This window comes from Ottowia sp. (assembly GCF_047975795.1).
Taxonomy (GTDB): domain Bacteria; phylum Pseudomonadota; class Gammaproteobacteria; order Burkholderiales; family Burkholderiaceae_C; genus Ottowia.
In genome coordinates this window covers 1-46,098 of sequence record NZ_JBKEEE010000101.1, presented here as the reverse complement: position 1 = coordinate 46,098, position 46,098 = coordinate 1, and the positions used below count along the sequence as shown (strand labels likewise).

At 63.4% G+C, this 46,098-nt stretch carries 36 protein-coding genes and 1 pseudogene; 20 read left to right on the top strand and 17 right to left on the bottom strand.

Annotation, left to right across the window (positions count from 1 at the left end; genetic code table 11):
- From ACK5NW_RS15165 to ligA, 3 genes and pseudogenes are all read left to right on the top strand, one after another.
- Positions 1–544, top strand: a pseudogene (locus tag ACK5NW_RS15165) (chromosome segregation protein SMC); the annotation flags it as partial.
- Between the two features lie 178 nt (positions 545–722).
- Positions 723–1,802 (top strand): cell division protein ZipA C-terminal FtsZ-binding domain-containing protein, encoded by a 1,080-nt coding sequence (locus ACK5NW_RS15160; protein WP_416929562.1) that lies wholly within the window; start codon positions 723–725, stop codon positions 1,800–1,802.
- A gap of 46 nt (positions 1,803–1,848) precedes the next feature.
- Positions 1,849–3,993: an NAD-dependent DNA ligase LigA gene (gene ligA, locus ACK5NW_RS15155; RefSeq protein ID WP_416929560.1), complete on the top strand. Its 2,145-nt coding sequence runs from the start codon at positions 1,849–1,851 to the stop codon at positions 3,991–3,993.
- A gap of 44 nt (positions 3,994–4,037) precedes the next feature.
- Here the strand turns inward: ligA and ACK5NW_RS15150 are convergent, their stop codons facing one another.
- Positions 4,038–4,397, bottom strand: a complete 360-nt coding sequence (locus ACK5NW_RS15150) for a hypothetical protein (RefSeq protein ID WP_416929558.1) — start codon at positions 4,395–4,397, stop codon at positions 4,038–4,040.
- 348 nt (positions 4,398–4,745) lie between these two features.
- Between ACK5NW_RS15150 and ACK5NW_RS15145 the strand changes: the two genes are divergently transcribed.
- Together ACK5NW_RS15145 and rmuC are read left to right on the top strand one after the other, a co-directional pair.
- Positions 4,746–5,756 carry an FHA domain-containing protein gene (locus ACK5NW_RS15145; RefSeq protein WP_416929556.1) on the top strand — a complete coding sequence of 337 codons (1,011 nt, stop codon included), beginning with the start codon at positions 4,746–4,748 and terminating at the stop codon, positions 5,754–5,756.
- Positions 5,757–5,880: 124 nt separating this feature from the next.
- The gene (gene rmuC / locus ACK5NW_RS15140; RefSeq protein ID WP_416929554.1) at positions 5,881–7,302 is read left to right on the top strand and encodes a DNA recombination protein RmuC; all 1,422 of its coding nucleotides are present in this window, start codon (positions 5,881–5,883) and stop codon (positions 7,300–7,302) included.
- A gap of 31 nt (positions 7,303–7,333) precedes the next feature.
- Here rmuC and ACK5NW_RS15135 read toward each other — a convergent pair whose 3' ends face one another.
- The 4 genes from ACK5NW_RS15135 to ACK5NW_RS15120 all read right to left on the bottom strand — a co-directional run bounded on the left by ACK5NW_RS15135 (position 7,334) and on the right by ACK5NW_RS15120 (position 15,004).
- A complete protein-coding gene (locus tag ACK5NW_RS15135; protein ID WP_416929566.1) occupies positions 7,334–7,789 on the bottom strand; it encodes a RidA family protein in 456 nt (151 codons plus the stop codon).
- 46 nt (positions 7,790–7,835) lie between these two features.
- Complete coding sequence (locus tag ACK5NW_RS15130) at positions 7,836–8,786, bottom strand: transglutaminase family protein (RefSeq protein WP_416929552.1); 951 nt, start codon at positions 8,784–8,786, stop codon at positions 7,836–7,838.
- A 17-nt stretch (positions 8,787–8,803) separates the two neighbouring features.
- Entirely contained in the window at positions 8,804–11,395 is a 2,592-nt protein-coding gene (locus ACK5NW_RS15125; RefSeq protein ID WP_416929550.1) for a circularly permuted type 2 ATP-grasp protein, read from the bottom strand.
- 111 nt (positions 11,396–11,506) lie between these two features.
- The gene (locus ACK5NW_RS15120) at positions 11,507–15,004 is read right to left on the bottom strand and encodes a DUF2126 domain-containing protein (RefSeq protein WP_416929548.1); all 3,498 of its coding nucleotides are present in this window, start codon (positions 15,002–15,004) and stop codon (positions 11,507–11,509) included.
- A 242-nt stretch (positions 15,005–15,246) separates the two neighbouring features.
- On the opposite strand from ACK5NW_RS15120, the gene ACK5NW_RS15115 reads away from it, so the two are divergent.
- From ACK5NW_RS15115 to ACK5NW_RS15100, 4 genes are all read left to right on the top strand, one after another.
- Positions 15,247–17,820: a DNA internalization-related competence protein ComEC/Rec2 gene (locus tag ACK5NW_RS15115; protein WP_416929546.1), complete on the top strand. Its 2,574-nt coding sequence runs from the start codon at positions 15,247–15,249 to the stop codon at positions 17,818–17,820.
- A 107-nt stretch (positions 17,821–17,927) separates the two neighbouring features.
- The gene (locus tag ACK5NW_RS15110) at positions 17,928–19,391 is read left to right on the top strand and encodes a circularly permuted type 2 ATP-grasp protein (protein ID WP_416929544.1); all 1,464 of its coding nucleotides are present in this window, start codon (positions 17,928–17,930) and stop codon (positions 19,389–19,391) included.
- Between the two features lie 62 nt (positions 19,392–19,453).
- Positions 19,454–20,410 carry an alpha-E domain-containing protein gene (locus ACK5NW_RS15105; RefSeq protein ID WP_416929542.1) on the top strand — a complete coding sequence of 319 codons (957 nt, stop codon included), beginning with the start codon at positions 19,454–19,456 and terminating at the stop codon, positions 20,408–20,410.
- 262 nt (positions 20,411–20,672) lie between these two features.
- Positions 20,673–21,218 carry a GNAT family N-acetyltransferase gene (locus ACK5NW_RS15100; RefSeq protein WP_416929540.1) on the top strand — a complete coding sequence of 182 codons (546 nt, stop codon included), beginning with the start codon at positions 20,673–20,675 and terminating at the stop codon, positions 21,216–21,218.
- Positions 21,219–21,395: 177 nt separating this feature from the next.
- On the opposite strand, the gene mltB is transcribed toward ACK5NW_RS15100, so the two are convergent.
- From mltB to ACK5NW_RS15080, 4 genes are all read right to left on the bottom strand, one after another.
- Positions 21,396–22,502, bottom strand: coding sequence for a lytic murein transglycosylase B (mltB, locus tag ACK5NW_RS15095; RefSeq protein ID WP_416929538.1), 1,107 nt, complete (start codon positions 22,500–22,502; stop codon positions 21,396–21,398).
- Complete coding sequence (locus ACK5NW_RS15090) at positions 22,499–24,544, bottom strand: transglutaminaseTgpA domain-containing protein (protein ID WP_416929536.1); 2,046 nt, start codon at positions 24,542–24,544, stop codon at positions 22,499–22,501. Before ACK5NW_RS15090 ends, mltB begins: the two co-directional genes overlap by 4 nt.
- Entirely contained in the window at positions 24,541–25,545 is a 1,005-nt protein-coding gene (locus ACK5NW_RS15085) for a DUF58 domain-containing protein (RefSeq protein WP_416929534.1), read from the bottom strand. The genes ACK5NW_RS15090 and ACK5NW_RS15085 overlap by 4 nt, the downstream gene beginning before the upstream one ends.
- A gap of 121 nt (positions 25,546–25,666) precedes the next feature.
- Positions 25,667–26,587: an AAA family ATPase gene (locus ACK5NW_RS15080; RefSeq protein ID WP_416929532.1), complete on the bottom strand. Its 921-nt coding sequence runs from the start codon at positions 26,585–26,587 to the stop codon at positions 25,667–25,669.
- A 52-nt stretch (positions 26,588–26,639) separates the two neighbouring features.
- On the opposite strand from ACK5NW_RS15080, the gene ACK5NW_RS15075 reads away from it, so the two are divergent.
- The 6 genes from ACK5NW_RS15075 (at position 26,640) to ACK5NW_RS15050 (ending at position 33,798) form a co-directional block, all read left to right on the top strand.
- On the top strand, positions 26,640–27,593 hold the full coding sequence (locus tag ACK5NW_RS15075) for a histone deacetylase family protein (RefSeq protein ID WP_416929530.1): 954 nt from the start codon (positions 26,640–26,642) through the stop codon (positions 27,591–27,593).
- A 117-nt stretch (positions 27,594–27,710) separates the two neighbouring features.
- Positions 27,711–28,514 (top strand): enoyl-CoA hydratase, encoded by an 804-nt coding sequence (locus ACK5NW_RS15070; protein ID WP_416929528.1) that lies wholly within the window; start codon positions 27,711–27,713, stop codon positions 28,512–28,514.
- Positions 28,502–30,016 carry a mechanosensitive ion channel family protein gene (locus tag ACK5NW_RS15065; RefSeq protein WP_416929526.1) on the top strand — a complete coding sequence of 505 codons (1,515 nt, stop codon included), beginning with the start codon at positions 28,502–28,504 and terminating at the stop codon, positions 30,014–30,016. Before ACK5NW_RS15070 ends, ACK5NW_RS15065 begins: the two co-directional genes overlap by 13 nt.
- 182 nt (positions 30,017–30,198) lie before the next feature.
- Entirely contained in the window at positions 30,199–30,948 is a 750-nt protein-coding gene (locus ACK5NW_RS15060) for an electron transfer flavoprotein subunit beta/FixA family protein (RefSeq protein WP_416929524.1), read from the top strand.
- A gap of 14 nt (positions 30,949–30,962) precedes the next feature.
- On the top strand, positions 30,963–31,895 hold the full coding sequence (locus ACK5NW_RS15055) for an electron transfer flavoprotein subunit alpha/FixB family protein (RefSeq protein WP_416929522.1): 933 nt from the start codon (positions 30,963–30,965) through the stop codon (positions 31,893–31,895).
- Positions 31,896–32,007: 112 nt separating this feature from the next.
- Entirely contained in the window at positions 32,008–33,798 is a 1,791-nt protein-coding gene (locus ACK5NW_RS15050) for an acyl-CoA dehydrogenase (RefSeq protein ID WP_416929520.1), read from the top strand.
- 22 nt (positions 33,799–33,820) lie between these two features.
- Here ACK5NW_RS15050 and ACK5NW_RS15045 read toward each other — a convergent pair whose 3' ends face one another.
- The 7 genes from ACK5NW_RS15045 to ACK5NW_RS15015 form a co-directional block, all read right to left on the bottom strand.
- Entirely contained in the window at positions 33,821–34,924 is a 1,104-nt protein-coding gene (locus ACK5NW_RS15045) for an NAD(P)/FAD-dependent oxidoreductase (RefSeq protein WP_416929518.1), read from the bottom strand.
- 128 nt (positions 34,925–35,052) lie between these two features.
- Positions 35,053–35,382, bottom strand: coding sequence for a ferredoxin FdxA (gene fdxA / locus ACK5NW_RS15040; RefSeq protein WP_416929516.1), 330 nt, complete (start codon positions 35,380–35,382; stop codon positions 35,053–35,055).
- A 187-nt stretch (positions 35,383–35,569) separates the two neighbouring features.
- Positions 35,570–37,039: a sulfate adenylyltransferase subunit 1 gene (locus ACK5NW_RS15035; RefSeq protein WP_416929514.1), complete on the bottom strand. Its 1,470-nt coding sequence runs from the start codon at positions 37,037–37,039 to the stop codon at positions 35,570–35,572.
- An 80-nt stretch (positions 37,040–37,119) separates the two neighbouring features.
- On the bottom strand, positions 37,120–38,064 hold the full coding sequence (gene cysD / locus ACK5NW_RS15030) for a sulfate adenylyltransferase subunit CysD (RefSeq protein WP_416929511.1): 945 nt from the start codon (positions 38,062–38,064) through the stop codon (positions 37,120–37,122).
- Between the two features lie 196 nt (positions 38,065–38,260).
- Positions 38,261–38,878 (bottom strand): phosphoadenosine phosphosulfate reductase family protein, encoded by a 618-nt coding sequence (locus ACK5NW_RS15025; protein ID WP_416929564.1) that lies wholly within the window; start codon positions 38,876–38,878, stop codon positions 38,261–38,263.
- Positions 38,879–38,949: 71 nt separating this feature from the next.
- Positions 38,950–39,363, bottom strand: a complete 414-nt coding sequence (locus ACK5NW_RS15020) for a DUF934 domain-containing protein (protein WP_416929509.1) — start codon at positions 39,361–39,363, stop codon at positions 38,950–38,952.
- A gap of 53 nt (positions 39,364–39,416) precedes the next feature.
- On the bottom strand, positions 39,417–41,231 hold the full coding sequence (locus ACK5NW_RS15015; protein WP_416929507.1) for a nitrite/sulfite reductase: 1,815 nt from the start codon (positions 41,229–41,231) through the stop codon (positions 39,417–39,419).
- 320 nt (positions 41,232–41,551) lie between these two features.
- Between ACK5NW_RS15015 and ACK5NW_RS15010 the strand changes: the two genes are divergently transcribed.
- Positions 41,552–42,013: a glycine zipper 2TM domain-containing protein gene (locus ACK5NW_RS15010; RefSeq protein WP_416929505.1), complete on the top strand. Its 462-nt coding sequence runs from the start codon at positions 41,552–41,554 to the stop codon at positions 42,011–42,013.
- 83 nt (positions 42,014–42,096) lie between these two features.
- On the opposite strand, the gene ACK5NW_RS15005 is transcribed toward ACK5NW_RS15010, so the two are convergent.
- A complete protein-coding gene (locus ACK5NW_RS15005; RefSeq protein WP_416929503.1) occupies positions 42,097–42,621 on the bottom strand; it encodes an FKBP-type peptidyl-prolyl cis-trans isomerase in 525 nt (174 codons plus the stop codon).
- Between the two features lie 78 nt (positions 42,622–42,699).
- On the opposite strand from ACK5NW_RS15005, the gene ACK5NW_RS15000 reads away from it, so the two are divergent.
- From ACK5NW_RS15000 to ACK5NW_RS14985, 4 genes are all read left to right on the top strand, one after another.
- Positions 42,700–43,557, top strand: coding sequence for a TatD family hydrolase (locus ACK5NW_RS15000; protein WP_416929501.1), 858 nt, complete (start codon positions 42,700–42,702; stop codon positions 43,555–43,557).
- Positions 43,558–43,647: 90 nt separating this feature from the next.
- Positions 43,648–44,787, top strand: a complete 1,140-nt coding sequence (locus ACK5NW_RS14995) for a JmjC domain-containing protein (RefSeq protein WP_416929499.1) — start codon at positions 43,648–43,650, stop codon at positions 44,785–44,787.
- Complete coding sequence (locus ACK5NW_RS14990; protein WP_416929497.1) at positions 44,780–45,310, top strand: hypothetical protein; 531 nt, start codon at positions 44,780–44,782, stop codon at positions 45,308–45,310. Before ACK5NW_RS14995 ends, ACK5NW_RS14990 begins: the two co-directional genes overlap by 8 nt.
- A 189-nt stretch (positions 45,311–45,499) precedes the next feature.
- Entirely contained in the window at positions 45,500–45,868 is a 369-nt protein-coding gene (locus tag ACK5NW_RS14985) for a hypothetical protein (RefSeq protein ID WP_416929495.1), read from the top strand.
- Positions 45,869–46,098 lie beyond the last annotated feature (230 nt).

Below are 46,098 nucleotides of genomic sequence, written 5' to 3'. Positions count from 1 at the left end.
GTCGGCCGACCTGATCGAGGCCATGATCACGCTGGAAGACGCGATCAAGAAGATCGACGCCGAAACCCGGGAGTTGCTCTCGGGCACCTTCAACGCGGTCAACCAGCACTTTGGCACCATGTTCCCCGAACTGTTCGGCGGCGGCAACGCGCGGTTGGTCATCACCGGTGACGAGATCCTGGACTCCGGGGTGCAGGTCATGGCCCACCCACCGGGCAAAAAGAACCAGACCATCCACCTGCTGTCGGGCGGCGAGAAGGCGCTGACGGCCATTGCGCTGGTGTTTGCCATCTTCCAGCTCAACCCCGCGCCGTTCTGCCTGCTGGACGAGGTGGACGCCCCGCTGGACGACGCCAACACCGAGCGCTACGCCAGGCTGGTTACCCGCATGAGCGGGCAGGGCACGCAGTTCTTGTTCATCAGCCACAACAAGATCGCCATGGAAATGGCCGAGCAACTGATCGGCGTCACCATGCAAGAGCAGGGTGTGTCACGCATCGTGGCGGTGGACATGGAAAGCGCCGTGGGGATGGCGGAGGTATGACATCAGATACGACATCCACCCTAAGCTGCTGCGCAACTTCCCCCCACGGGGACGACGCTGCTGAGCGGGGAAACCCCGGCCAGAGCGTCTGCTGGACTGGCCTGCTCCGCGGCCATCTGAATTGCATGCTGATGTGCTCAAGTGCAGGCATGGTCATCCTCAAAGAGGTGTTTCAGGCATGAATTCTTTGCAAGTGGGCTTGGCGATTGCCGGGGGGGTGATTCTGGGCGGCGTGATCGCCTACAACACTTGGAACGCGCGCCGTAATGAGCCGCGCCAGGCCCAGCCCGACAGTCGGCCCGCCCCCTTGCCAGACCGGGTAGAGCCGGGCATGGGCGGCGACCAGCCGGTGGCTGAAGGCGGGCGGGTGGAGCCTTCGTTCGATACCGCCTCGGCGCTGTCGCCTTTGGGGCCAGTGCCTGCGCCTGACAAACGCCCGCATCTGGACGCGTTGATTGACGTGATTGCGCCCATTGCGCTGGACGGGCGGGTGGTGTCGGGCGATGCGCTGCTGGCCGCGCTGCCCGCCACGCGTCGCGTGGGCAGCAAGCCGTTTGCTGTCGAAGCGCAAAAAGAGTCCGGCGGCGGATGGGAGTTCCCGGCGACCGGCCAACGCTATGCCGCGCTGCAAGCGGGCGTGCAAATGGCCAACCGAACCGGGGCGCTGAATGAGATCGAATACTCTGAATTCGTGGTCAAAGCCCAGCGCTATGCCGACGCTGTGGGCGGCGCGCCTGAGTTTCCCGACATGCTGGACGAAATTGCGCGCGCACGCGAGCTGGATCAGTTTGCCAGCCAGCACGACGCCCAACTGAGCTTGACCCTGCGCGCCCGCGGTGCCAGTTGGAGTCCCGGTTTTGTGCACCAGCAAGCCGCACGGCTGGGGTTTGTGGCGGGGGTGGTTGCCGGGCGCATGGTGCTGCCGTCCAGTCAGCCGGGCTTGCCACCGCTGCTGGATTTGAGCTTTGACCCACGGGCGGTGCTGGCCGAAGACCCGGTGCACACGGCCATCACATCGGTCACGCTGAACCTGGATGTGCCCCAAGTACACCGCAGCGAGCAGCCCTTTGACCGTCTGCGAGATGCTGCACTGAGCTTGGCGCAAGCCATGGACGGCATCATCACCGACGATGCGGGCCAGCGCCTGCAAGCCGAGACCATCGAATCCATCGGCAGCGACTTGAATCATCTGTACGACGCGCTGGATCAACACGACCTGGCCGCTGGCTCGCCCCAGGCCAGAAGGCTTTTTAGCTGACCACCTTTGTGGCGTTGCCACGCTTGCTGAATATACGCATCAAGCTATGACTATTGAAGCAACAACGGTAAATCAGGCGGCCGATCTGCGCCAGCGCCTGAACCGCGCGGCGCACCAGTACTACACGCTGGACGCCCCCGAGCTGCCCGATGCCGAGTACGACCGGCTGTTCCAGCAGCTTCAGACGCTGGAGGCTGAACACCCCGAATTGCGCACGCCAGATTCGCCCACCCAGCGTGTGGGCGGTGCAGTGCTCGATGGCCTGGCTGCGGTGCGGCACGCCGTGGCCATGCTCAGCATCCGCACCGAAACCGACACATCGCCCAAGGGGGCCGAGGTGTTCGATCAGCGCGTGCGCGATTTTTTCGCCAGCGAGCAGCGCCGCACCTTGCTCAAAACCACCGACGAACGTTATCGGGCTGAACCGCTGGGTGCCGAAGCATTGGCCGTGCTGGGCGGTGCGCCCGTGGCTTATGTGGCTGAACCGAAGTTCGACGGCCTGGCCATCAACCTGCGTTATGAACACGGCGTGTTGGTGCAGGCCGCCACGCGTGGTGATGGCGAGACCGGCGAGGACGTGACACAGAACATCCGCACCATTGGGCAGATTCCTTTGCGGCTCGAAGGGCAGGTGCCGCCCGTGCTGGAAGTGCGCGGCGAGGTCTACATGCGCCGTGACGACTTCGAGGCTCTGAACGAGCGCATGCGTCAGCGCATGGCGGCAGGCGACAAGGCGGCCAAGACTTTCGTCAACCCGCGCAACACGGCAGCCGGGGCGGTGCGCCAGCTCGATCCGGCGCTGGTGGCTGATCGGCCTTTGTCGTTTTATGCCTATGGTCTGGGCGAGATGACGCCAGCGGGCGAGGGTGGCCTGACGTTCAGTGGCCACTGGCAATTGTTGCAGGCGCTGAAAAGTTGGGGCTTTCCGGTTTCAGTGCTGGTTCGTCCTGCGCAAGGTGCTCAAGAATTAATAGCGTTTCACGCTGATATGGCCGCCCAACGCGACGCACTGCCGTTCGACATCGACGGCGTGGTTTACAAAGTGGACAGCACCGTGCTGCAACGCGAGCTGGGCTTCGCCACCCGCGAGCCGCGCTGGGCCGTGGCGCACAAATACCCGGCGCAAGAACAGCTCACGACGGTGCAGGCCATCGACGTGCAGGTGGGCCGCACCGGCAAGCTCACGCCTGTGGCCAAGCTGGCCCCCGTGTTCGTGGGTGGCGTTACTGTCACCAACGCCACGCTGCACAACGAGCTGGAGGCGCGCCGCAAGGACGTTCGAGTGGGTGACACCGTGGTGGTGCGCCGGGCGGGCGACGTGATCCCCGAGGTGGTGAGCGTGTTGCCTGAAAAACGCCAGCCGGAGGCGGCTGAGTTCACCATGCCTGTCACCTGCCCGGTGTGCGACAGCACGGTGGTGCGTGAAGAAGGCGAGGCCGACCACCGCTGCACCGGCGGACTGTTCTGTCCGGCCCAGCGCAAGCAGGCGCTGCTGCACTTTGCCAGCCGCCGCGCCATGGACATCGAAGGCCTGGGCGACAAGCTGGTGGAGCAGTTGGTGGACGGCAACGTGGTCAAGAGCTTGCCCGATCTGTACCGCATGGGCTTCGTCAGTTTGGCGGCGCTGGAGCGCATGGCCGAAAAATCCGCACAGAACCTGATCGAAGCACTGGACAAATCAAAGCAAACCACGCTGGCGCGATTTTTATACGCGCTGGGCATCCGCCATGTGGGCGAAAGCACGGCCAAGGATTTGGTGCGCCACTTTGGTCAACTGGACGCGGTGATGGTCGCCACGCCCGAACAACTGTTGCAAGTGCCCGACGTCGGCCCGGTGGTGGCCCATAGCCTTCGCACCTTTTTTGACCAGCCGCACAACCGCGAAGTGGTCGATCAACTGCGCGCGGCGGGCATTACCTGGCCCGAAGGTGAACCTGCCGCTGCCGCCACGCTGCCGCTTGCGGGCCAGACCTTTGTGTTGACCGGCACGTTGCCCACGCTGAGCCGCGACGAAGCCAAAGCCTTGCTTGAAGCGGCGGGTGCCAAGGTGGCAGGCAGCGTAAGCAAGAAAACCCATTGCGTCGTCGCTGGGGCGGAGGCAGGCAGCAAGCTGGACAAGGCGCGCGATCTGGGTCTCAAGGTAATCGACGAAGATGGGTTGAGGGCGTTGCTGGCGCTCAACGGATCGTAACAACTCAAGACAGCGCCTGCCCGCTGCTTTTTACTGAAAGAGTGTCAGCGCCTATGGGTCGAGCGCAAAACGGTGGGGCGCGAAGCCATGCCTTTGGGCAGCATGCCGTCAAACAGTACCGACAGACTGACCATGCGCGTGCGGGCGGTTTTTTCGCCATACAAACCGGCCAGGGCCGCCATCAGTTCGGCGCGGACATACCACAGGGCTTGCGCATCGGCGCTGGCACGAATGCGGCGTGCCACCTGGGGGTAGCGGCGCGCGCCGTCGTCGCCCAGCATGTCGAGCATGGACAGGCGGATGTCCTCCAGCCGGTTGGCCACGCGGTCTGCGCGGGCGGTGCGGCCCGTCCAGCGGTCGTAAATTTCGGTAAGTGACAGCGAGGGCAACCAGCGTATCGTCATTTAAAAAATCAATGCAAAATAATGCGAATAACAATCTGATGGTATGAAATACTAATCCATTGGGCGAGTTTGGCCTTGACACAGGCGACTATCAAAGACAGTGATGTTGTTACATGGCGACGCATTTAAAAGGGTATACCGCTTGTGCGACCCCTATTCGCAGAAAGTGGCTGCTTCGCGCACGTTATCCTTTGATCACCACGGCACACTAAAATGCCGGGCCTCCCAAAGATGGCCTCATGCATGGCAGCGTGTGTGTCGTAACTGTATGTCGCGACTGTGTGCCGCAACAGGCTTCAGGTATCGCGCTGACGCCATTTAAAACAACAACCCCAAAACGCCCCCGACATGACCGCTCCCATCACCATCGTGTTCATCGACCTGACTGGCAGCACGGCTGCGTATGAGGCGCTGGGCAATGAGCAGGCGGCCGGCGCCATTTTAAAAATCACCCAGTGGGTGGGCCGCGTGTGCGAGGCGCATGGCGGCAGAACCATCAAATACCTGGGCGATGGTGTGCTGGCCAGTTTTGATGCAGGGATGCAGGCCGTTGAAGCGGTGGTGTTCATGCAGCAAAACCATACTGAGCGCATGCAGGACTGGCCCGAGCCGCTGCGCATGGGGTTGAAAATCGGCATGGCGGCGGGCAATGTGGTGGAAATGGCATCCGACACCTATGGCGATTCAGTCAATTTGGCCGCGCGCCTGTCGGACATGGCCGGGCCGTTCGTGATCTGGGCTGACGAATCGGTGGTGCAACAACTGGGGCCGCGCCCCGGTGGGGCAGGCATGGCCCAGAGCGAGGCGCTTGCCGGAGTGCGCTTTCGTTCGCTGGGCGCGGTGCGCGTGCGCGGCATGGTGCAAACGCCCTCGGTGTTCCAGATCGAATGGAACAAGGACTTGGCCACCCAGTTGCTGACCATGCCGGGCGAGCTGCTGGAGAACATGCCCGCCTACGGCAACGATGCCAGCATTGCCCTGGCCTGGCTGGGCAGCAGCGCCGTGTTTGCCGCCAGCGATATGCCGATACTGATTGGGCGCATTCCTGATTGCGGCTTTGTGGTCAGCGACCAACGTGTGTCACGCCAGCACGTGAGGCTGGAGTGGGTGGACGGCGCATTTGTACTGACTGATTTGAGCAGTTTTGGTTGCTGGGTGCGGTTTCAAGATGACGTGGGCACGGAGCTTCACCTGCGCCGCAGCCAGTGCATTTTGCATGCCACTGGGGAGGTGGCGCTGGGCGCGCCGTTCAGCGATTTCAGCGCGCCGGTGATGGCCTTCAATGTCCTCAACATGAGTGGCACAGCAGAGCATGCCAGCGCCACGCCATCGCTGTTCGACGACATGGGGGGGTTGTAAGCGCTGGCCCTGTGCAGTCGGCGTGTGGCGGGCGTGGTGCAGTTTTTGCGCATCCCCACCCGTGGCGGGTATTCATCGCCCGATCTGAACACACAGCATGAAGCCACCAGAAATTTTTCAGTCCATGAACGCTTTTATTTCGTCTGACGCGCTGCTGGGCCTGGCGCTGGCTGCGTTGTTGCTCAACCTGATTTTGGTGCTCGTGCTGCTGTGGCGTCGCCCGCGCCGCCCTGAAGATGTGGCTGGGCGCGATGAGTTGCAACAGTTGCTGCACACACGCCTGGACGTCAGCAGTGAACGGCTGGAGCGCGAATTGCGGCAGGAAATCGGCGGCAGTGCGCGCGATGGGCGCCAGGAGCTGCTGCACACGTTGGGCACTTTCCAGAACGCACTGATGCAGCAAGGCGCTGAATCCACACGCACGCAAAACGCCCAGATCGACGCCTTTGCCCAGCAACTGGCGCAATTGCGCGGCACGCTGGCCGAAACCTTGACGCAGCAGTTGCAGGACTTGAGCGAGCAAAACGCGCGCCGCCTGCACGAAGTGCGCGGCACGCTGGAGCAGCAGTTGGGCGCGCTGCAAGCGGCCAACACCGCCAAGCTCGAAGAGATGCGCCGCACGGTGGACGAAAAACTCCAGGCCACGCTGGAGCAGCGTCTGGGCGAGAGTTTTCGGCAAGTGGCCGAACGGCTGGAACAGGTGCACAAGGGCCTGGGCGAAATGCACACCCTGGCCCAAGGCGTGGGCGACTTGAAACACTTGCTGACCAATGTCAAAACACGCGGCATGTTTGGCGAAGCGCAATTGGGGCAGTTGCTGGAGCAGGTGTTTTCACCCGAACAATATGCCGAACAGGTATCCACCCGACCGGCAAGCCGTGAGCGGGTGGACTTTGCCATCCGCCTGCCGGGCCGCGGTGGTGATGACAACACACCCGTGTGGTTGCCCATTGATGCGAAATTTCCCAACGAAGATTACGAGCGCCTGCTGCAAGCGCAGGAAAACGCCGACCCGGTGGCTGCCGAGGTCGCTGCAAAGGCGCTGGAGCAGCGCATCCGGCTGGAAGCGCGCGCCATTGGTGACAAATACCTGGAGCCGCCGCACACTACCGATTTCGCCATTCTGTTTTTGCCCACCGAAGGGTTGTACGCCGAGGTGCTGCGTCGCCCCGGCCTGATGACGCAGTTGCAGCGCCAGCATCGCGTGACGCTGGCTGGCCCCACCACGCTGCTGGCCATGCTCAGCAGTTTACAAATGGGTTTTCGCACGCTGGCTTTGGAAAAGCGCAGCAGTGAAGTCTGGCAGGTGCTGGGGGCGGTGAAGACCGAGTTTGGCAAGTTTGGCGACGTGCTGGCGCGCGTCAAATCACAAACGCAAACCGTGCTGAACACGCTGGATGCGGCGCAGACACGCACCAACGTGATGAACCGCGCCTTGAAAAAAGTGGAAGCTTTGCCCGATGCGCAAACCCAGCAACTGCTGCCGGGCGATGGCGATACGGATGCTGATTCAAAGCCTAGTGTCGAAGCCGAATTTTCAAGCTAAATTTTCAAGCTCAATCAGACGATGGCAGCGTTCAACTGATTTCGGCAATCAGCTCGATTTCCACGCAGGCTCCCAGCGGAATTTGCACTACCCCAAAAGCGCTGCGCGCGTGCTGGCCGCGTTCGCCCAGCACCTCGGCCAGAAGTTCAGAGCAGCCGTTGGTGACCAGGTGCTGCTCGGTAAAGTCGGGCGTGGAACACACCAGGCTCATCACCTTGACGATGCGGTTGATGCGACTCAAGTCGCCCAGCGCCGCATGCAGCGTGCCCAGCATGTCGATGGCGATGTGGCGCGCTGCGGCCTGGCCGTCCACGGTGGTCAGGTTATGGCCCAGGCGGCCGACGTGGGGCTTGCCGTCTTTACGCGCAATGTGGCCTGACAGATAAATGCGGTTGCCGGTAATGACGTAAGGCACGTAAGCGGCGGCGGGTGCGGACAAGGGGGGCAGTTCGATGCCCAGTTGCTGGAGTTTGTCGTAGGCGTTCATGGTCGTGGAGCCAAGGTGGTGGGGTGTCCGCATGGCGCGGGCGGCATTAAGAGGTAAGGGAAGATCCAACGAGCGGCGTGTCGAACAGCTTGTCATCGCCGCACGGCTCGACTGTAACCCCAACGTGCAGCTCGTGGCTACCGCTGCCGTGGATCACGCCGCGCATGGGCGAGATGTCGGCAAAGTCGCGCCCGACGGCCAGACGCACGAAATCCTCGCCCGGCGTGCCCCAGCCGTCGCGGTTGTTGGTGGGGTCCAGGTCGTACCAGCCGTGGCCTGCGTGTTGTTCGGCCAGATCGGGCAAAAACACCGATACCCAGGCGTGTGAGGCGTCGCTGCCAATCAAGCGCGGTTGACCGGGCGGCGGCTGCGTCAACAAATAGCCGGACACATAGCGCGCGGGCAAGCCCAGTGAACGCAGGCACGACAGCATGACATGCGAAAAATCCTGACACACGCCGCGTCGCTGGGCCAGTGCTTCAGCGGCGGGGGTGTTGATTTCGGTGCTGTTGCTGGCGTAGGTGAAGTCGGTATGCACGCGCTGCATCAGCTCGCGTGCGGCGTCCAGCAAGGGTCGTCCTGGGGTGAACGAAGGCTGCGCATAGTCAGTGAACACCTCGCCCGGGTGCACATGCACCGATGGGTAAATGCCTTCAGCCGCGGGGTGCCAGTGCGCACCGGCGTGGTAGACGAACTGATCGCGCACCGCTTCCCAGCCGATCTGGCTGGCCACAGGCTCAGGCGCTTGCGTGTCGATCAGGCAGCGGGCGCGCACCAGCAGTTGGTCGTGCGGGCTGGCGATTTCAAAATAAGCGCGCACATTGCGGTACACGTCCAGCGATTCGGTCAGCACCACGGGCGTGGGTGACACTTCCAGCCGGGCGTCCAGCCGGTGTTGCGCACGGGTGTGGGGCGGGGTCAGGTACACCATGTGCTGCGCTGCCTCGACGGCGGGCGCATACACGTAGCGGGTGTCATGGGTGATGCGAAGGCGCATGGCTTATTGAGGTGATATCAAGCGCCGAGGCTGCGGCGTTCGTCGCCCGTGTGTGAAAAGTGGCGCAACCCGATGTCGTCCGACAGGCCGACGCCGATCTCGATCTGGCCTTGCAGCCAGGCTTGCAGGTGAATGAAATCGCCAATGCCGTCGTGTGTGCACAGGCGGGGCAGCGCCGTGCCTTCAGGCACTTGCAGGCGCGGCGCCAGAGTTTGCAGGTCTTCGGGTTCGTTGGCGTCCAGTTGGGCCAGTTGGGTTTGCAGATCGTGGATCACGCCGCCGATCGAGCGGGGGTTTTGTCGGTTCAGCGCCAGATGGGCAATCAGCGCGGCAATGCCCCGGCTACGCTGGTGGCGGGCGTGGAATGAGATGGTGGAATCAAACAGATCCAGCACCACGGCGTAACCCGCCGCATCGTGCACGGCGTTGGTGTAAAAGCCTTTGGACAGCGCTTCGCTCAGCCAAATCAGCCGCTCGATCAGTCGACCCACGGTGAGCATGCGCCAACCGTCGTCGCGCCACATGCGGTCTTGCTGCAAGCCGGTGACGGCCGACAGCGTGCGCGACAGTTGGGCCAGCACCAATTGGGCGTCGGCACCGGCACCCAGACCGGCCCCGCGCAGCGACTGGCTTTCGCTGAGAAAGCTTTCTTCGGCGTCCTTGACGGCGTTCCAGTGCTCGGTGGACATGCGCTCGCGCACCGCTGTCGCGCTTTGGCGCAGCGCGCTCAGGGCGTGACCCATGCCGGGGGTGTCGCTGCCGGTGTCGCCCAGGTGGTCGAGCAGCAGGCGTTCAAATTCGGCCTGGTCTTGCAGGGGTGAGGTGCCGTCTTCAGGCACTAGGCCTGCGGCCTCGGCCATCTGGCCCAGCCACATCAGCACGGCGGGCGATGGGTCTTCGTCGCCGTGCAGGGTTTCCAGGATGATTTCGGCCAGACGGCAACTGTTTTCGGCCCGTTCGGTGTAGCGGCCGAGCCAGTACAGGCTTTCGGCGGCGCGGCTGGTGATCAGGCGTTCGCGCAGCACCAGGGTGGTGGATTCGGGCGTGATGGCAGCCAGCCCTGCGCCCTGGTCAGCTTCGGCCGCATCGGGCGGACGCAGCTCGCCCAGCACCCAGGTGTCGGTGCTGCTGCCGCCCGATGCCATGGTGGCCATGCCTGCGCTGCCGCCCACCAGCCGCGTCATGCCGCCGGGCAACACGCGCCATGAACCGGGGCCGTCGCACAGCGCAAACACGCGCAAAATGGCCGCGCGTGGCTGGATCCGGCCACCTGATTCGTGGTCAACCCAGGTGGGCATTTGCGACGGTGGCAGATAAGCCTGCACCGTGTGCTCTTCGGGTGTGCGCTGGATGCTGGCCCGCCAAGAATCGAGCGTTTCGGTGCTCATCAGTGGCCCCACGCCGACGTTGAAGGTGCCCCGGCTGGTGGACCAGGGGTAGGTGGGTTTGATGACGCAGCGGCCCAGTTGCGGCAGCACGTCGCGCATGGCCGCAGGCTCGCCACACCACCAGGTGTGCAAGGCCGGCAAGCTGAGTTCTTCATCCAGCAAATGCTGCGCCAGTGCGGGCAAAAAACCCAACAAGGCGCTGGACTCCAGAAAGCCCGCGCCCGGCGTGTTGGCCACCAGTACGTTGCCCGCGCGCACGGCCTGCATCAGTCCGGGCACGCCCAGGCGCGATTCGGGGCGCATTTCCAGCGGGTCTAAAAAAGCGTCGTCCATGCGCTTGATCAGGCCGTGTACTGGCTGCAAGCCACGCAGGGTTTTCAGGAACAGCCGCTGGTTGCGCACCGTCAGGTCGCTGCCTTCGGCCAGCGTCACACCCAGGTAACGCGCCAGATAGGCGTGTTCAAAATAAGTTTCGTTGTACGGCCCGGGCGTCAGCAAGGCAATGTGGGCGTCGCCATCGCTGTGCGGGGCCATGCGTTTGATGGCGTTGATAAAGCGGCGATAGGTATCGGCCAGACGACGCACGCGCATGCCCTGAAAGGCGTTGGGAAACTGGCCAGATACGCTCAGGCGGTTTTCCAGCAGATAGCCCAGGCCCGACGGCGCTTGCGTGCGCTGGGTGACCACCCACCAAAAGCCTTGCGGGCCGCGCGCCAGATCAAACGCCACGGTGTGCAGGTGCATGCCGCCCAGCGCAGGCATGCCGTGCATGGCGCGCAGGTATTCGGGATGGCCTTGTACCAGAGCGGCGGGCAGCAGACCGTCTTTGAGCAGACGGCGCTCGCCATACATGTCGCGCATGATGGCGTCCAGCACGCGCACGCGCTGCAATACCCCGGCTTCGATGCGCTGCCAGTCGCCCGGCGTGATGAGCAGCGGAAACAGATCCAGCGGCCAGGGCCGTTGCAGGTTGGCGTCGTCGGCGCGCACGTTGTAGGTCACACCGTGCTCGCGCAACTGGCGGCGTAAACGGGCGGCGCGGCGATCCAGCTCTGCGCCGGGGTCGGCGCTCAGGTAGCTGGCAAAGTCTTGCCAGACAGGCGCAAAGCGCGTGCGGTCTGACCAGTTGACACTGTCGTCGTGGGGTGTGCCAAGCAGTTCATCAAAATGCCCTTGTTCGGCAAACGAAAACGGGTTGGATGGCGAAGACAAAGCGTTCACAGCGTTTGGGGGTTGAGCAGGCCTGCACCATCATGGTGCCGATTCGGGCGGGCGCCATTGTCGCATTGACGCCCGCTGCTACTGCGCGAAACTTTCTTCGTCAATGTATGTTCACATGCGCCATGCGGCGGCACGCCGCAAGTCCAGCGTGCACGGAAATTCACGCGAACCCGGCTGGTGCAGCGTGGCCGCAGGCACAGCCATGGTGCCTGCGGTGTGCCCGGTGCGGAAAAAGCGCGCCAGACGGCGGCTTTCAGCCTCGTAGGCGTTGACGGGGAAAGTGCTGTAGTTGCGCCCGCCGGGGTGGGCCACGTGGTACTGGCAGCCGCCGACCGAGCGGCCATTCCAGGTGTCGAACACGTCAAACACCAGTGGCCCGTGCGGCTGGATGCTGGGGTGCAATGACGACCAGGGGTTCCACGCCTTGAAGCGCACGCCCGCCACATAGTCGCCTTCGGCACCCAGGGCCTGTAAGGGCAGCGCCTGACCGTTGCAGGTGATGGCGTAGCGCGAGGGGTTGAAGTCACGCACGTGCACTTGCAGCCGCTCCAGCGACGAATCGACATAGCGCGCGGTGCCGCTGCCGGTGTTTTCTTCGCCCATGACGTGCCAGGGTTCGAGCGCGTTGCGCAGGGTGATTTGCATGCCCAGTACGTTCAGCTCTCCCACCACCGGGAATCGGAACTCGAAGTGCGGCGCAAACCATTGGCTGTCGAACGCAAAACCTGCGCGGCGCAGATCGTCGATCACGTCGTCAAAGTCTTGCCGTATGTAGGCGGGCAGCATGAAGCGGTCGTGCAATTGCGTGCCCCAGCGCGCAGCCGGGGCGGTGTACGGCGTGCGCCAAAAGCGCGCCACCAGCGCGCGCATCAGCAATTGCTGGGCAATCGACATGCGCGCGTGCGGCGGCATCTCGAAGGCGCGCATTTCCAGCAGGCCCAGGCGGCCGGTGGCCGAGTCGGGCGAATACAGCTTGTCGATGCAAAACTCGCTGTGGTGGGTGTTGCCTGTGACGTCGATCAGGATGTTGCGCAAGCTGCGATCGACCAGCCACGGCAACATCGCCTCGCCATGGCGCTGGCGGGCGGCGTGAATTTCTTGCAGCGCAATTTCCAGCTCATAAAGCTGGTCGTTGCGCGCTTCATCCACGCGCGGGGCCTGGCTGGTGGGGCCGATGAACAGGCCGCTGAACAGGTAGCTGAGCGAGGGATGGTTGTGCCAGTACAGAATCAGGCTGGCCAGCAGCTCGGGTTGGCGCAAAAAAGGGCTGTCATTCGGCGTCGCGCCGCCCAGCACGAAGTGGTTACCGCCGCCGGTGCCCATGTGGCGGCCGTCGGTCATGAACTTTTCGGCCGACAGGCGGCTTTCAAACGCCTGTTGGTACAAAAACTCGGTGTTGTCGACCAAATCGCGCCAGTTGTCTACGGGCTGGATGTTGGCCTCGATCACACCGGGGTCGGGCGTGATTTGCAGCATGCGCACGCGGCGGTCGCGTGGCGGGCCGTAGCCTTCGAGCACCACCGGCAGTTGCAGTTTTTCTGCCGTGTCTTCCACGGCGCTGACCAGCGCCAGATAGTCTTCCAGCGCGTCCAGCGGCGGCATGAAGACGTACAGGATGCTCGATTGCCCAGCCTTCAGCGCATATTGGGCCACTGCTGCCTGGTGCGCGCTGCGGGCGGCGCGGCGCGCCTGGGCCTGTTCGTCATCACCTTCGATGTCGGGCAGCGCCGGATCGGCCGTGTGCGAGCGCACCGGGTCGCGCACTTCCACACACAGTGCGGTGCGTGGCACCCAGCGGGCTGATTCGTGGCGTTGCGGGGTGCGGTCTTCGGGATGCACTGAACCTGAAGTTTGACCGTCGTCGGCGTCCAGCAGCAGCTCGTCGGCCACGGACGGATCGAAGGGGTCTTTGGGATAGGCGCGCGGCAACTCGTCATCACTGACCCAGGGCAGGCTGGCCAGCGGCAGGCGGTAACCCATGGGCGAATCGCCTGGCATCAGGTACAGCCGGTCGTCGCGCTGCCACCAGCGCCCGGTGAGCCAGCGCGGGCGCTGGGCGGCGGGCACGCCGGGCATGAAGTCGGGCTGTGCGGCCAGTTGCGAGCTGGCTTGCAGCGGCAGCAGGTAGCCGATGGCCTTGTCCAGCCCGTGGGTGAATACGCGGCGCAGGCGGGCGCGTTCTTGCTCGTCGTCCAGACGTGAGTCGAACGGGTCGACATTGACGGGCAGACGCCGTTCGGCCTGGATGTAGTGCCACGGGTCTTCGTAACCGGCGCGGATGGTGTCGGCACCCACGCCCAGCCGCTCTGCCAGCGCGTGGATGAAGCGCTGGGCGTCTTCGGCCTTGGCGTGGTGCGGCTGGCGTTCGTCGGCTTGCAGCGCAGGGTTGCGCCACAGGGGCTGACCGTCGGGGCGCCAGAACAGGCTGAGCGCCCAGCGCGGCAGTTGCTCGCCGGGGTACCACTTGCCCTGGCCCAGGTGCAGGAAGCCGTTGGGGCCGTAACGGTTTTTCAGGCGGTGCAGCAAATCGAGTGCGAACACGCGCTTGGTGGGGCCCAGGGCGGCGGTGTTCCATTCGGCACCGTCGCGGTCGTCGATGCCGACGAAGGTCGGCTCGCCGCCCATGGTCAGGCGCACGTCGTCGGCCTTCAACTGCGCATCAACTTCGTCGCCCAGCTTCAGGATGGCTTGCCACTGCGCGTCGCTGTAGGGCAGAGTGACGCGCGGTGATTCGTGGATGCGCGTGACCTGCATGTGGTGCTCAAACGCTACCTCGGCCGACTCCATCAGGCCTTCGATGGGCGCTGCGCCCGAGGGTTGGGGCGTGCAGGCCAGCGGAATGTGGCCTTCGCCGGCCAGCAGGCCCGAGGTGGGGTCGAGCCCGATCCAGCCGGCGCCGGGCAAATAAACCTCGCACCAGGCGTGCAGGTCGGTGAAATCCACTTCGGTACCACTGGGGCCGTCGAGCGACTTTTGATCGGCCTTGAGCTGGATCAGGTAACCCGAGACAAAGCGCGCTGCCAGCCCACAGTGGCGTAGCAGTTGCACCAGCAGCCAGCCCGAGTCGCGGCACGAGCCGCTGCGTTTGGTGAGCGTTTCTTCAGGCGTTTGCACACCGGGTTCCATGCGGATGAGATAGCCGATGTCGTGCTGCAAGCGCTGGTTCAGGCCTACCAGGAAGTCGATGGTGCGCTGCGGGTGGCGGTCGATGCCTTGCAGGTACTGGCTGAACTGCGGTGTTGGCGTGTCCTTGGCCAGATAGGGGGCGAGTTCTTCTTTCAGCAACGGGGCGTAGGCAAAGGGAAAGTGCTCGGCTTCAGGCTCCAGAAAAAAGTCGAACGGGTTGTACACCGCCATCTCGGCCACCAGATCGACGGTGACTTTGAATTCGGTGGTCTTTTCCGGGAACACCAGCCGCGCCTGCCAGTTGGCAAACGGGTCTTGCTGCCAGTTGATGAAGTGCTGGGCCGGTTCGACCTTGAGCGAGTAGGAGATGATCTTGCTGCGACAGTGCGGCGCAGGGCGCAGGCGCACCAGTTGCGGGCCCAGTTGCACCGGACGGTCGTAGCGGTAATGGGTGATGTGTTGCAGCGCGGCGTGGATGGACATGGAAAGTGAAGGCGGGAAGTTGAAGGTTGAAGGTGGGGTGGGGCTGGAGTGAAGGGGTAAAACAGAGTCAGCAAAAGCCGGGTTACGCTTTCATCCTAGCAATATTTGTGCGCAGCCTGCTTGACCTGCTGACCAAGGCGCAGCCTGCTGTCCCAAGGAATTGTTTTATGCATCAAACTGGCCTCTGGCGCTTGATAGGCAAGCGCTGAAAGCTATCAAATATGTAGAAATATGTGGTTTTGATGGATCGTCAACGACCCGCTTCAGGATTCGCTTCGGATCAGCATGCCCGGCGCTGGGGCTGGGCGCTGGCGGCGGCCATGCTGGGGTGGGTGGCGGGCACGGCGCTGCAATTGCAGCAGCCTGCGCTGTGGTCTGGACAGGCGTATGGCGCAGTAGCGTTGTGGGGGCTGGCAGCGGCGGTGGCGGCGCGAATCAACCGAAGCCGGGTGCGCACCATGGCCGTGTGGTGGCTGCTGGCGGCAGCGTGCATGGCGTGGGCGGCCACGGGCGCACGGGCGGTGCGGGTGCAGGCACAGGCCATGCCCCTTGCGCTGGAAGGCCAGGACGTGCAGGTGACGGGGGTGATCAGTCGCATGCCCCAGCGCAGCAGCACGGGCTGGCGTTGGCGCTTTGACGTTGAGCACGCCACGCACGCGGGCCGCCCGGTCACACTGCCGCGCTATGTGCAACTGGCGTGGTACGCAGCGCCGCAGGGGACGGCCCATCCTGACTGGCGCGCGGGTGATCGCTGGGCTTTCACCGTGCGGCTGAAAGCGCCGCACGGCAATCTGAACCCCCACGGCTTTGACTACGAGCTGTGGCTGTGGGAGCAGGGTGTGCGGGCCACCGGTTATGTGCGCACGGGCCGGGTTGATGCGCCACCGCGCCTGCTGGCGCGCGCCGTGGCGCACCCGGTGGAGCGCTGGCGCCAGCGGGTGCGCGACCGCATTCTGGGGCAGAGCGCTTCAGGCGATGAGGCAGCGGATGGTCCACAGCGGCTGCGTGATGAACGCTTGCGTGGCATTGTGGCGGCACTGGTCACGGGCGATCAGAACGTGATCGCACGGGCGGACTGGGACGTGTTCCGCGCCACTGGCGTGGCGCATTTGATGAGCATCAGCGGGCTGCACATCACCATGTTCGCCTGGCTGGCCATTGCGCTGGTCGGCTGGGTGTGGCGACGCAGCGCGCGCTGGCGCTGGCTTGGACGCATCAACCCTCGGCTGAATCCGTGTCTGTGGTTGCCCGCGCCCCATGCTGCCTTGATCGGCGGTGTGTTACTGGCGGCGGGCTACGCGCTGTTCAGCGGCTGGGGTGTGCCCGCGCAGCGCACGGTGCTGATGCTGGCGGCGCTGGCCGCACTCAGGCTGGCGGGGCTGCGCTGGCCGTGGTGGATGGGTTGGCTGCTAGCGTGTGCCGTGGTGCTGGTGCTGGACCCGTGGGCCTGGCTGCAAGCGGGTTTCTGGCTCAGTTTTGTGGCGGTGGGGGTGCTGTTTGCCAGCCATGCAAGGGCTGATGACGCAAGGGCTGACGGCGCAGCGCCATCGGACATGCGTGCGCGGCTGGGTCAATTGTTGCGCGAGCAGGCGGTGGTGACCGCCGTGCTGACGCCGCTGACACTGCTGCTGTTCGGGCAGGCGTCGCTGGTGGGGCTGTTGGCCAATCTGGTGGCCATTCCGTGGGTGACGCTGCTGGTCACCCCACTGTCGCTGTTGGGCGTGGGGTGGGCACCGCTGTGGCAGGTGGCGGTGTGGGCATTGACGCCGCTGGCTGCGCTGCTGCAAGCTTTGGCGACCTGGCCATGGGCCACGGTGTCCCTGCCTGCCGCGCCGTTGATATTGGGTGTGGTGGCCGTGGCGGGCGGTGTGCTGCTGGCTTTGCGCGGGCCGTGGCCGTTGCGTTTGCTGGGTGTGCCGTTGATGATGCCTTTGCTGCTGTGGCAGCCGCCGCGGCCAGCGCCGGGGCAATTCGCTCTGTTGGCCGCTGATGTGGGGCAGGGCACGGCAGTGCTGGTGCGCACGGCCACGCACACGCTGCTGTACGACGCCGGGCCGCGCTATTCGCAAGACAGCGACGCTGGTCAGCGCGTGCTGGTGCCCTTGCTGCGCGCTTTGGGCGAGCGTGTGGACACCCTGGTGCTGAGCCACCGCGACAGCGACCACACTGGCGGTGCCGGGGCGGTGCTGGCCATGCAGCCGCAGGCGACAGTGCTGTCGTCGATTGAAGATGGCCACCCGCTGCACAGTGCGCACGCCATGACCGGCTGTGAGGCTGGGCAAGGCTGGCAATGGGATGGCGTGATCTTTGAAATGCTGCATCCGGCAGCGCATGCCTATGCCGATGTCCATGCCCGCAGGCCCAAGCCCAAACCCAATACCTTGAGTTGCGTGTTGCACGTGCGAAGTGCCAATGCCGGAGTGGAGGCCGACACGGGAGCCAGTGTCTTGCTGATGGGTGACCTGGAAGCCGCGCAAGAGCGACTATTGGCTCTTGATCTGGCGCAAGCGCCGCCCGTGGATGTGCTGCTGGTGCCGCACCACGGCAGCCGCACTTCGTCCAGCGCGGCGTTGCTGCAAGCGGCGCGCCCGCGTTGGGGCTGGGTGCAGGCGGGGTACCGCAACCGTTTTGGACACCCGGCGATCAGCGTGACGGCACGCTACAGTGCGCATGGTGTGCGGCTGCTGGATTCGCCCGCCTGCGGTGCAATGCACTGGCACAGTGCACGCCCCGATGTGGTGCGGTGCGAGCGCCAGCAGGCACGCCGCTACTGGTGGCATCAGCCCCCACCGGCACAGACGTGGCCAATGCAGTGAAGAGTGCAATAAAAAAAGCGCACAGCCAAAGTGATGGCCCGCGACTTGCTATGCTGTAGTGGTGAAAAAAAACGTTATGAGAAACAAGCGTCAGGAGAATTCAGGACATGCACCCGTTTGACGAAATGTACGAAGCCGTAGCCCAGAGCGCGGCCAGCCCGGTGGCAGGCGCAGCGGTGCGCGCGCACTACCGCAGCTATGCCAGTTGGTTGGCGGGCCAAGACGATACGCTGATGCGCTCGCGCCGTGACGAGGCCGAGTTGATCTTCCGTCGGGTGGGCATCACCTTCGCGGTGTATGGGGCCAAAGACGAAGATGGCTCGGGCACCGAGCGGCTGATCCCGTTCGATTTGATCCCGCGCATCATCCCCGCCGACGAATGGCGCGAAATGCGGCGCGGGCTGGTGCAGCGCGTGACGGCGCTCAACCGCTTTTTGCACGACGTGTACCACGATCAGGAAATTCTCAAAGCCGGTGTGGTGCCCGCAGAACAAGTGCTGAACAACGCGCAATACCGCCCCATCATGCAGGGCGTGGACTTGCCCAATAACGTGTATTCCAGCATCTCGGGCATCGACATCGTGCGCGCCGCTGACGATCAGGGCAAAGGCGTGTATTACGTGCTGGAAGACAACCTGCGCGTGCCCTCGGGCGTGAGCTACATGCTGGAAAACCGCAAGATGATGATGCGGCTGTTTCCCAGCCTGTTTGCCAACCACCGTGTGGCCCCAGTAGCGCATTACCCCGATTTGTTGCTGGAAACCCTGCGCGCCAGCAGCCCGGCGGGCATTGCCGCGCCCACCGTGGTGGTGCTGACGCCCGGCATGTACAACAGCGCCTACTTTGAACACGCTTTTTTGGCCCAGCAAATGGGTGTGGAGTTGGTCGAGGGGCAAGACCTGTTCGTCAAGGAAGATTTTGTTTACATGCGCACCACGCGCGGCCCCAAGCGGGTGGACGTGATTTACCGCCGGGTGGACGACGACTTCATGGATCCGGAGGCGTTCCGTCCTGATTCATCGCTGGGCTGCGCGGGCATCATGCGCGCCTACCGCGCGGGCCACGTGACCATCTGCAATGCGGTGGGCACCGGCGTGGCCGACGACAAGTCGATCTACCCTTATGTGCCCAAGATGATCGAGTTTTATCTGGGCGAAAAACCGATTTTGCAAAACGTGCCCACTTACATGTGCCGCGAACCCGACAGCCTGAAATACGTGCTGGCCAACATGAAGGATCTGGTGGTCAAAGAAGTGCATGGCGCAGGCGGCTACGGCATGCTGGTCGGCCCGGCATCGACCCAGGCCGAGATTGAAGAGTTTCGCCAGGCTGTGATCGCCAGGCCAGACGGCTACATCGCCCAGCCCACGCTCAGCCTGTCAAGCTGCCCCACCTATGTGGAAAGCGGTATCGCGCCGCGCCACATCGATTTGCGTCCCTTTGTGCTGTCGGGCACCGAGGTGCAAATGGCCCCTGGCGGGCTGACGCGCGTGGCGCTGAAAGAAGGCTCTTTGGTGGTCAACTCGTCGCAGGGCGGGGGCACCAAGGACACGTGGATTTTGGAGGTTTGAGTGCGCGCGTCGTCGATGCCCTGATGCCGCTTGTCGAACCCATGACCTGAAAGACTAAAAACATGCTCTCGCGTACTGCTGATCACCTGTTCTGGATGTCCCGCTACACCGAGCGCGCGGAAAACACCGCCCGCATGCTCAATGTGAACTACGAAACCTCGATGCTGCCGCAATCGGCGGCGGTGTCGGAAACCGGCTGGCTGGGCGTGCTCTCGCTCAGCGAGCTGCTGCCCGACTACACCAGCCGCTATGGCGAAGTCACCCCACAGGGCGTGATGCAGTACATGGTGCTGGACGAGCTGAACCCGGCGTCCATCTTCAACTGCCTGAAAGCCGCACGCGAAAACGCCCGCGCCGTGCGTGGCGCACTGACCACCGAGGCGTGGGAAGCGCAAAACGATACCTGGCTGGAAATCCTGCGCCTGCGCAGGCAAGGCGCGTTCGAGCGCGATCCGCGTGAGTTTTTTGAGTGGGTCAAGTTCCGCTCGCACGTCTCGCGTGGCGTCACGCTGGGCACCATGATGCAGGACGAAGCCTTTCACTTCCTGCGCATGGGCACTTACCTGGAGCGCGCCGACAACACCGCCCGCATTCTGGATGTGAAGTTTCACGCCGTGGCCAACGATTTTTACGGCAGCAGCGGCGAGCGCAATCAGGAAAACGACTTCTACCACTGGGCCGCTGTGCTGCGCAGCGTGAGCGGTTTTGAAATCTACCGCAAGGTCTACCGTGACGTGATCACGCCCGCGCGCGTGGCCGAGTTGCTGATGCTGCGCGCCGAGATGCCGCGCTCCATCCACCACTGCATGACCGGCGTGATGCGCAACCTGAGCGCCGTCGGGGCTGAAGACGAGGGCCGCACCATGCGCCACGCCGGACGCCTGCGGGCTGATTTGCAATACGCCCACATCGACGAAATTCTGGCCACCGGGCTGCACGCTTTTCTGACGCAGTTTCTGGAGCGCGTGAACCAGTTGGGCGCGCACATCAGCCGCGATTTTCTGGTGCCTGCCGCCTGACTGGCGGTTTGAACCTGGATCCGGCAGTTGGACGCATCCGATGGTGCTGAGATGGGCGTGCCAGGCAAGACGCGAGGACGCTGCGGGTTGGCTGCCCGCAAGGACGAGCAACGCCGCATCGCGCGGCGAGCGCAGTGCCAATGGGTGCCAATGGGTGCGGTGCGCCTTGGCCTCCAAGGTGAGCTTGGGAAAGAGCAGAAAATTGCGTATTCATGCGGCTTTCACGAAGAACACAAGCGGTCAACTGCTGGATCTAGGTTGAATGAAGGCTGGTGCGGTGACATCGTCCACGCTGGTGCAGTGCACACACCAGCGGCACGCCAGCGCGATATTGACCATCTTCAACGAAGCCATCCTGAACTCCACCGCGCTGTACGACTATCAGCCGCGCGCGCTTGCAAGCATGGCCCCCTGGTTTGATGCCAAAAAACAAGATGGTTTTCCCGCCATTGGCGTAGAAGATGAACGCGGAACGCTGCGGGCTTTTGGCAGCTATGGCCCTTTTCGAGCCTGGCCTGCGTACAAGTACACCGTGGAACATTCGGTGTACGTGCACCAAGACCATCGTGGCCTTGGTCTGGGGCGGCAAGTGATGCAGGCGTTGATCGAGGCGGCGCGCCACAACGATGTCGACGCCATGGTCGGTGGCGTGGACGCCAGTAACGCGGGCAGCGTGGCGCTGCACCAGCGCTTGGGTTTTCAGCACATGGGCACACTGCCGCAGGTGGGATTCAAGTTTGGCCGCTGGCTGGATTTGTCGTTTTACCAGTTGCTGCTGGATACGCCCACCCAGCCAGTGGATGGTTAGGAGTGTGGGCGGCAGAAGACATCGAAGCGAAATACGCGAAAAACGAGGACAGCGTGGTGATGCCGACAAGCCCATAGTCGAGCTATGGGTGCAGGAGGTAGCACCGTGATGGACCGTTTTTTCGTGCATTGCAGCCGATGCAGCTTCTGCCGCGCACGCTCCTGGCGCACTGCGGCGTCAGCGTGGTAAAGCGGCGGCTATTTCATCACCCAGCTCGATCACTGCCATGGCGTAGTAGCTGCTCCAGTTGTAGCGGGTGATGACGTAAAAATTTTGTGTACCCGCGACGTAGCTGGGCTGGTTGGCGGCCTTAGTGGGGTCGCCGTTTTGCAGCTCGATCAGCGCCAGTGGGCCGACGTGAGCCAGGCCGTCTGCGCCGAGCAGCGCACCGTGGGCATTGAAGTCGGTGGGGCTGAACGTGGGCAGGATGTCGGGGGCCATCAGTGTGGCCATGTCGGCATCGGCAGCCAGACGCATGGTGTAGTGGGTGGGCTGGCCGGGCTGCCAGCCGTAGCCTTTGAAGTAGTTGGCGACTGAGCCAATCGCATCGGCCTCGCTGCCCCACAGGTCAATACGGCCATTGCCGTCGTAATCCACGGCGTATTTGCGCCAGCTCGACGGCATGAATTGCGGCATGCCCATGGCTCCGGCGTAGCTGCCCAATGGCTCGGTGGGGTCCATGCCGGTGCGCATGGCAAGCGACAGAAACTCTTCCAGCTCGCTTTGAAAATAGGCTTGCCGCGCCGCCGCACGTGGGTGTGCGGCGGGGAAGTCAAATGCCAGCGTGGCCAGCGCATCCAGTACACGGAAGTTGCCCATGATCTGGCCGTAAATGGTTTCCACGCCGACGATGCCAACGATGATTTCGGGCGGCACACCAAATTCGGCCTGCGCGCGGGCCAGCGTGGCGGCATTGCGTTGCCAGAAACGCACGCCCGCGCGAATGCGTGTGGGGTCGATGAAGCGGCTGCGGTAGGCGCGCCAGTTTTTAGCGGTGCCGCGGGTTGGGGGCAGCATCAGGCGTGGCACTTTGGGCAGGTATTGCGCCTGGCCGATCACACTGCGCACCCATTCGGCGTCCAGGCGCTGGCGTTGGGCCATGTCGGCCGCAAAGCGCATGGCGTCACTCCGCAACAGGTAGCTGCGATCTGCCGCCGCATCGGTCTGCCGACTGGATTGCGAACGTTTTTGGGCGCTGGTGCCGGTGGGTATGGCGCAAGCAGCTATAAAAAAAGAAGCAATCAGCAGCCCTGTCAAAGGCTGGCGAAAAAAACGGGTGTTCATGGCGAAGGGGCAGGCTGGCGCGGCCAGTTCAGTTGGCGAAGGTCGCGCTGAAGTGTAGCCAGTGTCGCGGACTGGCCCGCATGGCCTGGTGGGGCGTAGCGCTGCTGCTCCAGCGCCAGCAGCCAGTTGCTTAAAGGGTGCTGAAGCTCGGGCGGCAAGGCGCTGGCACGCACGTGGCGCGCCAGCTCGCGTGGTGGGGCATTGGGTGGGGTTTGCACCCCGGCCAGGGTCAGGCGGCGGCGCACCTGCTGTAACAGCCGCACCCAGGGGTCATGCTGGCTGCGCTCCCAGCGCGCCCAGGCGGCCCCTGCCAAAGCCACCACGGCCAGCAGGCCGCCCAGCAGCTTGGCCAGGTCTTGCCAACTGGGGCTTTCAAAGCCGAGGTTTTTGAGCATGTCGAACTGGCGGCTCTGGGCGTAATTGAGCACCCATTGGTTCCAGCCGTTGTTTATGGCCTCCCAGGTGGCGCGCAACTGGGCCAGCATGGTGGGGCTGAGGCGGCCCACGGCACCAGCCAGCGCCCCGTCGGGCGCGCGCAGGCGTTGGAACTGACCCACGCGCCCTGGCATCACGGCCCCGGTGGGGTCAACGCGCACCCAGCCGCGCTCGGCCAGCCAGACCTCGGCCCAGGCGTGGGCGTCGGCGTTGCGCACGGCCCAGTAGCCGTCGACGCCGTTCAACTCACCGCCCTGAAAGCCGGTGATGATGCGCGCGGGCACGCCCGCTGCGCGCATCAGGATCACGAAGGCCGAGCTGATGTGCTCGCAAAAGCCCATTTTGGTGTCGAACCAGAATTCATCGGCCGTGTGCTGGCCTGCCACGCCCGGCTCCAGCGTATAGGTGTAGCCGCCGGTGCGCAGGCGCTCCAATGCGGCGCGCACCAGCGCCATGCTGTCGCCCTCCGGCGTTTGGCGGCGCAACTCTTCGGCCAGCGCCAGCGTGCGCGGGTTGAAGCCGTTGGGCAGGCGCAGGTAATTGGCCAGATCGCGCCGGGGGCGTTTGTCCCAGCCCAGCAGGCCGTAGCGGAACTGCGGATAGCTTTCGACCCGGTAGCGCAGCAAATCGGTCACGGGGCGGTAGCGCATCCACTGCAAATCGGCCGTCATGCGGGCACGCATGCCCTGGGGCAGGGTGGGGCTGGCCGGGGTGGCGTCCAGCGTCAGCAGCCAGGGGCGATGGCTGGGCTCCAGCGTGACTTCGTAGCGCACCGGCTCGCCACTGACTTGCAAGTCACCGGGGCCGGGGGTCAGCGTGGCTTGGTCTTGCCGATCGGCCCCGGCTGTCCAGCGGCGGCCATCGAACCAGCTCAACACCGGACCGCGAAAGTACAGGTCTCTTTGCGGCGGGGGATTGCCATCAAACCGGACGCGCAAGGCAATGCCTTCGTCCAGCGCCAGTTGTGCCACTGCGCCCACTTCCATTTCGGCCGATAAGCCGGTGCGGCCCGCCATGGCGTCGCCGGGGACACCCCACAACGGCGCAAAGCGCGGGAAGAACACAAACAGCGCGAGCATGATGGGTGCCCCGGCCAGCGCCATCTTGGCGGCGGTGGTGGCCGATTCGCGCAAGCTGGGCTGGCCCACGGGCCGGTGGGCATTGACCAGCGCCGTCAGCAGCCCCAGCAGCGCCACCAGCATGGCGGTGGCCACCAACAGCGACTGCGAGTAGAAAAAATTGGTCAGCATGGTAAAAAAGCCGAGGAAGAACACCACCAGCGCATCGCGCCGCGCGCGCATCTCCAGCGTCTTCAGCGCCAGCAGGCTGACCACCATGGTCACGCCGGGTTCTTGCCCCAGTAATTTGCCGTGCGTAACCCAGGTGGCGGCCATGACGGCGAGCAACAAACCCGCTAGCCACCAGCGCCCCGGCAGTGGTCGTCCGCTGAGTGCCAGCCAGCCTCGCCACAGCAGCAGCGCGCCTGCCAGTACGCTGCACCACACCGGCAGGTGGCTGACCTGGGGCAGGATGACCCAGCCGACCACCACCAGCAAAAACAGCGTGTCACGCGTTTCGCGCGGCAAATGGGCGAAGGGGTTTTTCATGCGCTGGCCAGTGCTTCGAGGCACTTGAGTCGTTGAACCACGCCCGAGTCTGGCTTGATTTCCACACCCGGCAGGCGCAAGCCGTAATCCAGCCCGGCGGCATCGGCCACCAGCACCCAGGCGGTCAGACGCGCCAAGCGCGCTTCGACGTCCAGCGAACCCACGCGCGCAAAGTCCAGCCACAGCTCTTGCCGCTGCATGTGCTCGGTGTCGCGCGAGACCAGCTCGTCTGATTTGGCAAATTTTTTCCACACCACCAGCTTCATCGGGTCACCGCGCTGGTAGGCGCGCACGCCGTCAAATTCGCCTGTGCTGCGTGCGCCACCGGCCAGGCCCGCCCCGGCGCGCGGCTCGCCCGGTGGCAGCGCGGGTGGGTGGGCTTCAGGCGCGGGGTACACCAGCACCTGGGCGGCAGGCCGCCACACCGTCCAGACGCGAAAGGTGCCCAGCGGGTAACGGGTTTCAGCGGTCAGTGCAGGCACGGGGTGCAGACCGCGCCGTGTCGGTTTGAAGCTGATCTGCACCGTGGCCTCGCCCTGGGCGGGCACATCGGCCCATGACCAGTGCGCCGTATCCAGCAGCGCCATGCCGATGGCGTAGCGCGGCGTTCGGCGTTGGTTGGCCAGCTTGATCTCCAGCACCGCCAGCTCGCCAGCAAACAGCGGGGTGGGTGGCAGCAGATGCAGTCCCAGCCCCCGCAAGGTGCCGTGACACACCACCATGCCCGCTGCTGCGCAACCGGCCAGCAAAAAGGTGAGCAGGTAGCCCAGGTTGAGCTGGTAGTTGATGGACGCAATCAGCAGCACCAGCAGTGTGGCTGCCAGCATCCAGCCCGCGCGGGTGGGCAGGATGTAGACGTTGCGCTGCGTCAGTTGCAGGCTGTCGGTGCGCGGCAGCCGGGCATAAAACCAGCGCCGCACCCGCTGTTGCCAGCGCGCGCGCAGCGCCCACCAGGGCAGGGCGGCGGCATCGGCAGTGGAGGCAGCAGGGGCGGTGGACATGGAGTTGGATGGATGTGTCAAATCAGGTTTTGTGGCCGCGATCAGTGCCCGTTATCACAGGGTGGCGAAGCAGGCCAGTCCAGCGACCGCCGCAGGCGCACCGAGGGGCGTCATTTGGGCATCATTTCAACGGCACCGCATCGATCATGGCACGCACTTGCTCGACCGCACCACGCCCGGCGTCGCTGACGGGCACCATGCGGTGCGCCACGCATTGCGGCAAGATGGCTTGCACATCGTCAGGGGCCACATAGTCGCGCCCGTTGATCAGCGCCTTGGCCCGCGCTGCCCGTACCAGGGCAATGCCTGCGCGCGGCGACAGCCCTTGCAAGAACCAACGGCCTGAGCGTGTGGCCCCGATCAGGTCTTGCACGTAGTCCAGCAGCGGGGCGGCTACATGCACCTGATCCACCGCCTGTTGCAGCGCGGTCAAGTCGGTCTGGTTCAGCACGGCGGGCAGCGTGGCCAGCATGTCGCGGCGTCCGGCACCTGCCAGCAAATCGCGCTCGGCCGCGCGCTCCGGGTAGCCCAGGCTGATGCGCATTAAAAAGCGGTCGAGCTGCGACTCAGGTAGCGCATAGGTGCCCAACTGATCGTGCGGGTTTTGCGTGGCAATGACGAAAAACGGCCAGGGTAAGGGACGTGTTTCGCCTTCGACGGTGACCTGCTTTTCTTCCATCGCTTCCAGCAGCGCGCTTTGCGTCTTGGGGCTGGCGCGGTTGATCTCGTCGGCCAGCAGCACTTGGGTGAATACGGGGCCGGGGTGGAACACAAAGCGTTCTTGCCCGCGCTCGTACACCGACACACCCGATAAATCGCTGGGCATCAAGTCGGCGGTGAACTGCACGCGCGCAAACTCCAGCCCAAAGGTGCGGGCCAGCGCGTGGGCCAGCGTGGTTTTGCCCACACCCGGCACGTCTTCGATCAGCAGGTGGCCGCCTGCCAGCAAGCAGGTTGCGCTGTCGCTGACCTGTTCGGGTTTACCCGCCATCACCGTGTTAAGCTGGTTGAGCACGGTATGGATTTTTTGTGTGACGTTCATACTGAGAAGGTAACTGATATTTAATTTTGTATCGTGAGAACAGGAGACGAGCGTGGGCAGAACCGGATATTTCACACACCCCGATTGCCGCAAACATGTGATGGGCGCGGGCCACCCCGAATGCCCCGAGCGGCTGGACGCGATTGAAGACCGTCTGCTGATTACCGGTGTGGTCGATGCGCTGGACCGCCGCGAGGCCACGCCCGCCGCCATGGGCGAGCTGCTGCTGGCGCACGGGCGCCGCCACGTGGCGGCACTGCGCGGGTTGCACGATATTTTGCTGGAAGACATGGCCGCCGGCGGGCCGGATCATTACTCGCTGGATCCCGACACGTCGATGAACAGTGCCACTTACCACGCGGCACTGTTGTCGGCCGGTGCGGCCATTGATGCGGTGGACGCAGTGTTGGGCGGTGAGCTGGAAAACGCTTTTTGCTGCACCCGTCCGCCCGGCCACCACGCTACGCGCAATCAGGCGATGGGTTTTTGTTTTTTCAGCAACGTGGCGGTGGCCGCAAAATACGCCTGCGAACGTCGTGGCTTAAAGCGCGTGGCCATCATCGACTTTGACGTGCATCACGGTAACGGCACCGAAGATATCGTGGCGGGCGACGAGCGTATTTTGATGTGCAGCTTTTTTCAGCACCCGTTCTACCCTGAAGGCGGCGCGCAGAAAAGCGACGCCAACCTGATCAACTGTCCGGTACCTGCCTACACCAAGGGCATGGACATCCGCGAGCTGGTCGAGGCCATGTGGATTCCGCAACTGGAAGCGCACCGACCTGAGTTAATTTTCATCAGCGCCGGTTTTGACGCTCACCGTGAAGACGACATGGGCCAGATGGGCTTGGTTGAGGCCGACTACACCTGGATGACCATGCGTATCAAGGACATTGCTGCACGCTATGCCCAGGGCCGCATCGTCAGTTGCCTGGAAGGCGGCTACAACCTGAGTGCGCTGGCGCGCAGCGTCGAAGCGCATCTGAGGGTGCTGGCCGACGTTTGACTTTATATGTAAACCAACTTTCAGCGCAGTTGCACGAAGCGCTGGAAGCTGTTGTTTTTGAAGTTTTCAAAGCCCGGCCAAACCGTGCCCGGGCAGTTTTTGACCCGGAGGTTTGTCATGACCACGCCATCTCCTGATTCACATGCCGATGCACCGTTGCACCACCAGCGCGATGCGCGTGGGGTGCATACGCTGACGTTAAATCAGCCCAAGGCTTTCAATGTGTTGAGCCAGGCCATGCTGGCCGAGCTGCAACGCCAGATCGATCTGATCGCTGCCGATGAAGGTGCGCGCGTGCTGGTCATCGCCGCCGAAGGCAAGGCGTTTTGCGCGGGGCATGACCTGAAGCAGATGAAGGCCCACCCGCAGCTTGACTACTATCAGGCGCTGTTTGCCCAATGCAGCCGGGCCATGCTGTCGCTGTTGAAGCTGCCCATTCCGGTTATCGCCCGCGTGCAGGGCCTGGCCACGGCAGCGGGCTGTCAACTGGTGGCCCAGTGCGATCTGGCGGTGGCTGCGCAGGAGGCGCGCTTTGGCGTCAATGGCATCGACGTGGGCCTGTTCTGCGCCACGCCCAGCGTGCCACTGGTGCGCAACATGCAACCCAAGCAGGCGATGGAAATGCTGCTGACTGGCGGCTTTATCAGTGCTGACGAAGCGCGCGCGCGTGGGTTGGTCAACCGCGTGGTGCCTGCGGCTGAGCTGGATGTGGCGGTGGACGATTTGGTGGCCGCCATTCTGTCCAAGCCACGCGAGGCCATTGCCAGCGGCAAAGAGATGTTTTACCGCCAGCGCGAACTGGGTATTGAAGCTGCTTACCAACTGGCGGGCCAAAGCATGGCCTGCAACATGATGCTGGACGTGGCGCAAGAAGGCGTGCAAGCCTTCATGGAGAAACGAGCACCATCGTGGCGGCAGTAAGCGCGGCAACGGCGGTATCGGCATCGGCACCCGCAGTGGCTGGGGGTGCGAACGCGCCCGTGCTGTACATCGACAACTGGTCGCAGTGGTGGCAGGTGGTCACGCAGCAAGGCGTGCTGGCCGACGTGCTGGTGCTGCTTGCCTGCGGTGTGCTGGCGTGGCTGGTGGTGATGGCGCTGCGCCGCGCTCGTGCCAGCGTGCAGGCGGCGGGTGTGGCAGCGCCAGGAGGCAACGCCGCATTGCATGAGGGTGCGCAGTCGGCTGACACGCGCCGGATGGACACACACCAGAGCGATGTGCACCGGATCGATGCACAGCGGGTGGACATCTTGCTGGGCAGCAAGGGTTTGAAGGGCGTGCTGTTTCCGCTGCTGTGGCTGGCGTTGACCTACATGGCCCGCGTGGTGCTGTTGCAATGGCAGCCCACGCCGGTGCTGCGGGTGGCACTGCCCATGCTGATCGCGCTGGCGGTGATCCGCACCGGAGTGACGGTGTTGCGCGCGGCTTTTCCAAGCCATGCGGTGGTGCGCGTGCTGGAGCGCACCATCTCCTGGATGGTCTGGGTGGCGATGGCGCTGTGGGTGACCGGGGTGCTGCCCATGGCGCTGGATTTTCTGGACGGCATTGCCTGGAAAGTGGGCAGCACCCAGTTGTCGGTGCGCACCTTGATCGAAGGCGCATTGACTGCCGGGGCCTTGATGCTGCTGGCGCTATGGGCGTCGTCCAGCATTGAAGACAGGTTGCTGCGCTCGGCCACCGGTACCACCCTGTCGGTGCGCAAGGTGATCGCCAACGTGGTGCGCGCCAGCATGGTGTTTGTGGGCTTGATGCTGGGGCTGTCGGCGGTGGGAATCGATTTGACGGCACTGTCGGTGTTGGGCGGTGCCATCGGCGTGGGCATTGGTCTGGGGCTGCAAAAGCTGGCCGCCAATTACATCAGTGGTTTCATGGTGCTGGCCGAACGCAGTGTGCGCATTGGCGATATGGTGCGCGTGGATGGCGTAGAAGGGCGCGTGTCGGACATCCGTGCGCGTTACACCGTGATCCGCTCGCTGGCTGGGGTGGAGGCCATCGTGCCCAACGAAACGCTGATGACCAACGTGGTGGAAAACCTGTCGCTGTCGGATGCGCAGGTGTACCAGAGCACCACCGTATCGGTGGGTTACGACAGCGATATCGAGCTGGTCGATCGCCTGCTGACCGAAGCCGCGCTGGGGCAGCCCCGTGTGCTGCGCGATCCTGCGCCTGCCGTGCTGCTGACCAGTTTTGGGGCTGATGGGCTGGATTTCACGGTGGGTTACTGGCTGGGTGATCCGCAAAACGGCCTGGGCCGTCCGCGTTCTGATCTCAACCGGGCCATCCTAAGCAAGTTGCGCGCCCATGGGGTTGAAATTCCGTTTCCGCAGCGGGTGCTGCACGTCACGCATGCGCCGCTGCCCGAGAGCGTGGCCGATCCCGAGCCTGCGCCCGCGCGCACCGAGGTGTCGCCCAAGAGTCAGTGACAGTCGGTGACTGCAAGGACAGGCGATGAGGCTGCCTATAATCACAGTTCAAAAAGAACGACCGTACTTTTTTGTGGTGTGAAGCCGCAACCCGTATTTCGGCCTCTAGAATGGGTCGCATCCATTTCAATCTTCCTGATTCAGAACAATCAGGACAACCATCCTCTAGGAGAGACAAATCCATGAAAGCACTTGTCGCCGTCAAGCGCGTGGTGGACTACAACGTGAAAGTGCGCGTGAAGTCCGACCAGACGGGCGTGGACATCGCCAACGTCAAGATGAGTATGAACCCGTTTGACGAAATCGCCGTTGAAGAAGCTGTGCGCCTGAAAGAAAAAGGCGTGGTGACTGAGGTGATCGCCGTCTCCTGCGGCCCCACGCAATGCCAGGAAACCTTGCGCACCGCCATGGCCATTGGCGCGGATCGCGGCATTCTGGTTGAAACGGCTGAAGAATTGCAACCACTGGCAGTGGCCAAGCTGCTCAAGGCCCTGGTCGACAAAGAGCAACCCCAGCTCATCATCCTGGGCAAGCAGGCCATTGACGATGACGCCAATCAGACCGGCCAGATGTTGGCTGCGCTGGCCGATCTGCCGCAAGCCACGTTTGCCAGCAAAGTCGAAGTCGAAGGTGACAAAGCCAAGGTCACGCGCGAGATCGATGGTGGTCTGGAAACCCTGTCCGTTAGTCTGCCTGCGGTGGTCACCACCGATTTGCGCCTGAACGAGCCGCGCTACGTCACGCTGCCCAACATCATGAAGGCCAAGAAAAAGCAACTCGATACCGTCAAGCCCGACGAACTGGGCGTGGACGTGGCCCCGCGCCTGAAAACCCTGAAAGTGGCCGAGCCACCCAAGCGTGGTGCAGGCGTCAAAGTAGCCGATGTCGCCGCGCTGGTCGACAAGCTGAAAAATGAAGCCAAGGTGATCTAAGGAGACTTACGACAATGACTGCACTTGTTATCGCCGAACACGACAACGCCACCATCAAGGGCGCTACCCTCAACACTGTCACCGCCGCTTCTGCCTGCGGGGGCGACGTGCACGTGCTGGTGGCAGGCCACAACGCGGGCGAAGTTGCCAAGGCCGCTGCACAAATTGCCGGTGTAGCCAAGGTGCTGCACGCCGACGGCGACAGCCTGGGCCACGGTCTGGCCGAGAACCTGGCCGCCCAGGTGCTGGCCATCGCCAAGGACTACAGCCACATCCTGTTTCCGGCCACCGCCAGCGGCAAGAACACCGCCCCCCGCGTGGCTGCCAAGCTGGACGTGGCGCAGATCTCCGACATCACCAAGGTCGACAGCCCCGACACCTTCGAGCGCCCGATCTACGCCGGCAACGCCATCGCCACCGTGCAGAGCGCCGACGCCACCAAGGTCATCACCGTGCGCAGCACCGGCTTTGATGCGGCCGCCACCACCGGTGGCAGTGCGGCGGTGGAAACCGTGGCAGCGGCTGCCGACAGCGGCAAGAGCAGCTTCGTCGGTGCCGAGATCGCCAAGAGTGACCGGCCCGAGCTGACCGCCGCAAAAATCGTCGTCTCCGGTGGCCGCGCGCTGGGCAGCGCCGAGAAGTTCAATGAAGTCATGACCCCGCTGGCCGACAAGCTGGGAGCTGCCATCGGTGCCAGCCGCGCGGCGGTGGACGCGGGCTATGCGCCGAACGACTTGCAAGTCGGCCAGACTGGCAAGATTGTCGCGCCGCAACTGTACATTGCCGCAGGCATTTCGGGCGCCATTCAGCATTTGGCGGGCATGAAAGACAGCAAGGTCATCGTGGCCATCAATAAAGACCCTGAGGCACCCATCTTCAGCGTGGCTGATTATGGGCTGGAAGCTGATTTGTTCCAGGCCGTGCCGGAGCTGGTCAACGCCCTTTGATCTTGCGCGCGCCCTGTCTTCGGGCGCTGCATTACACACCCGCAGGGCATCCATCAGTGATGCCCTTTTTCATATTTCATTGCATCAATCATTCAGCCATCAGGAGATCCCCATGAGCTACAAGGCCCCCGTCAAAGACATGCTGTTCAACATGGCGCATCTGGCGCGCCTGGACCAGGTCAGCGCCATTCCTGGCTTTGAAGACGCAGGGTTGGAAACCGCCCAGGCCGTGCTGGAAGAATGCGCACGCTTTAACGAAGAAGTGCTGGCACCGCTGAACTTCGAGGCTGACAAGGCACCGTCCACCCATTCCGGCACGTCGGTTACCACCAGCAAGGGCTTTAAAGAAGCCTACAAACAGTACACCGAAGGCGGCTGGCAGGGCCTGCAGCACCCGAGCGACTTTGGCGGTCAGGGCCTGCCCAAAACCATTGGTGCGGCCTGCGTGGAAATCCTCAACTCGGCGAACATGAGCTTTGCCCTGTGTCCGTTGCTGACCGACGGTGCGACCGAAGCGCTTTTGACGGCAGGCAGCGACACGCTGAAAGCCACCTATCTTGAAAAGCTGATCTCCGGCGAATGGACCGGCACCATGAACCTGACCGAGCCGCAGGCGGGCAGCGACCTGGCTGCCGTGCGCTCGCGCGCCGAGCCGCAGCCCGATGGCACCTACAAGGTTTTTGGCACCAAGATCTTCATCACCTACGGCGACCACGACATGGCCGACAACATCGTCCATCTGGTGTTGGCGCGAGTGCAGGGCGCGCCCGAGGGCGTCAAGGGCATCAGCCTGTTCGTGGTGCCCAAATTCATGGTCAAACAAGACGGCAGTCTGGGCGATCGCAACGACGTGTATTGCGTCAGTATCGAGCACAAGATGGGCATCAAGGCCAGCCCCACGGCGGTGCTGCAATACGGTGACAACGGTGGTGCCGTGGGTTATCTCGTCGGTGAGGAAAACCGTGGCCTAGAATACATGTTCATCATGATGAACGCGGCCCGTTATGCCGTGGGCATGCAAGGTGTGGCCGTGGCCGAAAGGGCCTACCAGAAAGCGGTTGAATACGCCAATGAGCGCGTGCAAAGCCGCCCGGTGGACGGCAGCGTCAAAGGCGCGGCCCCTATCATTCACCATCCCGACGTGCGCCGCATGCTGATGACCATGCGCGCGCTGACTGAAGGCTGCCGCGCCATGGCCAGCACTGCCGCTGCCGCCTACGATGCGGCCCACCACCACACCGATAAAGCGGTGCGTGCGCAAAACCAGGCGTTCTACGAATTCATGGTGCCGCTGGTCAAGGGCTACAGCACCGAGATGAGTCTGGAGGTCACCGACCTGGGCGTGCAGGTGCACGGCGGCATGGGCTTTATCGAAGAAACCGGCGCGGCCCAGTACTATCGCGACGCCAAGATTCTGACCATTTACGAAGGCACCACCGCCATCCAGGCCAACGATCTGGTGGGCCGCAAAACCGCACGTGATGGTGGACAGACCGCTAAAGCGATTGCGGCGCAGATCGAAGGTACCGAGAAAGAACTGCTCGCCACAGGCAGCGCCGACGCCAAAGCCGTTGCCCAGCGCCTAGGTGTGGCGCGCAAGGCGTTCCTTGACGTGGTGGACTACATTGCTGCGCAATCCAAAACCAACCCCAACGCCGCTTATGCAGGCAGCGTGCCTTACCTGCTGCTCACCGGCAATCTGGTGGCGGGCTGGCAACTGGGCCGTGCGCTGCTGGCGGCTGAAAAGCAACTGGCTGCGGGCCAGGACGCGGCCTTCATGCAGGCCAAGATCATCACCGCGCGCTTTTATGCCGACCACATTCTCACGCGCATCCCTGGCGTGCGCGATGCCATCGTGGACGGGGCAGACAGCGTGACGGCGCTGTCGTTGGAGGCGTTTTAAGTAGTGGCGGTATGGCCAGCGCTTATTCGCTGGCCATGGCTGCACCCGGTGGTGCATCGCCCGCCACGCCCAGCAGGCGGTGCAGTTGCGTGCTGCTGGTGGTGTACTGAAAGGGCACTGGACGGTCGGGCGCGATCAGCGGCTGCGCCGCGTAGGCGGCCAGGGTAGCTTCATGAAAGCCACAGACGATGAGTTTTTTCTTGCCCGGATAAGTGTTGATGTCGCCCACGGCAAACACGCCTGGGGCGCTGGTTTCAAACGTCTCGGGATTCACTGCCAGTTGCTTGCGTTCCATGGCCAGTGGCCAGTCGGCCATGGGGCCTAATTTGGGGCTGATGCCTTGCAGCACCAGCAGCGCATCCAGCGGCAAAGTCTGTGTGCGGCCATCTGGCCCAAGCACCTGCACGCTGTGCAGACGGTCATTTTCGGTGGCAAAGCTGTCGATCTGGCCTTGCACAAAACCCAGTGCGCCGCTGCGCTGCAGCGCCTGCATTTGTTCGAGCAGGGCGGGCGCGGCCTGAAAGCTGTTGCGCCGGTGCAGCAAGGTGACGCTGGCGGGGCGGGGTGTGGTCTGCGCTGCCAGCGCGGTGGCCAATTGGGTTGCAGCGGCTACGGCAGATTCGCCACCGCCTGCGATCAACACGCGCTGATCAGCCAAGGCGGCGGGGTCATTCAGGTGGTGAAAAAGCTGGCTGCCTTCAAACGCACTCAGGCCGGGCAAGTTCAGCCGCTTGGGCACAAAAGCGCCCACGCCCGCAGCGATAAACACCGTTTTGGACAACAGGCGTGTGCCGGTGTGGGTAGTCAGCAGCCAGCGCCCGCCGTCCTGCCGCGCCAGTGTTTCGACCAGTTGCCCCAAATGCAGGGTGGGCGCGAAAGGGCGAATTTGCTGCAACAGGCGCTCGGTCAACTCTTGGCCGCTGCACACGGGCAGGCCTGGGATGTCGTAAATCGGCTTGTTGGCGTACAGCTCGGTGGGCTGGCCGCCGGGGTGGGGCAGGGCGTCGATGAGGTGGGCGTGAATGCCTTGCAGACCGAGCTGGAATACCTGCCACAGCCCCACTGGCCCGGCACCGATGACCACGGCGTCCACGGCGGTGGTGGTTTCGGTGGTGGGCTGGATCATGGCGTGTGAGGCAGTGAAAGTGTGTCTGCTTTTAAATCAATAGCTGCTTGTGCAGGTGAGGCAAACCTCAAGGGTTGATTGGGGTGATGGCTTTGGCATCCCGGCAGTCCTGGTCAACCCTGATGTGGTCAATATTTGAGCAGCGGCAGCTTGTCCGTGCGGTCTTTGTATTCTTCGGCCGTGTCCAGCGCGTCTTTGCGCTTGGTGATGGTGGTGTACTCGGGCGACTGGGCCAGTTTGGCGTTGATTTCGGTCATGTGCAACTGGTCTTTGGGAACGTCTTCTTCGGCAAAGATGGCGTTGACCGGGCACTCGGGGATGCAGACGGCGCAGTCGATGCATTCATCGGGATCGATGGTGAGAAAATTGGGGCCTTCTTTAAAGCAATCGACGGGGCATACGTCCACGCAATCGGTGTATTTGCACTGGATGCAGGCTTCGGTGACGACGTGGGTCATGGGGCTGGGTTCAGTTGATCGTGGGGAACATTCAAAGTGCCGCGCGGGTGATTTTTACAAAGCAACCTCTGGCGGCGCGAAACGGCTGATTTTAGAGTGTGGGCCGCACTGGCTGGGCGATCGCCACGCTGCGGGCGTGGAGAATGCCCGCCACCAGGTTGACCTGCATCAACGCAGGGGTTGAACTTCAGCGCACCAGCACTGCACCCGCCGTTTTGTGGCTGGCCGTGTCCACCAGAATCAGTGAACCCAGCACGCGGCTGCTGGAAAACGGGGCGGCGGGCACAGCTTCTTGCAGCACCAAATCGATGTGACCGATGGCGTTGGATTCCAGCTGGTTCGCTTCTTCCCGTGCCAGGGTGTTGATGTTCAGCCGCTCGGCAATGCGCACCACCTTGGCTTTGACCCAGCGGTGGCCGTGCAGCGCCCAGTACACGCGCCCGGGCAGCAGCGGCTCGTCGTCCATCCAGGCGATGGTGGCGGCCAGCTCGCGCGTGGCGGGCCAGGGGCTTTGTGGTGTGGGGGTGTCGAAGTCGTCTTTGGCAGGGGGTGCAGTTAAAGGCACCGCTGAAGGCGCGGCCACGATCCAGTCGCCGCGCGAGATGTCCACCTCGCGGTCCAGCACCACGCCTGCGCTGTGGCCTGCGAGCACATCATGCGGACGGCGGGCGTGGTCAAGCACCTGTGCTATCACGGCTTGCTGGCCGCTGGGCAGCACCTGCACGGTGGTGCCGGGTGTCAATTCGCCCGTGGCGACGCGACCCCAGAACACGCGCCGACCTTGGGAGGTGTCGGACGAGGACGACGAGAATTTCTCGACCCACTGCACTGGCAAAGCGATTGGCAGATCGGTTTCACGCGGCGTGGCGGGCAAACGCTCCAGGATTTCCAGCAGCGTCGGGCCACTGTAGCCGCACCAGCCTGCCTGTTCGTGACCAAAATCCACCACATTCCAGCCCTTGAGGGCCGATATGGGCACGATGGCGGTGGCAGTAATGTCGGCTTCAGCGGCAAACGCCTGCAAGGCGAGCTGGATGTGGGCAAAAGCCAGAGCTGGGTCGGCCACGGCGTCGAGCTTGTTGACGGCAAACACGATGGAAGGCACACGCAGCAGGCCCGCCAGCAGGGCGTGGCGGCGGGTTTGCGCCAGCAGCTTCAGGGCTGCGTCTTGCCAGTCGAGCTTGGTGGCGTCGACCAGCACCACGGCGGCGTCGGCCTGGCTGGCGGCGGTGACCATGTTGCGGGTGTACTGCTCGTGGCCTGGGGCGTCGCCGATGATGAATTTGCGCGCCTCAGTGTTGAAGTAGCGGTAAGCCACGTCAATGGTGATGCCCTGCTCGCGCTCGGCCTGCAAGCCGTCGGTCAGCAGCGCCAGATCGGCCTCGCCCGAGCGGGTGACGCCGGCCAGGTGGTCCTGCAGCACCGCCCGGCTGTCGACCAGCAGGCGCCCAATCAGCGTGCTTTTGCCGTCGTCCACCGAGCCGCAGGTGATGAAGCGCAGCGCGGTGGCAACGTCACCCCCTGTGTCGCCTGCGGCGCCTTCTTCCTGTCTCTTCGGGAGGGGGACAACGCCACTGGCTGGGGCTGCCCCGTCCACGGCGTTCACCCGGCTGGCCTGCTCTGCGGCCTTTTGTGGGGTCAGTTCAATCGTGCGCATGATGGTGTTCTGTGTTCAAAAGACTGGTGTGGAGCGCTACGCGCTCCTGGGGGAGGGTGTCGCTGGAGGCACAGGAGATGTCAGAAATAGCCGTCTTTTTTGCGCTTTTCCATCGACGCCTCGCTGGTCTTGTCGTCCATGCGGGTGGCACCGCGCTCGCTGACGTCGGCAGCCAGGGTTTCGATGACGATCTGGCCGGGCGTGGCGGCGGGGCTTGGCACCGGGCAGGTGCAGGTCACGTCGCCCACGGTGCGAAAACGCACGGTGCGGGTTTCAACGCGCTCGCCGTCTTTGGCCGGCGTGAGCGGCGTTACCGGCACCAGCAGGCCGCGGCGTTCGACCACTTCGCGCTGGTGCGCGTAATAAAGGGATGGCAGGGCAATCTGCTCGCGCTCGATGTACTGCCACACGTCCAGCTCGGTCCAGTTGCTGATGGGAAATACGCGAAAGTGCTCACCGGGGGCCAGGCGGGTGTTGAACAGGGTCCACAGCTCGGGGCGCTGGGCCTTGGGTTGCCACTGGCCAAAGCTGTCGCGGTGGCTGAAGATGCGCTCCTTGGCGCGGGCCTTTTCTTCGTCGCGGCGCGCACCGCCGATCAGGGCGTCAAAGCGAAATTCTTCAATGGCTTCGAGCAACGTGACCGACTGGTGCACGTTGCGGCTTTCGCCTGGGTGGGCCAGGCGCACGGTGCCGCGCGCCATGCTGTCTTCGACACTGCGCACGATCAATTCGGCACCCAGTTCTTTGGCGCGAAAGTCGCGGAAGTCGGTCACCTCGGGGAAGTTGTGTCCGGTGTCGATCATCAGCAGTGGATAAGGGATATTTCCGGTGCCAAAGGCTTTTTCGGCGCACTTGAGCATCACCAGCGAGTCCTTGCCGCCAGAAAACAGCAGGGTGGGGCGCTCGAAGGCGGCGGCCACTTCGCGCAGGATGAAGATGGTTTCTTCTTCCAGCGCGTCGAGGTGGGCGCTGCTTAAATGGTGCTCGGGCTGGAGCAACGCGGTGGGTTCGGTGCGGGCGTTCATGGTTTATCCAATCAAATTGCGCTGTAGCGCTTGTGGAGATTGCGAAAGCAGCTATATTTTTTAAAGCAATATCCTTCAAAAAACTGGCCTGTTCCCGGGCTATGGGCACCGTGCAAGGGCCGCCCCGCAGCACCGGTGCCGCTCCCTCCCGCGCAGCGAGAGAGGGGGAAGCCGCGCAGCGGCTCAGGGTGAGCGTTCAATGACTCAGGTGCAAACCACATTCGCGGTTGTCTTCACCCTTGGTGGGGTCAACGTAGTCAAAGTTGTTGGGCAGGCCGTGCTGCTTGCAGTACTCGTGCAGGTCTTTGGAGGACCAGTGCAGCAGCGGGGCGACTTTGATCAGCCCGTCGGGGTTGATGCTGACTGGCTCCATTTGCGCGCGCACGGCGGTGTCGGTGGCGCGCAAGGCGGTGAACCACACTTTGGGCGCGGTTTCGCGCAGGGCGCGGGCAAAGGGTTCGAGCTTGACCTCTTCAGTGAATGCGGCGTGGCGCGGCTCATCCAGCGCGGGCGTGGGGCCGTCAACGGCTTCGCGGTGCGCACGCGAGCGGCGCGGCAGGTAGGTGTGCAGGTTGAGTTGGAGCAGCCGCGTCAGCTCATCGGCAAAGCGGTAGGTGGCGTCGGTGTTGAGGCCGTTGTCCATCCAGATCACCGGCACGTCAGGCTGCACGCGCGTGACCAGGTGCAGGATGACGGCTTCAAACGGGCGGAAGTTGGTGGTGACGATGGTGGGCTGCTTCAAATCCAGCGCCCAGGCGGTCAAGCCTGCGGCGTCGTGGCCCAGCTCGGCATTGACGCGGGCCAGATCGAACATGGTGGCTTCGAGCGCGGTGGTTTCACGTGCGGTGGCTTCAAGTGCGATGGTTTCGGTGGCGGCGACGGTGTTCATGCAGCCTCCTGGGCGAGCGTGTTTTCACGGGAAAAGTGGGGGCGTGGCTCGTGGGCGTCGCCCTGATAAAACGCGCTGTAGCGGTCGAACTGCCGCTGGGCGGCGCTGGCGTCCACGCCTTCGGCCAGCACGGCGCTGGTAAAGCCTGAACGCGCCATTTGCACCAACTGGTCGATCAGCACGTCGCCGGTGGCGCGGATGTCGCCCGCAAAGCCAAAGCGACGGCGCAGCAGCACGGCCTGGCTGAAGGCGCGGCCATCGGTGAATTTGGGGAAGGCCAGTTCAATGCAGTCCATCTCTTTGAAAGCGCCTTCAGCGGCCAGCGTGGCCAAATCGGCATCGTTGGCAATTTGCAAGTGTCTTGGGCTGCTGTCGCAAGAGGGAACTGCGTCATGAGCTATTATTTTCATAGTATTTTGGGCGTATGTCCTGGGTGTATGCCTTGGGTGTATGGACAGGTGCTTCAAGCCGTGGCGGCTTCAGCCTGTCGGGCATGGCTGCGGCGCTCTGTAGCGGCATGGCGCGCGCCGTTAGCGGCTTGTTTGAATGGCTCGTGCCCCACGCGGCGCAGGGTGTCGATAAAGTGTTCGGCCGCGCTGCTGCGTTGGGCGCGGTAGGTGTCCAAAATGGCTTCCACCACGTCCGGCACTTCGGCGGCGCTGAACGAGGGGCCGACCACCTTGCCGGGCATGGCCGGGCCTGAGAGGGCCGAGCCGTCCGCGCCGCCCAGCGTCACCTGGTACCACTCTTTGCCGTCTTTATCTACGCCCAGGATGCCGATGTGGCCGCTGTGGTGGTGGCCGCAACTGTTGATGCAGCCGCTGATGTGCAAATCGATCGGCCCCAGGTCGGTCACTTCGTCGATGTCCTGGTACATCTCGGTCAGCGCGGCAGCGATGGGGATGGCGCGGGCGTTGGCCAGCGAGCAGAAGTCGCCCCCGGGGCAGGCGATCATGTCGGTCAGCAGGCCTATGTTGGGCTGCACCAGGCCCAATGCTTGGGCATGCTCATACAGCGCTGGCAAATCACTGGCGTGCACCCATGGCAAGGCCAGGTTCTGCTCGTGCGTCAGACGCGCCTCACCGGCACTGAACGTGTCGGCCAATTCAGCCAGTGCATCCAGTGTGGCGGCGTCGGCGTCGCCCGGGGCAAAGCCGGGGCGTTTGAATGACAGGGTGACCACCGACAGGCCAGGCAGGCGATGCGGGCGCACGTTTTGTTTTAACCAGCGCTGGTAGGGTTTGGCGGTGATACTGACTTCGCTGGGGATGCCCGCCGGGCTGAGCGCAGGCACCACAAAACCGGCCTGCACGCGGGCCAGCTCGGCGGCGGTGATGGTGTGCGGCGCGCCATCTTGCGCCACGATGGCGGCGTATTCGGCCTCCACCGCGTCGATGTACTTTTGCCCTTCGGCCTTGACCAGGATTTTGATGCGCGCCTTCCACTTGTTGTCGCGCCTGCCGTAGCGGTTGTACACGCGCACCACGGCCTCCAGGTAGTTCAGCAGCTCGGCGGCGGGCAGAAACTCGCGCACCACGCTGCCGACGATGGGCGTGCGGCCCATGCCGCCGCCGACCTTGACCGTGAAGCCCACTTCGCCCGCACTGTTGCGCCGCGCTTGCAAACCCACGTCGTACCAGCCAGTGGCGGCGCGGTCTTCGGCAGCGCCATTGAAGGCGATCTTGAATTTGCGCGGCAAAAAGGCGAACTCGGGGTGCAACGTGCTCCACTGGCGTGTGATCTCGGCAAACGGGCGGGTGTCCACAATCTCATCCGGTGCAATGCCTGCCAGCGCTTCGCAGGTGATGTTGCGAATGGCGTTACCGCTGGTTTGAATGCCGTGCATGCCCACGCTGGCCAGCAGATCCATCACATCAGCGGCTTTGGTCAGTGCAATCCAGTTGTATTGCACGTTGGTGCGGGTGGTGAAGTGGCCGTAGCCGTAGCGCAGTGGCGGCGCGGCCAGCGTCAGGCCGGGTTGCGAGGCTTGCAGCTCGTCTTGCGTGGCCTGGGCGTGGGCCAGCAAGGCGGCGTCTGGATGGTCATATTCGCGTGCAATGTGTGCCAGCACGCGCAGTTGGGCACTGCTGATTTCGCCATAGGGCACGGCGATGCGCAGCATGGGCGCATAACGCTGCACATACCAGCCGTTTTGCAGGCGCAGTGGCAGAAACTGCTCTTCGCTTAACTGGCCTGCCTGCCAGCGTTCCAACTGGTCACGGAACTGCTCGGCACGCAGGCGCACGAACTGGCGGTCGAATTCGGAGTATTGGTACATCGCGGGTTGGTTTCATTCAAAAGTGGCCAGGGCGCGATCACGCTCCGGCACAATGGGCGGCAATGTACCGGCTTCTTATGCCAAAACAAACCAATAGTTTGTTGTTGATATATGTCTTTTGGTCATAAAGAAGCGTTGGCTGTGGCCAACCATGGCATCGGTCAGGCCTCCGTTTTTTGGTGAATGGGGTGCCTTGCAGGCTTTACTTGTGAAGCCAAATAAAGTCCAATAATGCGGTAGTGTGTGCAGTCTTGAACTTGGCGCGATGCGCCGGGGTTTGAAGATGTGTGTTGTTCAATGAATTTTCAGGAGAGCGCTTGATGACCATCCCTTCACGTTTGACTTCGTCTTTGGCGGCCGTTGGTGTGGCCGCACTGCTGGCCGCTTGTGCCGCGCCAGGCCCGCAGGCTTATCCCGCGCAACCTGCGGCGTCCACGGCTGGGCAGATGAGTGGTTATGGGCGGGTGACCAATGTGGAGTTTGTGCAAGGTGGCCAGTCCAGCGGTTTGACCGGTGCGGTGATCGGTGGTGCGGTCGGCGGTCTGGCGGGTAACCAGATTGGCGGTGGTTCAGGCCGTACGGTGGCTACGGTGGCCGGGGTGGTGGGCGGCGCGCTGGTGGGCCGCCATCTGGAGCAAAACGCCAACCGCAATACTGTCAACCATTACCGCGTGTCGGTGCAGTTTGACAACGGCGGCGCACGCAGCTTTGATTTCGCCGAACCACCGAACGTGCAGGTGGGCGACCGGGTGCGCGCTGAGGGCAATCAGCTTTACCGTTGACGAGTCCCTTGTTGCTGTATGAATGCAAATGCGGCACTTTTGGGTGTCGCGTTTGATTTTGACAACAGGATCAGAAAACGGGGTCAGTGCAGCGCAGACGAGCCGGGGGCCGCCGCCTGCAAGCGGAAAAAACCGGTGCCCGCAGAGCGGCGCTCAACTTCTTCTTCAGTAGCGGCACGCACGGCCACCACTTTCAAATGCAGCCGCAGCGAAATACCGGCCAGCGGGTGGTTGCCGTCGAGCACCACGTGCTCGGGGTAAATCTCGGAGACGGCGAGGATGGCATCGGACGGAGCGCCTTGCACTGCACCTTGGGGCAGGCTGGCCGTTTCCAGCAGCATGCCCACGTCCAGCCCTTCAGGCAGCAGCGCCCGCGGAGCCAGAAAAATCAGTTGCCCGTCAAAGTCGCCAAAAGCGTCTTTTGGCTCCAGGTTCAAATCCAGCGTGGCACCCGCTGCGTGGCCTTGCAAGGCGACCTCAATGGCGGGCAGCAAATCGTCGCCACCGACTAAAAACTCAACCGGCTCGTCCAGTTGATCCAGTACATCGCCCAGGCTGTCTTTCAAGATCCAGGTGAGCGCCACGACGCAAGGGGGGGTAATTTCCATCTGTGCGATTGTCGCATTGACGGCCAGTTCCGGTGCGCGGTCGGTGGCTTGCTGCGCCGTCAGGCATGATGGCAAATCATGAGTTGCTGGATCGACACCCATTGCCATCTGGATGCGCCCGAATTTGCGTCCGACGTGAACGAAGTGCGCGCGCGTGCGGCGCAGCGCGGTGTGAGCCTGTGCGTGATACCGGCCGTGGAGGTGCCGCACTTCAAGGCATGCCGGGCGCTGGCGCACCGCTTTGCCGATGCTTATGCGCTGGGCATCCACCCGCTGTACGTGGCGCGGGCGCAGGATGATGCGCTGCACCAACTGGATCAGGCGCTGGCGCAATACGCGGATGATCCCCGCCTGGTGGCGGTGGGCGAAATCGGTCTGGATTACTTTGTGCCTGAGCTTGCATCCGGGCCGCTGCGCGAGCGGCAGGCGCATTTTTTTGCCATGCAATTAAAGCTGGCCCAGCGCCATCGCCTGCCGGTGCTGCTGCACGTGCGGCGCTCGGTTGATCAGGTGCTCAAAGCCTTGCGTCAAACGCCGGTGCCCGGCGGCATTGCGCATGCGTTCAGCGGCAGCAGGCAGCAGGCCGATGCGTTTTTAGACCTGGGCTTCAAGCTGGGTTTTGGCGGCGCGGCCACGTTTGAGCGCGCGACCCGCTTGCGGGCTTTGGCGGCCGAGTTGCCGCCAAATGCGATCGTGATGGAAACCGACGCGCCGGACATTCCACCGCATTGGCTGTATGCCACGGCTGGGCAACGCGCGGCAGGTGCACCGCAAGGCCGCAACGAACCGGGCGAGCTGCCGCGCATCGGCCAGGCGCTGGCGGCTTGCCGTGGCGTGTCGGCACACGACTGGGCCGCCGCGACGTGTGATAACGCCTTGGCAGCGTTGCCGAGGCTGGCTGCTTTGGTGCCCGATTTGGTGCCCGATACGGCGTGATGCCAAGAGCGATGGCTTATAAAAGCCGTTTTGGGCGGATGCTGTGCGGCTTTGCGCGGGGTATCAACCCACCATGATGCAAGTTTGTTTATGAAAATTGACCATGCTTTACCGTTGCTGGGCGGCTTGTCGCCCGTGCAATTTATGAAGCGGCATTGGCAAAAAAAGCCCTTGCTGGTGCGGCAGGCCATTCCGGGTTTCAAGCCGCTGCTCTCACGCACAGAATTGTTTGCGCTGGCGGCAGGCGAGGGCGTGGAATCGCGTTTGCTCAGTCAAGGACAAGAAGGTTGGCGCTTGCGCCACGGCCCGATCATGCGGCGGGCGCTGCCGCCTTTGAGTCAACCCGACTGGACGCTGCTGGTGCAAGGCGTGGATTTGCATAGCGACAAGGTGCATGCCTTGATGCAGCAATTTCGTTTTGTGCCCGATGCGCGGCTGGACGACGTGATGATCAGCTACGCCAGTGATGGCGGTGGGGTGGGGCCACACTTTGACAGTTACGACGTTTTTTTGCTGCAAGCGCATGGACAGCGCCGCTGGCGCATTGGGCGGCAAAAAAATTTGAGTTTGGTGGACGGCTTGCCCTTGAAGATATTGGCCAATTTCACGCCTGAACAAGAGTATGTGCTGGAGCCGGGCGATATGCTGTATTTGCCGCCGCGCTGGGCGCACGATGGCGTGGCGGTGGGCGAATGCATGACGTATTCGGTCGGCTTTCGTCAACCAGCGCGGGGTGAGCTGGCGCACGAGCTGTTGCAACGCTTGGCCGACGAAGCGGCTGAGCTGCTGGATGACACGGCTTATCGTGACCCCGGCCAGGCGGCGGTGGCCGACCCTGGCAGGCTGCCTGATCCCATGCTGGCGTTTGCACGCGATGCGCTGGAGCGGGCTTTGCGTGACCCCCGGCAGTTGGGCATGCTGCTGGGCGAGGTGATGACCGAACCCAAGCCGCAGGTGTGGTTTGAGGCGCAAGAGTTTGAGGCGCAATACGGTGAGCGCCCGGCGCATGGCGGCATCAGGCTGGATCGCCGCACGCGGATGATGTACGACACGCATCACCTGTTCATCAACGGCGAAAGCTACCGGGCCAGCGGGCGCGATGCGCGCTTGCTGCGCCAATTGGCCGACGGGCGCGGCCTGTCGGCGGCGCAAGTGAAGGCTTTGAGCGACGGGGCGAGCGAATTCGTCAGTCAGTGGAGGCAAGCAGGGTGGTTACACGATGATGAATAAGCCAGATAACCCGCTTCCAAACGCGCAAAGCGCGGGGCCAGCCCTGTCCGGCGGTGCCTTTACGGGGCGCGAAACGTTTCGCCAGCACGTGCGCAATGCCTTGATGGCGGCGCAAGCACAAGGCTGGCGCGAGATGGTTTGGTGCGACACCAGCTTTCACGACTGGCCTTTGGGCGAGCGTGCCTGCGTCGAGGCATTGCAGCAATGGGTGCGCACTGGGGCGCGGCGCTTGGTGCTGCTGGCGCTCGGCTACGACGATGTGGTGCGCGAGCACGCGCTGTTTGTCGAATGGCGGCGGCAGTGGTCGCACAAAATCGAGTGTTATGCCTGCGCCAGCGCTGCGCCGCAGGACTTCCCCAGCGTGCTTTGGACGCCTGTGTGGGCCATGCAGCGCTTTGATGACGTGTTGCATAACGGCATCAGTGGTCCAGAGCCTGATCGCCGTCACATGCTGCGTGAGCAGCTGGCCCAATGGCAGAACAAAAGCACGCCTGGCTTTCCTGCGACAACGCTCGGCTTGTAAGTTATTGTTGCAACGCACCAGATAATGCAATAGCGCGCGCAGTGATTTGGGGTAAACGCTATAATGTCAGGTTGAGCGGAAAGGCACTTTTAATACAACTTTCTCTCAATGGGATGCGGGTTAATCAACTTTTGCACCCGGGTGTTTTCTCCAAATTCAATCACTTACCTTCAGACGAGGACTCTCGACATGAATAAATCGCTTGTTTTGGCAGCCCTGATTGCTGCTGCTGCACTGTCTGCTTGCGGCAAAAAGGAAGAGCCTGCACCGGCTCCTGCCGAGCCTGTGGCTGCGGCTGTGGAAAGCGCGGCATCGGCTGCTGTTGAAACGGCCTCAGCTGCTGGCGCTGCCGTGGGTGATGCTGCTGCTGCCGCTGGCGAAGCCGTGACCGACGCCGCTTCGGCTGCTGGCGCTGCCATGGGTGATGCCGCCGCCGCCGCTGGCGAAGCTGTGAGCGACGCCGCTTCGGCTGCGGGTGCTGCTGCCGACTCGGCTGCAACGGCTGCTGCTGACGCCGCCGCAACGGCCGCTGCAGCTGCGGCCAGCGCTGCGCAATAATGAATCAGACACGCTCTGATCTTCGCCATGCGTTTTGAAAGCGCATGGCCCGCAAAAGCCACCTTCGGGTGGCTTTTGTTTTTATGGCCGCTTTTTTGGGATGTGGGCAGGCCCGTTTTGGCTCACACGCTTGACCAGTCCAGGCCGTGACGACTGCTCAGCAGCACCTCATCAGGGGCGCAACCCAGCACCTGGGCAAAGCTGGCTTGCACCAGCGCGGGGCGGTTGTT

What these genes read in the sequence shown, in the direction of transcription:
- ACK5NW_RS15135 (WP_416929566.1), bottom strand. Translation starts at nt 7,789, where the DNA reads ATGAACGCCTACGACAAACTCCAGCAACTGGGCATCGAACTGCCCCCC.
- ACK5NW_RS15010 (WP_416929505.1), top strand. Translation starts at nt 41,552, where the DNA reads ATGACCATCCCTTCACGTTTGACTTCGTCTTTGGCGGCCGTTGGTGTG.
- ACK5NW_RS15050 (WP_416929520.1), top strand. Translation starts at nt 32,008, where the DNA reads ATGAGCTACAAGGCCCCCGTCAAAGACATGCTGTTCAACATGGCGCAT.
- ACK5NW_RS15130 (WP_416929552.1), bottom strand. Translation starts at nt 8,786, where the DNA reads ATGCGCCTTCGCATCACCCATGACACCCGCTACGTGTATGCGCCCGCC.
- ACK5NW_RS15045 (WP_416929518.1), bottom strand. Translation starts at nt 34,924, where the DNA reads ATGATCCAGCCCACCACCGAAACCACCACCGCCGTGGACGCCGTGGTC.
- ACK5NW_RS15005 (WP_416929503.1), bottom strand. Translation starts at nt 42,621, where the DNA reads ATGGAAATTACCCCCCCTTGCGTCGTGGCGCTCACCTGGATCTTGAAA.
- ACK5NW_RS15090 (WP_416929536.1), bottom strand. Translation starts at nt 24,544, where the DNA reads ATGAAAAACCCCTTCGCCCATTTGCCGCGCGAAACGCGTGACACGCTG.
- ACK5NW_RS15105 (WP_416929542.1), top strand. Translation starts at nt 19,454, where the DNA reads ATGCTCTCGCGTACTGCTGATCACCTGTTCTGGATGTCCCGCTACACC.
- ACK5NW_RS15035 (WP_416929514.1), bottom strand. Translation starts at nt 37,039, where the DNA reads ATGCGCACGATTGAACTGACCCCACAAAAGGCCGCAGAGCAGGCCAGC.
- ACK5NW_RS15000 (WP_416929501.1), top strand. Translation starts at nt 42,700, where the DNA reads ATGAGTTGCTGGATCGACACCCATTGCCATCTGGATGCGCCCGAATTT.
- ACK5NW_RS15070 (WP_416929528.1), top strand. Translation starts at nt 27,711, where the DNA reads ATGACCACGCCATCTCCTGATTCACATGCCGATGCACCGTTGCACCAC.
- ACK5NW_RS15150 (WP_416929558.1), bottom strand. Translation starts at nt 4,397, where the DNA reads ATGACGATACGCTGGTTGCCCTCGCTGTCACTTACCGAAATTTACGAC.
- ACK5NW_RS15055 (WP_416929522.1), top strand. Translation starts at nt 30,963, where the DNA reads ATGACTGCACTTGTTATCGCCGAACACGACAACGCCACCATCAAGGGC.
- ACK5NW_RS15160 (WP_416929562.1), top strand. Translation starts at nt 723, where the DNA reads ATGAATTCTTTGCAAGTGGGCTTGGCGATTGCCGGGGGGGTGATTCTG.
- ACK5NW_RS15085 (WP_416929534.1), bottom strand. Translation starts at nt 25,545, where the DNA reads ATGTCCACCGCCCCTGCTGCCTCCACTGCCGATGCCGCCGCCCTGCCC.
- ACK5NW_RS15115 (WP_416929546.1), top strand. Translation starts at nt 15,247, where the DNA reads ATGGATCGTCAACGACCCGCTTCAGGATTCGCTTCGGATCAGCATGCC.
- ACK5NW_RS15060 (WP_416929524.1), top strand. Translation starts at nt 30,199, where the DNA reads ATGAAAGCACTTGTCGCCGTCAAGCGCGTGGTGGACTACAACGTGAAA.
- ACK5NW_RS14985 (WP_416929495.1), top strand. Translation starts at nt 45,500, where the DNA reads ATGAATAAATCGCTTGTTTTGGCAGCCCTGATTGCTGCTGCTGCACTG.
- rmuC (WP_416929554.1), top strand. Translation starts at nt 5,881, where the DNA reads ATGAACGCTTTTATTTCGTCTGACGCGCTGCTGGGCCTGGCGCTGGCT.
- ACK5NW_RS14995 (WP_416929499.1), top strand. Translation starts at nt 43,648, where the DNA reads ATGAAAATTGACCATGCTTTACCGTTGCTGGGCGGCTTGTCGCCCGTG.
- ACK5NW_RS15120 (WP_416929548.1), bottom strand. Translation starts at nt 15,004, where the DNA reads ATGTCCATCCACGCCGCGCTGCAACACATCACCCATTACCGCTACGAC.
- ACK5NW_RS15145 (WP_416929556.1), top strand. Translation starts at nt 4,746, where the DNA reads ATGACCGCTCCCATCACCATCGTGTTCATCGACCTGACTGGCAGCACG.
- ACK5NW_RS15110 (WP_416929544.1), top strand. Translation starts at nt 17,928, where the DNA reads ATGCACCCGTTTGACGAAATGTACGAAGCCGTAGCCCAGAGCGCGGCC.
- ACK5NW_RS15100 (WP_416929540.1), top strand. Translation starts at nt 20,673, where the DNA reads ATGAAGGCTGGTGCGGTGACATCGTCCACGCTGGTGCAGTGCACACAC.
- ACK5NW_RS15025 (WP_416929564.1), bottom strand. Translation starts at nt 38,878, where the DNA reads ATGTTCGATCTGGCCCGCGTCAATGCCGAGCTGGGCCACGACGCCGCA.
- mltB (WP_416929538.1), bottom strand. Translation starts at nt 22,502, where the DNA reads ATGAACACCCGTTTTTTTCGCCAGCCTTTGACAGGGCTGCTGATTGCT.
- ACK5NW_RS15080 (WP_416929532.1), bottom strand. Translation starts at nt 26,587, where the DNA reads ATGAACGTCACACAAAAAATCCATACCGTGCTCAACCAGCTTAACACG.
- fdxA (WP_416929516.1), bottom strand. Translation starts at nt 35,382, where the DNA reads ATGACCCACGTCGTCACCGAAGCCTGCATCCAGTGCAAATACACCGAT.
- ACK5NW_RS14990 (WP_416929497.1), top strand. Translation starts at nt 44,780, where the DNA reads ATGAATAAGCCAGATAACCCGCTTCCAAACGCGCAAAGCGCGGGGCCA.
- cysD (WP_416929511.1), bottom strand. Translation starts at nt 38,064, where the DNA reads ATGAACGCCCGCACCGAACCCACCGCGTTGCTCCAGCCCGAGCACCAT.
- ACK5NW_RS15015 (WP_416929507.1), bottom strand. Translation starts at nt 41,231, where the DNA reads ATGTACCAATACTCCGAATTCGACCGCCAGTTCGTGCGCCTGCGTGCC.
- ACK5NW_RS15020 (WP_416929509.1), bottom strand. Translation starts at nt 39,363, where the DNA reads ATGAAAATAATAGCTCATGACGCAGTTCCCTCTTGCGACAGCAGCCCA.
- ligA (WP_416929560.1), top strand. Translation starts at nt 1,849, where the DNA reads ATGACTATTGAAGCAACAACGGTAAATCAGGCGGCCGATCTGCGCCAG.